General features: G+C 72.2%; 54 protein-coding genes, 1 tRNA gene and 1 riboswitch (2 of these 56 cut by a window edge). Of the genes, 31 read left to right on the plus strand and 24 right to left on the minus strand.

What is annotated here, in order from left to right; genetic code table 11:
• The 4 genes from rdgB to AB0K05_RS04005 all read left to right on the plus strand — a co-directional run.
• Positions 1-124 carry the end of an RdgB/HAM1 family non-canonical purine NTP pyrophosphatase gene (rdgB, locus tag AB0K05_RS03990; RefSeq protein WP_271279085.1) on the plus strand. It extends 467 nt beyond the left edge of the window, so only the last 124 of its 591 coding nucleotides appear in the window; the start codon falls outside the window, past its left edge; it ends in the stop codon at positions 122-124.
• A gap of 47 nt (positions 125-171) precedes the next feature.
• Positions 172-1749 (plus strand): molybdopterin-dependent oxidoreductase, encoded by a 1578-nt coding sequence (locus AB0K05_RS03995; RefSeq protein WP_271279084.1) that lies wholly within the window; start codon positions 172-174, stop codon positions 1747-1749.
• Positions 1750-3297: 1548 nt separating this feature from the next.
• Positions 3298-3951 (plus strand): toxin glutamine deamidase domain-containing protein, encoded by a 654-nt coding sequence (locus AB0K05_RS04000; protein WP_364226426.1) that lies wholly within the window; start codon positions 3298-3300, stop codon positions 3949-3951.
• Entirely contained in the window at positions 3948-4217 is a 270-nt protein-coding gene (locus AB0K05_RS04005) for a hypothetical protein (RefSeq protein WP_148033860.1), read from the plus strand. The genes AB0K05_RS04000 and AB0K05_RS04005 overlap by 4 nt, the downstream gene beginning before the upstream one ends.
• 197 nt (positions 4218-4414) lie before the next feature.
• Here AB0K05_RS04005 and AB0K05_RS04010 read toward each other — a convergent pair whose 3' ends face one another.
• From AB0K05_RS04010 to AB0K05_RS04025, 4 genes are all read right to left on the minus strand, one after another.
• A complete protein-coding gene (locus AB0K05_RS04010) occupies positions 4415-6898 on the minus strand; it encodes an FtsX-like permease family protein (RefSeq protein WP_364226429.1) in 2484 nt (827 codons plus the stop codon).
• 1 nt (position 6899) lies between these two features.
• Complete coding sequence (locus tag AB0K05_RS04015) at positions 6900-7643, minus strand: ABC transporter ATP-binding protein (RefSeq protein ID WP_364226432.1); 744 nt, start codon at positions 7641-7643, stop codon at positions 6900-6902.
• A gap of 108 nt (positions 7644-7751) precedes the next feature.
• Positions 7752-8402 carry a response regulator transcription factor gene (locus AB0K05_RS04020; protein WP_222709198.1) on the minus strand — a complete coding sequence of 217 codons (651 nt, stop codon included), beginning with the start codon at positions 8400-8402 and terminating at the stop codon, positions 7752-7754.
• Positions 8403-8421: 19 nt separating this feature from the next.
• Positions 8422-9588, minus strand: coding sequence for a sensor histidine kinase (locus AB0K05_RS04025; RefSeq protein ID WP_364226435.1), 1167 nt, complete (start codon positions 9586-9588; stop codon positions 8422-8424).
• A 146-nt stretch (positions 9589-9734) separates the two neighbouring features.
• Between AB0K05_RS04025 and AB0K05_RS04030 the strand changes: the two genes are divergently transcribed.
• Positions 9735-10133 carry a hypothetical protein gene (locus AB0K05_RS04030; protein WP_345482634.1) on the plus strand — a complete coding sequence of 133 codons (399 nt, stop codon included), beginning with the start codon at positions 9735-9737 and terminating at the stop codon, positions 10131-10133.
• Positions 10134-10196: 63 nt separating this feature from the next.
• Positions 10197-11150: a 2-hydroxyacid dehydrogenase gene (locus AB0K05_RS04035; protein ID WP_271279078.1), complete on the plus strand. Its 954-nt coding sequence runs from the start codon at positions 10197-10199 to the stop codon at positions 11148-11150.
• A gap of 59 nt (positions 11151-11209) precedes the next feature.
• Here AB0K05_RS04035 and AB0K05_RS04040 read toward each other — a convergent pair.
• The 3 genes from AB0K05_RS04040 to bcp form a co-directional block, all read right to left on the minus strand.
• Positions 11210-11282, minus strand: a tRNA-Leu gene (locus AB0K05_RS04040).
• Positions 11273-11755, minus strand: a complete 483-nt coding sequence (locus AB0K05_RS04045; protein ID WP_219546549.1) for an HNH endonuclease signature motif containing protein — start codon at positions 11753-11755, stop codon at positions 11273-11275. The genes AB0K05_RS04040 and AB0K05_RS04045 overlap by 10 nt, the downstream gene beginning before the upstream one ends.
• A gap of 63 nt (positions 11756-11818) precedes the next feature.
• Positions 11819-12292 carry a thioredoxin-dependent thiol peroxidase gene (bcp, locus tag AB0K05_RS04050; RefSeq protein ID WP_364226440.1) on the minus strand — a complete coding sequence of 158 codons (474 nt, stop codon included), beginning with the start codon at positions 12290-12292 and terminating at the stop codon, positions 11819-11821.
• 112 nt (positions 12293-12404) lie between these two features.
• On the opposite strand from bcp, the gene AB0K05_RS04055 reads away from it, so the two are divergent.
• Positions 12405-12734 (plus strand): DUF3618 domain-containing protein, encoded by a 330-nt coding sequence (locus AB0K05_RS04055; protein WP_148033852.1) that lies wholly within the window; start codon positions 12405-12407, stop codon positions 12732-12734.
• Positions 12735-12764: 30 nt separating this feature from the next.
• On the opposite strand, the gene AB0K05_RS04060 is transcribed toward AB0K05_RS04055, so the two are convergent.
• A complete protein-coding gene (locus AB0K05_RS04060; protein ID WP_364226443.1) occupies positions 12765-13955 on the minus strand; it encodes an amino acid deaminase/aldolase in 1191 nt (396 codons plus the stop codon).
• A 138-nt stretch (positions 13956-14093) separates the two neighbouring features.
• Here AB0K05_RS04060 and AB0K05_RS04065 point away from each other — a divergent pair, with 138 nt between their 5' ends.
• Positions 14094-14693 (plus strand): DUF6286 domain-containing protein, encoded by a 600-nt coding sequence (locus AB0K05_RS04065; protein ID WP_148033850.1) that lies wholly within the window; start codon positions 14094-14096, stop codon positions 14691-14693.
• On the plus strand, positions 14693-15202 hold the full coding sequence (locus AB0K05_RS04070; protein ID WP_219546552.1) for a hypothetical protein: 510 nt from the start codon (positions 14693-14695) through the stop codon (positions 15200-15202). Before AB0K05_RS04065 ends, AB0K05_RS04070 begins: the two co-directional genes overlap by 1 nt.
• Before the next feature lie 39 nt (positions 15203-15241).
• Here the strand turns inward: AB0K05_RS04070 and AB0K05_RS04075 are convergent, their stop codons facing one another.
• The 7 genes from AB0K05_RS04075 to AB0K05_RS04105 all read right to left on the minus strand — a co-directional run bounded on the left by AB0K05_RS04075 (position 15242) and on the right by AB0K05_RS04105 (position 22599).
• Positions 15242-16618 (minus strand): L-serine ammonia-lyase, encoded by a 1377-nt coding sequence (locus tag AB0K05_RS04075; RefSeq protein WP_364226447.1) that lies wholly within the window; start codon positions 16616-16618, stop codon positions 15242-15244.
• A gap of 56 nt (positions 16619-16674) precedes the next feature.
• Positions 16675-17064 carry a glycine cleavage system protein GcvH gene (gcvH, locus tag AB0K05_RS04080; RefSeq protein ID WP_364226450.1) on the minus strand — a complete coding sequence of 130 codons (390 nt, stop codon included), beginning with the start codon at positions 17062-17064 and terminating at the stop codon, positions 16675-16677.
• A complete protein-coding gene (gcvT, locus tag AB0K05_RS04085; RefSeq protein WP_364226453.1) occupies positions 17061-18152 on the minus strand; it encodes a glycine cleavage system aminomethyltransferase GcvT in 1092 nt (363 codons plus the stop codon). The genes gcvH and gcvT overlap by 4 nt, the downstream gene beginning before the upstream one ends.
• A gap of 130 nt (positions 18153-18282) precedes the next feature.
• Positions 18283-18380: riboswitch (glycine riboswitch) on the minus strand.
• A 17-nt stretch (positions 18381-18397) separates the two neighbouring features.
• Positions 18398-19126, minus strand: a complete 729-nt coding sequence (locus AB0K05_RS04090; RefSeq protein ID WP_364226456.1) for a gamma-glutamyl-gamma-aminobutyrate hydrolase family protein — start codon at positions 19124-19126, stop codon at positions 18398-18400.
• Positions 19123-19887, minus strand: a complete 765-nt coding sequence (locus tag AB0K05_RS04095) for a 3-oxoacyl-ACP reductase (protein ID WP_364226459.1) — start codon at positions 19885-19887, stop codon at positions 19123-19125. Before AB0K05_RS04095 ends, AB0K05_RS04090 begins: the two co-directional genes overlap by 4 nt.
• Positions 19888-19891: 4 nt before the next feature.
• A complete protein-coding gene (locus AB0K05_RS04100; protein ID WP_364226737.1) occupies positions 19892-21184 on the minus strand; it encodes an aldehyde dehydrogenase family protein in 1293 nt (430 codons plus the stop codon).
• Between the two features lie 44 nt (positions 21185-21228).
• Entirely contained in the window at positions 21229-22599 is a 1371-nt protein-coding gene (locus tag AB0K05_RS04105; RefSeq protein ID WP_271275891.1) for a glutamine synthetase family protein, read from the minus strand.
• Between the two features lie 122 nt (positions 22600-22721).
• Here AB0K05_RS04105 and AB0K05_RS04110 point away from each other — a divergent pair, with 122 nt between their 5' ends.
• The 4 genes from AB0K05_RS04110 to AB0K05_RS04125 are packed head-to-tail and all read left to right on the plus strand — an operon-like array spanning position 22722 to position 25239.
• Entirely contained in the window at positions 22722-23426 is a 705-nt protein-coding gene (locus AB0K05_RS04110; protein WP_219546595.1) for an FCD domain-containing protein, read from the plus strand.
• 41 nt (positions 23427-23467) lie between these two features.
• Positions 23468-24226: a hypothetical protein gene (locus AB0K05_RS04115; RefSeq protein WP_148033840.1), complete on the plus strand. Its 759-nt coding sequence runs from the start codon at positions 23468-23470 to the stop codon at positions 24224-24226.
• A gap of 3 nt (positions 24227-24229) precedes the next feature.
• Positions 24230-24547 (plus strand): hypothetical protein, encoded by a 318-nt coding sequence (locus AB0K05_RS04120; protein ID WP_364226463.1) that lies wholly within the window; start codon positions 24230-24232, stop codon positions 24545-24547.
• The gene (locus AB0K05_RS04125; RefSeq protein WP_364226466.1) at positions 24544-25239 is read left to right on the plus strand and encodes a nucleotidyl transferase AbiEii/AbiGii toxin family protein; all 696 of its coding nucleotides are present in this window, start codon (positions 24544-24546) and stop codon (positions 25237-25239) included. The genes AB0K05_RS04120 and AB0K05_RS04125 overlap by 4 nt, the downstream gene beginning before the upstream one ends.
• Positions 25240-25259: 20 nt before the next feature.
• Here AB0K05_RS04125 and AB0K05_RS04130 read toward each other — a convergent pair whose 3' ends face one another.
• The 3 genes from AB0K05_RS04130 to AB0K05_RS04140 all read right to left on the minus strand — a co-directional run bounded on the left by AB0K05_RS04130 (position 25260) and on the right by AB0K05_RS04140 (position 29663).
• The gene (locus AB0K05_RS04130) at positions 25260-26978 is read right to left on the minus strand and encodes a High-affinity nickel-transporter (RefSeq protein WP_364226469.1); all 1719 of its coding nucleotides are present in this window, start codon (positions 26976-26978) and stop codon (positions 25260-25262) included.
• The gene (locus AB0K05_RS04135) at positions 26975-28171 is read right to left on the minus strand and encodes a tetratricopeptide repeat protein (RefSeq protein ID WP_364226472.1); all 1197 of its coding nucleotides are present in this window, start codon (positions 28169-28171) and stop codon (positions 26975-26977) included. The genes AB0K05_RS04130 and AB0K05_RS04135 overlap by 4 nt, the downstream gene beginning before the upstream one ends.
• Before the next feature lie 115 nt (positions 28172-28286).
• The gene (locus tag AB0K05_RS04140) at positions 28287-29663 is read right to left on the minus strand and encodes a DUF4331 domain-containing protein (protein WP_364226475.1); all 1377 of its coding nucleotides are present in this window, start codon (positions 29661-29663) and stop codon (positions 28287-28289) included.
• 216 nt (positions 29664-29879) lie between these two features.
• Between AB0K05_RS04140 and AB0K05_RS04145 the strand changes: the two genes are divergently transcribed.
• Genes AB0K05_RS04145 through AB0K05_RS04155 form a run of 3 tightly spaced genes read left to right on the plus strand, consistent with a single transcriptional unit; the run spans position 29880 to position 34168 of the window.
• Entirely contained in the window at positions 29880-31586 is a 1707-nt protein-coding gene (locus AB0K05_RS04145; protein ID WP_364226478.1) for an ABC transporter ATP-binding protein, read from the plus strand.
• Between the two features lie 26 nt (positions 31587-31612).
• On the plus strand, positions 31613-33289 hold the full coding sequence (gene hutU, locus AB0K05_RS04150; RefSeq protein WP_364226481.1) for a urocanate hydratase: 1677 nt from the start codon (positions 31613-31615) through the stop codon (positions 33287-33289).
• Between the two features lie 48 nt (positions 33290-33337).
• Positions 33338-34168 (plus strand): MurR/RpiR family transcriptional regulator, encoded by an 831-nt coding sequence (locus AB0K05_RS04155; protein ID WP_364226484.1) that lies wholly within the window; start codon positions 33338-33340, stop codon positions 34166-34168.
• Between the two features lie 7 nt (positions 34169-34175).
• Here AB0K05_RS04155 and AB0K05_RS04160 read toward each other — a convergent pair whose 3' ends face one another.
• The 4 genes from AB0K05_RS04160 to AB0K05_RS04175 are packed head-to-tail and all read right to left on the minus strand — an operon-like array spanning position 34176 to position 36905.
• Positions 34176-34619, minus strand: a complete 444-nt coding sequence (locus AB0K05_RS04160; RefSeq protein ID WP_364226487.1) for a hypothetical protein — start codon at positions 34617-34619, stop codon at positions 34176-34178.
• 48 nt (positions 34620-34667) lie between these two features.
• Complete coding sequence (locus tag AB0K05_RS04165) at positions 34668-35417, minus strand: ABC transporter permease (RefSeq protein WP_148033832.1); 750 nt, start codon at positions 35415-35417, stop codon at positions 34668-34670.
• Complete coding sequence (locus AB0K05_RS04170) at positions 35414-36367, minus strand: ATP-binding cassette domain-containing protein (protein WP_364226490.1); 954 nt, start codon at positions 36365-36367, stop codon at positions 35414-35416. Before AB0K05_RS04170 ends, AB0K05_RS04165 begins: the two co-directional genes overlap by 4 nt.
• A 7-nt stretch (positions 36368-36374) precedes the next feature.
• Positions 36375-36905, minus strand: coding sequence for a PadR family transcriptional regulator (locus AB0K05_RS04175; protein WP_148033831.1), 531 nt, complete (start codon positions 36903-36905; stop codon positions 36375-36377).
• A 55-nt stretch (positions 36906-36960) separates the two neighbouring features.
• Here AB0K05_RS04175 and AB0K05_RS04180 point away from each other — a divergent pair, with 55 nt between their 5' ends.
• Positions 36961-37647, plus strand: a complete 687-nt coding sequence (locus AB0K05_RS04180; protein WP_364226493.1) for an SDR family oxidoreductase — start codon at positions 36961-36963, stop codon at positions 37645-37647.
• 23 nt (positions 37648-37670) lie between these two features.
• Here AB0K05_RS04180 and AB0K05_RS04185 read toward each other — a convergent pair whose 3' ends face one another.
• Positions 37671-39269, minus strand: a complete 1599-nt coding sequence (locus AB0K05_RS04185) for a hypothetical protein (protein WP_364226496.1) — start codon at positions 39267-39269, stop codon at positions 37671-37673.
• 250 nt (positions 39270-39519) lie between these two features.
• On the opposite strand from AB0K05_RS04185, the gene AB0K05_RS04190 reads away from it, so the two are divergent.
• The 13 genes from AB0K05_RS04190 to AB0K05_RS04250 all read left to right on the plus strand — a co-directional run bounded on the left by AB0K05_RS04190 (position 39520) and on the right by AB0K05_RS04250 (position 54751).
• Positions 39520-41037 carry an allantoate amidohydrolase gene (locus tag AB0K05_RS04190; RefSeq protein WP_364226499.1) on the plus strand — a complete coding sequence of 506 codons (1518 nt, stop codon included), beginning with the start codon at positions 39520-39522 and terminating at the stop codon, positions 41035-41037.
• A gap of 49 nt (positions 41038-41086) precedes the next feature.
• Positions 41087-42409: a formimidoylglutamate deiminase gene (locus tag AB0K05_RS04195; protein WP_271275881.1), complete on the plus strand. Its 1323-nt coding sequence runs from the start codon at positions 41087-41089 to the stop codon at positions 42407-42409.
• Positions 42406-43554 (plus strand): imidazolonepropionase, encoded by a 1149-nt coding sequence (hutI, locus tag AB0K05_RS04200; RefSeq protein ID WP_271275880.1) that lies wholly within the window; start codon positions 42406-42408, stop codon positions 43552-43554. The genes AB0K05_RS04195 and hutI overlap by 4 nt, the downstream gene beginning before the upstream one ends.
• A gap of 103 nt (positions 43555-43657) precedes the next feature.
• Positions 43658-44599 carry a sigma-70 family RNA polymerase sigma factor gene (locus AB0K05_RS04205; RefSeq protein ID WP_148033826.1) on the plus strand — a complete coding sequence of 314 codons (942 nt, stop codon included), beginning with the start codon at positions 43658-43660 and terminating at the stop codon, positions 44597-44599.
• A gap of 82 nt (positions 44600-44681) precedes the next feature.
• Positions 44682-45452: an MOSC domain-containing protein gene (locus AB0K05_RS04210; protein WP_364226504.1), complete on the plus strand. Its 771-nt coding sequence runs from the start codon at positions 44682-44684 to the stop codon at positions 45450-45452.
• 176 nt (positions 45453-45628) lie between these two features.
• Entirely contained in the window at positions 45629-46939 is a 1311-nt protein-coding gene (locus AB0K05_RS04215) for an ammonium transporter (RefSeq protein ID WP_148033824.1), read from the plus strand.
• Positions 46936-47274: a P-II family nitrogen regulator gene (locus AB0K05_RS04220; RefSeq protein ID WP_148033823.1), complete on the plus strand. Its 339-nt coding sequence runs from the start codon at positions 46936-46938 to the stop codon at positions 47272-47274. The genes AB0K05_RS04215 and AB0K05_RS04220 overlap by 4 nt, the downstream gene beginning before the upstream one ends.
• 30 nt (positions 47275-47304) lie before the next feature.
• Positions 47305-49530, plus strand: a complete 2226-nt coding sequence (locus tag AB0K05_RS04225; protein WP_271275878.1) for a [protein-PII] uridylyltransferase — start codon at positions 47305-47307, stop codon at positions 49528-49530.
• 133 nt (positions 49531-49663) lie between these two features.
• Complete coding sequence (locus AB0K05_RS04230; protein ID WP_271275877.1) at positions 49664-52513, plus strand: nitrate- and nitrite sensing domain-containing protein; 2850 nt, start codon at positions 49664-49666, stop codon at positions 52511-52513.
• Positions 52514-52535: 22 nt separating this feature from the next.
• A complete protein-coding gene (locus AB0K05_RS04235) occupies positions 52536-52958 on the plus strand; it encodes a roadblock/LC7 domain-containing protein (protein ID WP_148033820.1) in 423 nt (140 codons plus the stop codon).
• A gap of 27 nt (positions 52959-52985) precedes the next feature.
• Positions 52986-53348 (plus strand): DUF742 domain-containing protein, encoded by a 363-nt coding sequence (locus AB0K05_RS04240; RefSeq protein WP_148033819.1) that lies wholly within the window; start codon positions 52986-52988, stop codon positions 53346-53348.
• Positions 53329-53904: an ATP/GTP-binding protein gene (locus AB0K05_RS04245; protein WP_148033818.1), complete on the plus strand. Its 576-nt coding sequence runs from the start codon at positions 53329-53331 to the stop codon at positions 53902-53904. The genes AB0K05_RS04240 and AB0K05_RS04245 overlap by 20 nt, the downstream gene beginning before the upstream one ends.
• 76 nt (positions 53905-53980) lie before the next feature.
• Entirely contained in the window at positions 53981-54751 is a 771-nt protein-coding gene (locus tag AB0K05_RS04250) for a hypothetical protein (RefSeq protein ID WP_364226511.1), read from the plus strand.
• Between the two features lie 146 nt (positions 54752-54897).
• On the opposite strand, the gene AB0K05_RS04255 is transcribed toward AB0K05_RS04250, so the two are convergent.
• Positions 54898-55683: a TetR/AcrR family transcriptional regulator C-terminal domain-containing protein gene (locus AB0K05_RS04255; protein WP_364226514.1), complete on the minus strand. Its 786-nt coding sequence runs from the start codon at positions 55681-55683 to the stop codon at positions 54898-54900.
• A gap of 116 nt (positions 55684-55799) precedes the next feature.
• Between AB0K05_RS04255 and AB0K05_RS04260 the strand changes: the two genes are divergently transcribed.
• A protein-coding gene (locus AB0K05_RS04260) for a helix-turn-helix domain-containing protein (protein WP_364226517.1) crosses the window boundary here: on the plus strand, positions 55800-55925 show its beginning. It continues 534 nt past the right edge of the window; 126 of the gene's 660 nt are visible here — the first part of the coding sequence; its start codon is at positions 55800-55802; its stop codon lies beyond the right edge, outside the window.

Below are 55925 nucleotides of genomic sequence, written 5' to 3' on the forward strand. Positions count from 1 at the left end.
CGTGCCCGACGGCGACAGCCGCACCACGGCCGAGATGACGGCCGGCGAGAAGGACGCGATCTCCCACCGGGGCCGCGCCTTCCGCGCGCTCGCGCCGATCGTGCACGAACTGCTGGCGCCGTAACCATCCCTTAAGACCTGCCGGGCGCCGCGCGGCGTAGCGTCGGAGTCGTGCGGAGTAATCAGGTCACGCCCGTCTGGGCGGGCGCGCTGGCAGGCATCGTGGCGGGCGCCGTGGCGCTCGGCGTCGCGCAGCTCGGCGCGGGGCTGGTACGAGCCTCGTCGTTCCCGGTCCTGGCCGTGGGCGACTGGGTGGTCGACCTGTCGCCGGCGCCGCTGAAGGAGTTCGCGATCCGGACCTTCGGCGAGAACGACAAGAACGTCCTCATCGGCGGCGTGCTCGTGGTGCTCACCCTGATCGCGGCCGGCATCGGCGTCGTGGCCCGGCGCCGCCGCGCGTACGGGACGGCGGGGCTGGCGCTGTTCGGGGTGGTGGGGCTGGTGGCGGTGCTGACCAGGCCCGGCGCGACGGCCGCCGACGCGCTGCCGACGCTGGCGGGGGTGGCGGCGGGCGCCCTGGCCCTGTCCTGGATCCTCCGCCGCGCCACGCCTTCCGTCCGCGAGGTTTCCGCCGGGGACGTCGAGCGGCCCGGGGTCATGTGGGCTCCGGGCATGCCGTACGCGTTCGACCGGCGCAGGCTGCTGACCGGGGCCGCCGGGGGAGTGGTGGCCGCCGGGGCCGCCGCTGTCGTGGGCCGTTCGCTCAGTGGTGCTCGCGCCGTCGACGCGGCACGGGTCAACGTCGCGATCCCCGCGCCCGCCGTGCCGGCCCCACCCCTTCCGGCCGGAGTCGATCTCAGGATCAGGGGCCTGTCGCCGTTCGTCACCCCGAACGCCGACTTCTACCGGGTGGACACCGCGCTCATCGTCCCCCAGGTGGACCCGCGGGCGTGGACCCTGCGCGTGCACGGCCTCGTCGACCGTCCGATCGAGATCACGTACGAGGAACTGCTCAGGCGCCCGCTCATGGAGGCCGACATCACCCTCGCCTGCGTCTCCAACGAGGTCGGCGGCCCCCTCGTGGGCAACGCGCGCTGGCTCGGGGTGCGGATGGCCGACGTGCTGCGCGAGGCGGGGCTCCGCCCGGAGGCCGACATGCTGCTGTCGACCTCCTCCGACGGCTTCACCTGCGGCACGCCGGTGGACGTGGTCATGGACGGCAGGGACGCCCTGTTCGCCGTCGCGATGAACGGCGAGCCGCTTCCCGTGGCCCACGGTTTCCCGGTGCGGCAGGTGGTGCCGGGTCTGTACGGGTACGTCTCGGCGACCAAGTGGGTGGTGGACGTCAAGGCGACCAGGTTCGACACCGACGAGGCGTACTGGACGCCGCGCGGCTGGTCGGCCAGGGCGCCCATCAAGACGGAGTCCCGGATCGACGTCCCGGCGGAGGGGGCCACGGTGCCGGCGGGCCGCACGACGATCGCGGGCGTCGCCTGGGCGCAGCACAAGGGTGTCGACGCGGTGGAGGTACGGGTCGACCGGGGCGCGTGGCGGGAGGCCCGGCTCGCCCAGGTGCCCGGCCCGGACACCTGGCGGCAGTGGGCGCTCGACTGGGACGCCACGCCGGGGGATCACACGCTCGAAGTACGGGCGACGGACGCGGCCGGATACACCCAGACCGAGCAGCGCGCCCCGGTGATGCCCGACGGCGCCACCGGCTGGCACACGATCGACGTCCACGTCACCTGACTCGTCCGTTGATAGGGCGTTTGTGCTGGTAGGGCGCCCAGTCCTGGCCGAGAATCTTCCTGACTTTCGCCCCTGCGTCACGCTGTCCGCCCCTACGATCGGTCGTCGAGCAGTGACAGGAGGCAGGACGTGGCCCGCGACCGCAAGTCCGGCGTCCGGTGGGTCCTACCCGAGGGGCAGTACAACCCCGTGGTCGCAGACGGGGTGCGGTGGCTCGACTACGAGAACGCCACTGCCCCCGGACCGCCCGACTCCGAACCGACCGACCCATCCCCGACCGACCCCACGGGTGGCGGCGAACCCGTCCAGGGCAGCCGCGAAGGCCCCTGGAACTCCAGCCCGCCGCCCGCGGACGCGACGCCCCGGCCTGCCGCGAGCCCGCGTCCGGGGGAGCACGCCGAGAGCCCCGGCAACCGGCTCGCCGACGGCCCGTCCCGTTCCTGGCGCGATGACCGGAACCCTGACGTTTCGGTGCGGCGGCGGGACCGCGACGCCCCGGTGTGGCGGCAGGACAACGACGGCGCCGCTCCGCCCGCGACGTGGTGTGGTGGGGATTCTGATGGTTCGCCCACCAGCGGTCCTGGTCAGCGGGTCGGTGACGGTGCCGGCGGTCCGTCTGCGGGAGATCCGACGTGGGGTGGTGGTGCGGATTCTGGTGGTTCGCCCGCCGGAGGTGCCGGTCAGCGGGGTGGCGCGGATGCTGGTGCGTCGCCTGTTGAGGGCGCGGCGGGGCGGGGGAGTGACGGTCCGCCTGCCGGAAGGTCGTTTCGGTGGGGCGATGCGGGGCGGGACGGTTCGCCTGTCAGAGGTTCTGGTCAGCGGGGTCCGGCGACGGTGGCCCGGGGTTCCGGGTGGCCGGTGCCGCAGGAGAACCTCGCCGACCCGCCTGGTGCCGGGAGGGCCGGTACCCAAGGTGCCGGGGCGTGGGAGAACGGCGGGTTCGGGAGTGCGACACCCCGGCCTGCCGAGTCCGGCGGGAAAGCAGAGGCTCCGGAGGGTGGCGGCTCGCCGCCGTTCGAGCGGCGCGAACGCGACGAAGAGGATGGCGACTCGCGGCCGTTCGAACAGCGTGAACGCGATGCGGACGGTCAGGCCGTCGCGCCCGCTGTCCCTCCGGTGAGCTTCCTCCAGACGCGGATGACGACCGACGGCGGTGCACCGGCACCGTCCGCAGGAGAGAGCGGCGGTCCCGTACGGGCCGGTGGGCCGACGTCCTGGCCCACCCCCATGCGCCCGTACGACCACGAGCCTCCCACCGCTGATCCTCTCGATCAGGGGGCGGCCATCGCCGGTCCTCCCGATCACGGGTTGGCAGGCACCGGGCCGGTTGGTCGGGGGCCGGCGACTACCGGGCCGTTCGATCACGGGTCGGCGACTGCCGGGCCGTACGGTGAGGGGCCGGCGATTGCCGGGCCGTTCGATCAGAGGTTGGATACGGGCGGTCTCTTCGATCAGATGTCGGCGCCGGGCGGTCTCTTCGATCAGGGGTTGCCGGTCGGTGGGGTCTTCGATCAAGGGTTGGCGCCCGGCGGTCTCGGGGCCGATGGGGTGGATACGGGGGTCAGGCGGGGGGTCGCCGAGTATGACTGGTTCGACTGGCCGCATCGGCCGCCCAAGCTGGCCGGGAGCAGGTCGTACGGGGCGCCGGGCGGGCTGGCGCGGCCGGACCCGCAGGTGGAGCAGGACCTGGCGATGGCGGTGGAGCCGGGCGCCAGGTTCCCGGACCCGCGCGGCACCTGGGTGCGGCTCATCAACGGCGGCGGGCCGGCCGACGACCCGTTCCGGGCCTCGAACGCCGCCGACTGCGCACTGGCCGTGCTGTCCACCTGGCACGGGGAACCGGCCGCCGCGGCGCCGAGGACGCCCGAGTACGACGCCATCGGGCGCCCGCTGGTCACCGGAGAGGCGGGCAGCACGGCGCGGATGGAACGCTGGGCGGGGCAGCGCTTCCAGTACGCCGGGCAGGGGCGGCACGCGTACCCGATGCTGGCCCGCCGCCTGCGGGAGGCGGGTCACGGCGCGTCGGCGATCATCGTGGTCCGCTGGCCCGCCGGCGGGTCGCACGCCTGGAACGCGGTCAACTACCTGGACGAGGTCATCTGGATCGACGCCCAGCGTGGTCACATGGCCGTCGAACCCCTCTACACCACCGTGACCGGGGTGTTCTGCGTCATCCTCGACAGGCAGGGGCAGCCGCGATGAACCTCGACCAGGCCAGGGCGCTGGCGGAGGAGTACTTCAACGGGGTGCGCCCGCAGGAGGAGGCGCTGCCGGTGGGGATCTACGGGTTCGGTGACGGGTACGTGGCGTGGGCGCGCGAGCCGGAGCCCGACGACCCGGCCCGGTTGCCGGACACGATCGGCGGCGGGTGCGTCGTCATCGACAGGTCCTCGGGAGAGGTGGTGGCCCGCCCTCTGCTGGACCCGGAGTCGGTCGCCGACCTCTGGCCCGGCCGCCACCCTCGCTGAGCGCTGCCATACGAAGTACGGAAAAAGCGCCCCTCCGCCATAGAAACGCTGGAAACTAGGGCAAGGCCGGGCGTCGCCCCCATGGACGCCCGGCCTCCCTCGGGCACGCGAGAGCGAAGGTCCCGCGCGCAACCGAGCTACACATATCCGGATTTGACCGCCTATAACTGATTTATCCGGGTTTGTGGCCAGAAGGGTCAGCCTGCCAGCGATCCCACGATCGACGCCCTGGCCGCACGCCGGCCCGGCAGCACCGCGGCCACCATGCCCGCCACCCCCGACAGCAGCACGAACAGCCCGATCTGCCACGGCGACGCGGTGAAGACCGCCCCGTCCAGCATCGCCCGCATGGCCGCCCACCCGAACACCAGGCCGAGCGCCACCCCGACCACCGCGCCGATGAGCCCGAACACCAGCGCCTCCACCGACAGCATCCGCCGCAGCTGCGCCCTGGTCAGCCCGAGCGCCCGCAGCAGCGCCGACTCCCTGGCCCGTTCGTGCACCGACAGGGAGAGCGTGTTGGCGATGCCGAGCAGCGAGATGAGGATCGACAGCCCGAGCAGCCCGGTGATGATCATCAGCAGCATGTCCAGCGTCTGGTCGAACTCCTCGCGCACCTCGGTCGAGCTCTGCACCTGGACCGTCGGGTGGGCGGCCGCGGCCGCCTCCACCACGGCCCGCGCCCGCTCGGGCGCCACGTCGTCCGCGATATCGATCAGCACCCGGCTGTCCTGGACGTCGCCGAACAGCTCCGCGAACTGCCCCGGGGCCAGGGCGAGCGTCGGCAGCGGCGACTCGTCGTCCACGACCGCCACCACCTCCAGCGGCACCGCCCCGGAGCCCGGGCCGACCCGTACCGTGTCGCCGACCCCCACGCGCAGGTCACGCGCGGCGTGCGCGGCCACCGCCACCTGCCCGGCGGACAGCTCGGGCAGCGCGCCGGAGACCAGCTTCGGGCTGATCGGACCCTCGTACGTGCCGACCCGCACCCTGACACCGCCCACCGTCGCGGCGGTGTCGCGGACCCGCAGCACGGCGGCGAACTCCGGCCGGTCCTTCAGCTCCTCGCCGACCGACCGGGGGATGCCGCCCTCGCGGCCCTGGGTCATGAGCGCGTAGTCCACGGGGAACTGCTCGTCCAGCTTGTCCGTGACCGTCGCCCGGGTGGACGCGGTGACCACCGAGATCAGCGTCATCAGCGTCACCCCGATCGTCAGCGCCACGGTCGTGGTCGCGGCCCGCTTGGGGTTGCGGCCCGAGTTGTCCACGGCCAGCCGCCCCGGCACCCCGAACAGCTTGGCCGGGACCCAGCCGAGCACCGCGCTCAGCGGCCTGACCAGCACCGGCCCCAGGATCAGCACGCCGAGGAAGGTCAGCACGCCGCCCGCCATCACCACGAACAGCGACGTCTGCTCGCCCGGCGGCAGCACCAGCGCCCCCGCGCCGCCCGCGCCGAGCCCCGCCAGCAGGAACAGGGCGGCGAAGACCATCCGCGGCACGCCCGCGCGGAACGTCCGCTCCTCCACCTGCGTGCGCAGCGCGGCCACCGGCGCGACCCGGGTGGCGGTCCGCGCGGGCAGCACCGCGGCGCCGACGGTGACGGCCAGGCCCACGCCCAGGCCGACGGCGATCGTCTCCGGCGACAGCGCGAGCGCCGCCTCGGTCGGCAGCGGCGCGTCGAGGGCGCCCAGGACCGCGAGCGTGAGCGCGCCCAGCCCGTACCCGGCCGCGAGCCCGGTCACCGACGCCACCACGGCGACCACCGCCGACTCGATCAGGACCGAGCCGAACACCTGCCCGCGGGTGGCCCCGATGCAACGCAGCAGCGCCATCTCGCGGGTGCGCTGCGCCACCAGGATGCCGAACGTGTTGTAGATGACCAGCGCGGCCACCACCATCGCCACCAGGCCGAACATGAGCAGCCCGACCGTCAGCGTGCGCATCTCCAGCCCGGCCTGCCTGGCCAGGTCGGCGGCCAGTTCCTCGCCGGTCAGCACCTGGTGCCCGGCGCCCGCGGCCGCCGCCACGGCCGGCTTGAGCGCGGCCGGGTCGTCTCCGGCGACGTCGATCTCGGCGAAGCCCTCGGCGCCGGTCATCCGCTGCGCCGTCGCCGTGGTGAAGCCGACCGCGCCCGTGTAGGCGAGCTCCTGGTCGAGGCCCGGGTCCAGGAGGCCGACGAGCCGGAACACGTGCTCGCGCCCCCGGCTGTCGAGCACCTTGATCGTGTCGCCGACCCGGAAGCCCGCCGCCTCGGCCGTGTTCTCGTCGAGCACCGCCGCGTGGTCGTCGGAGCCGGGGCCGGTGCCGCTGACGATCGTCGTGCGGTCCAGCGCCCCAGGGACGATCGACACGGCCGTGGTCGGCATGCCGCCGACCGCCTTGCCGTCCTGGCCCAGCAGCGGCGCGCTGCCCCGTACCAGCCCCACGGCCTCGCGCACGCCCGGCACGGCGCGCACCCGCTCCAGCACCTCCGGCCCGATCCGCTCCCCGGGACCTTCCGGCAGTACGGCGACCGCGACCTTCTCGGCGTCGGCCGTGACCCGCTCGGCGAACCCGGCCTGGATGGTGTCGTTCAGCACGAACGTGCCGGCGATGAACGCCACCCCCAGCATGATCGCCAGGGAGGTGAGCAGCAGCCGGAGCCGGTGCGCGCGCAGCCCGGCGAGAGCCGTCCTCAGCACCTCACGCCTCCAGCTTCATCAGCGTGTCCAGCACCGTCTGCGGCGTGGGCGCGGACAGCTCGTCCACCAGCCGGCCGTCACGCAGGAACACCACCCGGTCGGCGTACGAGGCCGCCATCGGGTCGTGCGTCACCATGACGATCGTCTGCCCCAGCTCGCGCACCGACGTGCGCAGGAACGACAGCACCTCCGCGCCGCTGCGCGAGTCCAGGTTGCCCGTCGGCTCGTCCGCGAAGATCACCTGCGGCTTGCTGATCAGCGCCCTGGCCACCGCGACCCGCTGCTGCTGGCCGCCGGACAGCTCCGCCGGCCGGTGCCCCAGCCGGTCGCGCAGCCCCACGGTGTCGATCACCCGGTCGTACAGCACCTGGTCGGGCCGGCGGTCGGCGATCCGCAGCGGCAGCAGGATGTTCTCCTCGGCGCTCAGCGTGGGCAGCAGGTTGAACGCCTGGAAGACGAAGCCGATCCGCTCCCTGCGCAGCAGCGTGAGCCGCTTGTCGCCGAGCCCGGTCAGCTCCACCTCGCCGACGCGCACGGTGCCGGAGGTGGCCGTGTCGAGGCCCGCCAGGCAGTGCATCAGCGTGGACTTGCCCGAGCCCGACGGGCCCATGATGGCCGTGAAGGCGCCGGTGCCGAAGGACACGTCCACCTCGCGCAGCGCGTGCACCCGGGCGTCGCCCTCGCCGTACACCTTGGTCAGCGCCTCGGCCACCACGGCGGGGTGCCGGGTCTTCGTGAAAGTCACGTCCACTCCTCGTTGGCATCTGAAGAACGCGACTCACGCTATGGCCGGAAATTTCGTGATCCATGGGCCCTGAGGAGGGACTTCTCCTGCGACGCCAGACGACCCCACTCAGCCGTTCGGCCGATGCGACGGCACGATCAGGCCCGCCTCGTACGCGTACACCACGACCTGCGCCCGGTCCCGCAGCCCCAGCTTGGCCAGCACCCGCCCCAGATGCGTCTTCACCGTGGCCTCCGCCACCTCCAGCTCGGCGGCGATCTCCAGGTTGGAGCGCCCTCGCGCCACCATCAGCAGCACCTCACGCTCGCGCGGCGTCAGCTCCGCCGCCGCGGCCGGCGCCTCCGACGGCAGGTGGACGGCGAACCGGTCGAGCATCCGCTTCAGCGTGCGCGGCGACACCACCGCGTCACCCGCGTGCACCGAACGGATCGCGCTCACCAGCTCCGCCGGCGGCACGTCCTTCAGCAGGAAGCCCGAGGCCCCCGCCCTGATGGCCGCGAACGCGTACTCGTCCAGGTCGAACGTCGTCAGGATGAGCACCTTCGGCCCCCTGATGTGGCCGATCGCCTCCACCCCGTCCATCCGCGGCATGCGCACGTCCATGAGCACCACGTCCACCTCGACGGACCGCAGCAGCTCCACCGCCCGCAGCCCGTCGCCCGCCTCGGCGACCACCTCGATGTCGGGCTGCGCGCCCAGCACCATGCGGAACCCGGCCCGCAGCAGCTCCTGGTCGTCCACCAGCATCACCCGGATCACCTGGTCCACCCCGACCTCCCTAAGCCGCCCTGACCCGCGGCACCGGCAGCCTGGCCAGCACCTCGAAGCCGCCACCCGGCCGCGGCCCCGCCGAGACCTCCCCGCCGTACATGCCGACCCGCTCCCGCATCCCCACCAGCCCGTGGCCGCCGGAGGCGAGCGGCGCCGCCGCCCCCCTGCCGTCATCGGTCACCCGCACCACCAGCTCGGAGCCGCGGCAATCCAGCTCCACCAGGGCGCGCGCGTCCGGGCCGCCGTGCTTGAGCGCGTTCGTCAGCGCCTCCTGGACGATGCGGTAGACGGCGAGCTGCACCCCTTCCGGCAGCTCGCCCGGCGTGCCCGTGACCCGCAGCGTGGCCGGCACGCCCGCCCCGCGCACCAGGTCCTCCAGCTGCGCCAGCCCCGGCTGCGGCGTGTAGTCGGTGCCCCCGCCCGCGCCCTCGTCCTCCCTGAGCACGCCCACCAGCCTGCGCATCTCCGCCAGCGCCTCCCGCCCGGTACGGGAGATCGTCCGCACCGCCAGCCGGGCCTGCTCCGGGTCGGAGGCGATCGCGTAACCCGCGCCGTCGGCCTGCACCACCATGACGCTCACATGGTGGGCCACCACGTCGTGCAGCTCCCTGGCGATCCGCGCCCGCTCGGCCGCCGCGGCCATCTTGGCCCGCTGGTCGCGCTCCAGCTCCGCCCGCCTGGCCCGCTCCTCCAGGCTCTCCAGGTAGCGCCTGCGCGTGCTCGCGTACAGCCCGGCCAGCCAGACCGTCACCACGAGGATCGAACCGGTCGTGAACATGCCCAGCGTGGGCGTGTCCCACCGCACCAGCGCCAGGAACACCCCCAGCTCGGCCACCAGCAGGGCGGCCAGCGCCCACCGGAACGAGCTCCGCGCGGCCACCGCCCAGAGCGCCACCAGCACCACGAAGTTGGCCGGCAGCACGTCCACGCTCGCCGCCCACTGGCCGAAGCTCACCAGCGCGACACCCGCGAACGCCGCCACCGGCCGCCGCCACCACACGAACAGCGGCGCCAGCAGCACCAGCGTCAAGAAGACGTAGCCGGTCACCCCGCCGGGCTCGTAGAACACCTGCGGGACCGCCGGCAGCAGGCACAGCACCGCGACGGGCGCCACCCGGAGGGCGTCCATCAGCCTCCCGCGGCGCGCCGACCACGCCCTCACCTTGCCGAACACATCCTCACGATACGGATGCCGCCAACCACTCGGCTCAGCCTTGAGGGGGAAGTACGCGTACAACCCAGGTCTTACGCCACGCTTACGGGTGCTGCGGCAATCTAGTTCCCGGGAGCGCCCTCCGGGGCGAGTAAAGGGAGATCGTGATGGCGGATCATGATCGTGACGCCGGGTCGCGCGGTGAAGAGGAACCACCGCGCGACCCGAACCGCCGGGACACCCGCCCCACGCCTTACGGTGATCTCGGGCCTGGCCCGTACTCCGGCCCCGGCTGGGGCCCTCTGCCCGCACCGCCCGCCAAGCCCACCCTCCGCGACTTCCTGCGCCGCAAGCAGACCCAGGTCGTCGGCGCCGGGCTCGCCGGCCTCGTCGTGGGCGGCCTCATCGGCGGCGGCGCCGTCGCCCTGACCGGCGCCCTCTGGGCCCGCCCCGGCCCGACGGACTCCTGGCAGCGGCCCGGCGAGCGCCCGCCGGTCTGCCTCCGCATCGAGGGCCGCGTCATCTGCGACCTCGAACCGGCGCCCCTCCCGACGCGCGTCGGCTAGATCCCCAGGTTCTCCGATCCGATACGGGGAATGAACCCGTGGCAGCCGAACCCCGGGAACACCATGCCGACACAAGAGCCCATCACGCCCGCCCAGTCCGAAGCGTCCGACCAGCCCCTCATCGCCCTCGTGCCCGAGCCGCGCGGCCTCGACGCGCTCGCCGCCGTCGACGGCGTCACCGCGCTCCTGTACGACGTGCGCGACGAACCGCCGGAAGGCGCCGAGGCGGCTGAGGTCATGGTCATCCCCTCCCGCCCGGTGGACCGCGTGCTCGCCCTCGTCGACCGGCTGCCCGCGCTCCGGCTCGTGCAGACGCTCAGCGCCGGCACCGACAACTGGACCGGCCGCCTGCCCGCCCACGTCACCCTGTCGAACGCGCGCGGCGCCCACGGCCCCGCCGTCGCCGAATGGGCCGCCGCCACCCTGCTGGCCGTCGCCCGCGACCTGCCCGCCTTCGCCGCCGACCAGGCCGCCGCCCGCTGGAACCCGCACGTCGCCGAGACGCTCTGGGACAAGCGGGTGCTCATCCTCGGCGCCGGCGACCTCGGCGTCCAGCTCCGCGCCCGCCTGGAGCCGTTCGGCCCGCACATCACGATGATGGCCCGCCACCCCCGCCCCGGCGTCGTCACCATGGCCGACCTCCCGGCCCTCCTGCCCGCCCAGGACGTGGTCGCCCTCATGCTGCCCCTCACCCCCGGCACCCACCACCTCGCCGACAAGGACTTCCTCGCGGCCATGAAGGACGGCGCCATCCTCCTCAACGCGGCCCGCGGCCCCGTCGTCGACACCCAGGCCCTGCTCGCCGAGACCCGCACCGGCCGCCTGCGCGCCATCCTCGACGTCACCGACCCCGAACCCCTTCCCCCGGACCACCCCCTCTGGCACACCCCCGGGGTCCTCATCACCCCGCACGTGGCAGGCGACGTCCCCCAGGCGGACGCCCGCGCCTGGCAGGTGGCCGCCGCTCAGATAGCCCAGTACGCCCGCGGTGAACGACCGGCCAACACGGTCTCGTGATCTACAGCAGAAATCGCCACGCAGGGAGCACGATCTGCCGGCGAGAATGAAGGAAAATGTAGGGCCGATGGGATTCGAACCCACACTGCCAGCCACCTAAAGACTGTGCCTCTGCCATTGGGCTACGGCCCCTTCGCCTTTCCCCTGCCCGCGAAGTTGGCGGTCTGAGAATGGCAATTCGGACAGAGGAATCGCAAATTCTCCTGTCGATTGTCGAGCCAATCACCGTTGATGTGGTCGACATGGAGAGTGAGCGGCTTTCCCTGCCACGTGCCGTCAATCCTACAGCCTGCGCAGGCGTAGGGCAGCCCGGCTTCCCGCAACGCCCGGCGCAGCGCGGGCGCCTTCTCGCGGATGGACGCCGGCGGGCGGAGGACGAGGATCTCCTGATAGGGGCGCAGGGTGGGAGATCTCCTGCCCTTGCCGTGCGCCCTCCCCACGAAATGGGAGGTGTCGATGGCGAAGTGCTTCAGCCGGCGGCTGATGTGTGCATGACTGCCGCCGGTCCATCTGATGCCCAGGCGGCGGAGCACATCGGCAACGCTGAGAGAAGTCGCCGCCGCCTCGGCGAGCATCTCTCGCGTGTACTTCTGATAAGCGGCCATGTCGTAAAGCTAGAAAAGCCGGCCGACAGTTTCAGTGTTTGCGGACGAGCGAAGTCCTTTTGGTCAGGAAAGGCCGAGTTTCTTCTTGAGGCTTGCGACGTGGCCGGTGGCTCGCACGTTGTACAGCGCCTGTTCGATCTTTCCGGCGGGGTCGATGACGAAGGTGGAGCGGATGACGCCCTCGACCTCCTTGCCGTACAGCTTCTTGAGCCCGAACGCGCCGTACGCCTTGTGGATCTCCAGCTCGGGGTCCGACAGGAGCGGGAAGGTCAGGGCGTCGCGTTCGGCGAACTTGGCGAGTTTGGCGGGCTTGTCCTTGGAGACGCCGAGGACGACGTAGCCCTCGTCGGTGAGTTGGCCGAGGTTGTCGCGGAAGTCGCAGGCCTGTTTGGTGCAGCCGGGTGTCATGGCGGCGGGGTAGAAGTAGAGGATCACGCGCTTGCCGCGGTGGTCGGCGAGAGAGACGCTGCCGCCGTCGGAGGTGGGCAGCGTGAACTCGGGCGCGGCGTCGCCGGGCGCGAGCTTGGATTCGGTCATCAGGTCCTCCCGTGGTTCTCCTGGAGAACCTACCGGCCGGGCTGGCGTGCCGTCCGGGGTGATGACCTGACAGACTGATCGTCACGAGCAGGAGCGCGCCGGAAGGAGAGTCATGGCTGACACCGATCCTGATGAGCTGGAGCGGCGGATCGCGCGGACGCGCGCGGAGTTGGCGCAGACGGTGGATGCCATCGCCGACCGGGTGAGCCCGAAGCGGGTCGCCGAGCGCACGGTGGCGGATGTGAAGACCAGGGCGGGCAACCTGGTGGCGCAGGTGAGTGACGCGCTGGGCATGTCGCCGCGGCCGGTGGAGCTGGGGCAGGACCCTGAGCGGCTGTGGGACGAGGAGCCGCCGGATCTGGCCCCGGTGCTGATCGGGGTGGGCGCGGTGCTGGTGCTGGGGGCGGCCGTGGTGCTGTGGCGGCGGCGCAGGCGCCGGTAGCGGTCAGAGGAACACGGCGGCGGTAAGCGGTCAGAGGAACGTCCTGCCCTCGCCGCGGTAGGTCGGCACGGATTCCACGACGGTGTCGCCGTCGACGAGGTGGAGGGTGTCGAAGCGCTCGCACAGCTCGCCCGCCTTGGCGTGCCTGAACCAGACGCGGTCGCCGACGCGCAGGTCCTCGGCTGCCTGGCCGGTGAGGGGGGTCTGCACCTCGCCCGCGCCCTCGTCGCGGCTGTAGCGCAGGCCGGCGGGCAGGTACGGCTGGGGCGCGCGGCCGGTCCCCGGAGGGCCGGAGGCGATGTAGCCGCCGCCGAGCACGGTCACGGTGTCAGTTGAGGGACGGCGCACGACGGGGAGCGCGAACATCGCGGCGGGGTGGCCGGTGAAGCCGCGGTAGAAGTCGAACAACCTGGGGTGGAAGAGCCCGGATCCGGCGGCGACCTCGGTGACGGCCTTCTCGCGTACGGTGCGTTCGATGGAGCCGGTGCCGCCGCCGTTGACGAACTCGAGGTCGGCGACCTGGCGGACGGCGTTGACGATGCGGCCGCGGCGCATCACGAGCTCTCTGGCCGAGAGGGTCTGCATGAGCCGCACGACGCGGCCGTAGGCGGCGCTCTGGGGGGCGTCGCCGACGCCGGCGATCTGGGCCTCGTACGCGAGCAGTCCCGCCAGCCGGTAGCCGGGGCGTTTGGCGATGTCGGCGGCCAGGCGGGCGGCCTGGTCGGCGTCGCGGACGGGGGAGCGCAGCGCGCCGGCCCTGAACCGGCCGCCGAGGGCGACGAAGCCGGCGTCGATGTCGAGGCAGAGCCGGATCTCGTGCCGGGGGTGGACTCCGGAGAGCGCCTGGTCCAGGTAGGCGAGGTGGTCGGCCGAGTCGACGGTGATCGTGATGTGCCGGGCGGCGTCGGCGTCCGCGGCCAGGGCGGCGAGGGCCTGCCGGTCGGCGGTGGGGTAGGCGACGAGGATGTCGGTGCGGCCTCGCGACGCGAGCCAGAGCGCCTCGGGGAGGGTGAACGCCATCAGGCCGCGGAAGCCGTCGATGGCCAGCACCCGCTCCAGCAGCGGCCGGGATCGGAGTGATTTGGTGGCCACCCTGATCGGCTTGCCCGCGGCCCGGCGCACCATGCTCGCGGCGTTGGCGCGCATCGCGGCCAGGTCGAGGATGGCGAACGGCGGCTCGAGCGCGGCGGTGGCACGGTCGTAGCGCTGGCGGTCGTCCATACCGGCAGCGTAACGGCATAACCGGCAATTGAACATGAGGCTGATTCGCATTGATCGCGTGGCCCGTAATGATCCTGCAAACGGGCGGCGGGGACACGGTCGAGCGGGAGCCTCGCCCGTGTACCTCTGATGGTTGTGATGACCACGCTCCAGCAGCTTCTGCCCGGTACCTCCGCCACGGTGCGCGACTCCCCGGTCCGCAGATCCCGCCGGGTGCTCCGGCCGGCCAGAACGCCCGCCGGTGTGGCCGTGGCGGCGCTGCTGACCGCCGGGCTCGGGCTCCTCGCCGCGGAGATCGTCGCGGGCCTGTGGGCCCGGCCCCTGGGCCTGGTGCCGATCGACGAGGCCGCCGCGCTGGCGTCCGCGTCGTCGTGGAAGGATCTGTCGGCGCCCGCGCTGGGGGTCGCGGGCCTGGGCGTGGGCCTGCTCCTGCTGGCGGTGCTGCCGGGCCGGTGCAGGCTCGTACCCGTGGAGACCACGGATCCGCTGATCGTCATCGGCATCACCCGCTCCGGCCTGCGCCGCACGCTGCGCGAGGTCGCGCGGCAGGCCGACGGGGTGGACCGGGTCAGGGTACGGCTGCGCAGGCGGCGCATCGAGGTCACCGTGGTGACCGGCCCCGAGTCGTCGGGCGCGATGCTCAGGCAGGTGGGGACCGCGGTGGGCGACCGGCTCGCAGGGCTGGGCACGCTCGGCACGGGTGAGGTCGTGGTGCGGCTGCGCAGGAAGGGGCTGTGATGCGGCAGTACGGAGGCAACCGCCTGGGGCTGGCCGTGGTGGGCGCGGTGCTGCTGATCGCCGGCGGCTTCGCCTGGCTGCGCGGCCAGGGCCATCTGCGCGGGCTGTCGCCGCGGGCCAGGGTGCTGCCGGAGCGCACCGCCGACGCTCTGAGCGGGCAGCCGTGGGTGCCGTGGCTGGTGGCCCTGGTGCTGGTGGTGCTCGCGCTGGTGACGCTCCGGTGGCTGCTGCTGAGCCTCGGCTGGGGCCGGTTCGGGACGCGGTCCGGCACGGGTACGGCGATGCTCTGCGTGGGCCTGAAGGACGTGGAAGGGCTGTCGCGGGCGGCGGTGCGGGTGCTCGGCGAGCTGGAAGGCACGGCCCGGCTGCGGATCTCGCTCTCCTGCCCGCCGGGGGCGGACGTGGGTGCGGTGGTGGGCAAGCTGGACCGGGAGATCGTCGGCCGCATCCGGCGTGAGGTCCGCGACGACGAGCTGGGCGCGGTGGTCCGCATCCACGTCCGTCGCTAGACCTCACACTGCCTGGGATCCGGCCGGCTCCGAAGCGTCTCAGCACTCGATGACGTTCACGGCGAGGCCGCCGCGCGAGGTCTCCTTGTACTTGTCGAGCATGTCCCTGCCGGTGTCGCGCATGGTCTTGATGGCCTTGTCGAGCGACACGTGGTGGCGGCCGTCGCCGCGCAGCGCGATGCGGGCCGCGGTGATGGCCTTGATGGAGGCGACCGCGTTCCGCTCGATGCACGGGATCTGCACCAGGCCGCCGATCGGGTCGCAGGTCAGGCCCAGGTTGTGCTCGATGCCGATCTCGGCGGCGTTCTCCACCTGCTCGGGGGTGCCGCCGAGGACCTCGGTGAGCCCCGCCGAGGCCATCGAGCAGGCCGAGCCGACCTCGCCCTGACAGCCGACCTCGGCGCCGGAGATGGACGCGTTCTCCTTGAACAGCACGCCGATCGCCGCCGCCGTCAGCAGGAAGCGGATCACGCCGTCGTCGTCGGCGTTCGGGGTGAAGCGGGAGTAGTACGTGAGCACGGCGGGGATGATGCCGGCCGCGCCGTTGGTGGGGGCGGTGACGATGCGGCCCCCGGCGGCGTTCTCCTCGTTGACGGCCAGGGCGAACAGCGACACCCAGTCCATCGCCTGCAGCGGGTCCTTCTCGGCGGACTCGGCCTGCAGGCGGCGGTGCAGCTGGTGGGCGCGGCGCTTGACCTTGAGCCCGCCGGGCAGCACGCCTTCCTTGGCGATGCCCCGCCGCACGCACTCCGTCATGACCCGCCAGAGGTCGAGCACGCGGGCGCGGATCTCGTCCTCGCCGAGGCCGAACGCCTTCTCGTTCTCCAGCATCAGCCCGGAGATCGACAGGCCGGTGGCCGAGCAGTGCTTGAGCAACTCCTCGCCGGTGGTGAACGGGTAGGGCAGGACCGTGTCGTCCGGCTTGATGCGATCGGCGCCGGTGGCGGTCTCGTCGACCACGAAGCCGCCGCCGACGGAGAAGTACACCTTCTCGCGCAGGCTCCCGCCCGCCTCGTCGTAGGCGGTGAAGCGCATGCCGTTCGGGTGCTCCGGCAGCGAGATCTTGCGCTCGAACACCAGGTCCTCACCGATCACGAACGGGATCTCCCGCTCGCCGAACAGCCGGACCGTGCCGGACTCGCGCATCGCGGCCAGCCGCTCGTCCACGGTGTCGACGTCCACCAGCTCGGGCTTCTCGCCCGACAGGCCCAGCAGGACGGCCTTGTCGCTGCCGTGGCCCTTGCCGGTCAGGCCGAGGGAGCCGTACAGGATGGCCTCGACGCGCGCCGTACGGCCGAGCAGCCCGTCCTGGTGCAGGCCGCGCGCGAACCGGTGGGCGGCGGCCATCGGGCCGCCGGTGTGGGAGCTGGACGGGCCGATCCCGATCTTGAAGAGGTCGAAGACGCTGATCGCCATTGATGGCGCCTTTCACGCGCGGGGCCGGGGCCCGGTGCCGGGCCCCGGCGGGTGGGTCAGGACTCGCCCGAGGTGAGGGCGGCGTACTCCTCGGCGGAGAGCAGGTCGGCGGCGTCGCCGTCGGCGCGCACCTTGAACATCCAGCCCTCGCCGTACGGGTCGCTGTTGGCCAGCGACGGGTCGTCCACCAGGGTCTGGTTGACCTCGACCACCTCGCCGCCGACAGGCGTGTAGATCTCGCTCACGGACTTGGTGGACTCGACCTCGCCGATCGAGTCCCCGGCTTCCACGGTCGAGCCGACCTCCGGGAGCTGCACGAAGACCACGTCACCGAGGGCCTCGGCGGCGAAGGCCGTGATGCCGATCGTGGCGACCAGGCCGTCCTCCAGGCCGGAGATCCACTCGTGCTCCTTGGTGTAGCTCAGGTCGTCAGGGATGTTGCTCACTTGTTCCTCCTGTAAAAGGGCAGCTCGACCACGTCCACGGGTTCTTGCCTGCCCCTGATGTCGACGGCCAGACCTTCGCCGGCGTCGATGCCGGCGTCGACGTAGGCCAGCGCGATGGGCTTGCCCAGCGTCTGCGAGGGCGCGCCGCTGGTGACCTCGCCGACGACGGCACCGTCCTTGGTCACCGGGTATCCGTGGCGGGGCACCCGGCGGCCGCGCGCGACCAGCCCGGTCAGGCGGCGCCGCGGCGGGGTGTCCTTGACCGCCTCCAGCGCCGACCTGCCCACGAAGTCGCCCGGCTTGTCGAATTTCACCACCCTGCCCATCCCCGCGTCGAACGGGGTCAGCTCCGCGCTCAGCTCGTTGCCGTACAGCGGCATGCCCGCCTCCAGGCGGAGCGTGTCACGGCTGGACAGCCCGGCCGGCTTCAGCCCGTACGGTTCGCCGGCGGCGGTCAGCGCGTGCCACAGCGGCAGCGCGTCCTGGACGGCCACGAACAGCTCGAAGCCGTCCTCGCCGGTGTAGCCGGTGCGGGCGATGAGCGCCTCCCGCCCGTCGACCCTGCCGGGCAGGCCGGTGTAGTACTTGAGCCCGGCCAGGTCGGCGTCGGTGAGGGTGGCGAGGATCTCCTGGGAGCGCGGGCCCTGGACGGCGATGAGGGCGTACTCGTCGGAGCGGTCCTCGACCCGCGCGTCGTAAGCCTTGGCGCGGGTCATCAGCTCGTCCGCGACCTTGCCCGCGTTCGAGGCGTTGGCCACGACCATGAACTCCTCGTCGCCGAGCCGGTAGACGATGAGGTCGTCCAGCACCCCGCCGCGCTCGTCGACGATCATCGTGTAGCGCGCCCGCCCGGTCGCCAGCGCCGACAGGTGTCCCACCAGGGCGTAGTCCAGGGCGTCCGCCGCCTGCGGGCCGGTGAGGAAGATCTCGCCCATGTGCGACAGGTCGAAGAGCCCGGCCGCCTGGCGGACCGCGTTGTGCTCCGCGGACTCGCTGCCGTAGCGCAGCGGCATGAGCCAGCCGGCGAAGTCGGTCAGGGTGGCGCCGAGAGACTCGTGCACGTCTCTCAGCGGCGTCGGTCGTGACATGTCGCACCTCAGGACAGGATCGGATGCCGGGATCCTCCCCCTCTGTCGTCGGTGCCTGAGAGCTTCACCCGGCTTTTTTCCGGACTTTCACCTTCGGCGAGGTCGCGCGGACCTGCTTTCCAGAGGACACCTCGGCCGTACGGTCCTTTGCCTTGAGAGGTTCGCGGGGAGGGCTTGCTCCTTCAGGGGCCCCGACCGGCTGTCAGGGCGCTCTCCCGCACGGCTTCGACGGTGATGTGGCAAGCCTAATGGCCTTCGGGGTGAATTGTCGCGTCCGCGAACTCCGCGGCGTGCGCGACCAGAGCTTCGAAGAGCGCACAGTCGTCGGCGGCCTCCGGGTGCCACTGGACGGCGACGGCGAACGGGTGGGAGTCGAGCTCCACGGCCTCGATCGTGCCGTCCTCGGAGGTGGCCGTCACCGTCAGGCCCGTGCCGAGGCGGTCGACGGCCTGGTGGTGGTAGTGGGGCACGGTGACCGGGGCGCCGCCGAGGATCTTGGCGAGCTTGCTGCCGGCGGCGGGGCGCACGGGGAGGGGGCCGAACCGGCCGGGGGCGGGGGAGTGGCCGGTGTGGCCGACGACGTCGGGGAGGTGCTGGTGGAGGGTGCCGCCCAGGGCGATGTTGAGGACCTGGAGACCCCGGCAGACGCCCAGGAAGGGGGTCCGGGCTTCGAGGGCCGCGGTCATCAGGGCGAACTCGGCGGTGTCACGAAATTTCCGGATGTAGTCGGTGCGGGGGTGGGGCGACGCGCCGTACCGGTCCGGGTCGATGTCCCCGCCGCCCGCCAGGATCAGCCCGTCCAGCCGGGTCACCAGCGCAGCCGGATCGCCCGCCGGCGGGATGAGCACCGGCTGCCCGCCCGCCCGCGTCACCTGCTCCACGTACATGTACGGCAGCAGCGCCACGGGCAGGTCCCACACCGTGAACCGGGCGGGTTCGACGTAGGTGCTGACACCGATGACGGGCCGGCTCACAGCGGCGTCACGTACGCGCCGGAGATCCCCCCGTCGACCAGGAACTGCGACGCCGTGATGAACGACGCGTCGTCGCTGGCCAGGAAGGCGGCCGCGGCCGCGATCTCCGACGCCTCGGCGAAGCGGCCGAGCGGCACGTGCACCAGCCGCCGCTGCGCCCGCTCGGGGTCCTTGGCGAACAGCTCCTGGAGCAGCGGCGTGTTGACCGGCCCCGGGCACAGCGCGTTGACCCGGATGCCCTCGCGGGCGAACTGCACCCCCAGCTCGCGCGACATGGCCAGCACCCCGCCCTTGGAAGCGGTGTAGGAGATCTGCGAGGTCGCCGACCCCATGACGGCCACGAACGAGGCGGTGTTGATGATCGAGCCCTTGCCCTGGCGGCGCATGTAGCCGATGGCGTGCCTGCAGCACAGGTAGACGCTGGTCAGGTTGACCTCCTGGACCCGGCGCCAGGCGTCGATGCCGGTCTCCAGGATGGAGTCGTCGTCGGGCGGCGAGATGCCCGCGTTGTTGAACGCGACGTCCACGCTCCCGTAGGTCTCGAACGCGGTCTCGTACATCCGCGCCACGTCGTCCTCGCTGGTCACGTCGGCCTTGACGAACAGGCCGCCGACCTCGGTGGCGGCCTTGGCGCCAGCCTCCTCGTCGATGTCGACGCAGACGACCTTGGCGCCCTCCTCGGCGAACCGGTGCGTGGTGGCCAGGCCGATGCCGCTGCCCGCTCCGGTGATGACGGCCACGCGGTCCAGCAAACGCTGCATAGGGCTACTCCGTTGAGATGAAGACGTTCTTGGTCTCGGTGAAGGCGGCGAGCGCGTCGGGGCCCAGCTCGCGGCCGAGCCCCGACTCCTTGAAGCCGCCGAACGGGGTCCAGTAGCGGACCGAGGAGTTGGAGTTGACCGAGAGCGCGCCGGACTCGACCGCGCGGGCCACCCGCAGCGCCCGGCCGATGTCGCGGGTCCAGATGGAGCCGGACAGGCCGTAGCGGGTGTCGTTGGCGATGCGGACCGCGTCGGCCTCGCCGGCGAACGGCACCACGGACACGACCGGGCCGAAGATCTCCTCGGTGAACGCCCGGTCGGTGACGTTCGAGGTCAGCACCGTCGGCGGGAACCAGTAGCCGCGGCCCTGCGGGCACGAGCCCTGCAGGTACGGGTCGGCGACGAAGCCGCGGACCCGCTCCAGGTGCTCGGCGCTGATCAGCGGGCCCATCTCGGTGGCGGGGTCGAGCGGGTCGCCGACGCGCAGCCCGCGCACCGCCTCCGACAACCGCTCCAGGAACTCGTCGTACACGCTCTCCTGCACCAGCACGCGGGAGCGGGCGCAGCAGTCTTGACCGCTGTTGTCGAAGACCGCGTACGGGGCGGCGGCGGCGGCCTTGGCGACGTCGGCGTCGGCGAAGACGATGTTGGCCGACTTGCCGCCGAGCTCCAGCGTGAGCCGCTTGACGTGGGCGGCGGCCTTGGCCGCGATCTCCTTGCCCACCTCGGTCGAGCCGGTGAACACGATCTTGGCGACGCCGGGGTGCTCGACCAGCCGGGCGCCCGCGACCTCCCCTGCCCCGGGCAGGACCTGGAGCACCCCCTCGGGCAGGCCCGCCGCCAGGGCCAGCTCGGCCAGCCGCAGCGCGGTCAGCGGGGTCTGCTCGGCGGGCTTGACGATGACCGTGTTGCCCGCCGCGAGGGCAGGCGCGACGCCCCACGACATGATCAGCATCGGGAAGTTCCACGGCACGATCACGCCCACCACACCCAGCGGCTCCTGGAACGTGACGTCCACGCCGCCGGGCACCGGGATCTGCCTGCCGTGGTTGCGCTCGGGAGCGCCGGAGTAGTAGTGGAGCACGTCGCGGACGGCGGCCGCCTCCCAGCGGGCGTTGCCGACGGGGTGGCCGGCGTTGGCCACCTCCAGCATCGCCAGCTCCTCGGCGTGCGCGTCGACCAGGTCGGCGAAGCCGCGCAGCAGCCGCGCCCGGTCGCCCGGGGCCACCTCGCGCCACTCCCGGTAGGCCTTCGCGGCCCTGGCCACGGCCTCGTCGACCGCGGCGGCCCCGGCCATCTCGACCTCGGCCACGACCTGCTCCGTCGCCGGATTGATGATCTTCACAGGCGCTCGAATCCCCGGAACATCTCCCAGTCGGTCACCGCCGCGTCGAAGGCCGCCAGCTCGACCCGCGCGTTGTTGGCGTAGTGGGCCACCACGTCCTCCCCGAACTCCTCCCCGGCCAGTTTGGAACCCTCGAACAGGGCCAGCGCGTCGCGCAGGGTGTGCGGCACGGTCTCGGCGCCGGAGGTGTAGGCGTTGCCCTCGAACGCCTCCTCCAGCTCCAGCTCCCCGTCGATGCCGTGCAGGCCGGCCGCGACCAGCGCGGCCACCGCGAGGTACGGGTTGACGTCGCCGCCCGGCACCCGGTTCTCCACCCGCAGCGAGGGGCCGTGGCCGACCAGGCGCAGCGCGCAGGTGCGGTTGTCGACGCCCCACTTGACGGCCGTGGGCGCGAAGCTGCCGGGCACGAACCGCTTGTAGGAGTTGATGTTGGGCGCGTACATGAGGGTGAGCTCGCGCAGGCAGGCGAGCTGACCGGCGATGAACCGCTGACCCAGCGGCGAGAGCCCGTGCGGCCCGTCGCCCGCCATCACCAGCTCGCCGTCCGCCCCGCGCAGCGAGATGTGGATGTGGCAGGAGTTGCCCTCGCGGTCGTTCGGCTTGGCCATGAAGGTGATCGACTTGCCCTCCTGGGCGGCGATCTCCTTGGCGCCGTTCTTGTAGACGGCGTGGTTGTCGCAGGTGACCAGCGCCTCGGCGTAGCGGAAGGTGATCTCGTGCTGGCCCGGGTTGCACTCGCCCTTGGCGGACTCCACGTACAGGCCCGCGCCCTCCATGTCGCGCCGGATGCGGCGCAGCAGCGGCTCGACGCGGGCGGTGCCGAGCAGCGAGTAGTCGACGTTGTAGAGGTTGGCGGGGGTCAGGTCGCGGTAGGCGCGGTTCCAGGCTCCCTCGTACGAGTCCTCGTAGACGACGAACTCCAGCTCGGTGCCGACGCAGGCGCGCAAACCGCGCTCCTGGAGCCGGGCGAGCTGGCGGCGGAGGATCTGGCGCGGCGAGGCGGTCACCTCGCCGCCGTCCTCCCAGGTGAGGTCGGCCATGACCAGGGCGGTGCCCTCCTGCCAGGGCACCCGCCGCAGCGTCGACAGGTCGGGCCGCATCACGAAGTCCCCGTACCCGCGATCCCAGGACGACATCGCGTATCCGCCGACCGTGTTCATGTCGACGTCGACGGCGAGCAGGTAGTTGCACCCCTCGGAGCCGTGGTGCAGCACCTCGTCGAGGAAGTAGCGCGCGGACAGGCGCTTGCCCTGGAGGCGGCCCTGCATGTCGGCGATGGCCAGCAGCACCGTGTCGACCAGGCCCGCCGCGACCTCCTGCCGTAGCTCGTCGACGGTGAGGAAGCCATGACTGGACCGCTCGCTCACGTGCTGGCTCCGATCTCGCAGGAGGCGGTTTCCCGTTGATTGGGCTAGTCTCAGACCATTGATGTGTATGGCGGGATCGCTTGTCAAGACCTGAGGACACGTTGGACGAGTCGGCGCGTTTGATGACGGTGCTGCGCCCCGTGAGAGCCGGAAACGCCTTCGAGGAGACCGTCGAACGGCTCCTGCAGGCGATCAAACTGGGCGTGGTGGCGCCGGGAGACAAGCTTCCGCCCGAGCGCGAGCTGGCCGTCCAGCTCGGCATCAGCAGGGTGACGCTGCGCGAGGCCATCCGCGCCCTGCAGGACGCGGGCTACCTCGACGTGCGGCGCGGTCGCTACGGCGGCGCGTTCGTCACCTACGTGCCGCCCCGGCCGGGGCCGGCCGACCTGCGCAAGGCGGTCGCCGACATGGGCACCGACGACCTGGCGGACGCGCTCACCTTCCGCCTGGCCGTCGAGTGCGGCGCCGCCCAGGCGCTGGCCGGGATGGAGCTGACCGGCGGGCAGCGCGACACGCTCAGGCGCAGGCTGGCCGACCTGGACGGCGCCTCGCTGGAGGACTACCGCCGCCTCGACACCGCCTTCCACCTGTCGATCGCCGAGCTGACCGGGTCCGCCCTGCTCGCGTCCGCCTGCGCTGACGCCCGCCTGCGGGTGAGCGACCTGCTCAACGCCATCCCCATGCTCCAGGTCAACCTCGACCACGCGGCCGCGCAGCACCGGGCGATCGTGGCGGCCATCCTGGCGGGCGACCCCGAGGGGGCCGGCCGCGCCATGAGCGAACACCTGGAAGGCACGGCCGCCCTTCTGCGCGGATTCCTCTCCTGACCGCACCACTGCCCACAGGCTCGTAGAGTCGGTTCACGGTCATGGAGAAATGGTTTCACGGAAGCATCATCGCGACGGGACGGCTGCCGCTGTTCTGTTTCTTCGTCGCGCTCATCGTGGCGTTCATCGCCACCCGCATCAACGTACGGCTGATCAGGGCCAAGGTCGGCTGGTTCCGCAACGTCAACGTGGGCGAGATGCACATCCACCACGTGGTGTTCGGGGTCGTGCTCATGCTGGTCGGCGGGGTGGCCGGGATGGTCGTCTCCGGCGCGTCGCAGGTGGGGCACGCGGTCGCGGCGTCGGTGTTCGGGATCGGGTCGGCCCTGGTGCTCGACGAGTTCGCGCTGATCCTCCACCTGCACGACGTCTACTGGGAGGAGGAGGGGCGCACCTCGGTGGACGCGGTGTTCATCGCCGTGGCGGTCACCGGGCTGCTGCTCATCGGGCTGCGGCCGCTCAGCTGGGACTTCGGCCCGCCGCTGGTCGACCCGGCGGCGCTGATCCTGGGCAACCTGGTGCTGGCCGTGATCACGCTGCTCAAGGGGAAGATCTGGACCGGCATGGCGGGGCTGTTCCTGCCCTTCCTGCTGCTGGTGGGCGCGGTGCGGCTGGCCCGGCCGGGGTCGCCGTGGGCCCACTGGTTCTTCGTCGGGCGCTCGCCGCGCAAGATGGCCAAGGCCATCCACCGGGAGGAACGCTGGCGCCGGCCGGCGATCCGGGCCAAGATCGCCTTCCAGGAGTTCCTCTCGGGCCGCCACGACCTGCCTTCCACTCGCCGTCTGCGCCGCCATACTTGACCCATGGCGCTTCCCTCCAGGTCTGACGGGCTGCTGGCCCAGATCCCCGACTCGCTCGCGGACCTGCGCGGACCCGTGGACGGCAAGGTGGCGCTGCCGCCCCACCTGTCATGGTCGGGCCCTCGCGAGTACGACCTGGCCGATCTGCGCCTGAGGCTGTCGATGTACCGCATGGTGATCACGGGCGGCGGGCGCGTGGACGCGGAGAGATACCTGAACGCGCGCCACCTGACCGCCGACTGGCCGCTGCTCAGGAAAGGGCTCGGCCCGGGCCACCGCCGGGCCTGGGAGCACAAGCTGGCCCTGGGCATGCTCCCGTGATCCGCTTCCCGCCGTTCCAGGAACGGGTGCTGGGAATGGTGCTGCCGGCATGCGAGCGCTTCCATCTGCTGCTCGCGGGCGGGCACGCGATGCGGGCGCACGGATTCATGGACCGGCCGAGCACCGACCTGGACTTCGCGACCAGTGCGGACACGCCGCTGCCGGAGGTGGCGGAGGGGATCGCCCGGGCGCTCCGCGCCGCCGGTCTGGAGGTGTCCGTGCTGGAGGTGACACCCCGGTACGGGCGACTGCTCCTCAAGGACCCTTCGACGGAGGAGCACTGTGAGGTGGACCTCCTCCGGGAGGCGCTCCAGCAGCAGCCCAGCGTGTGCGGCGAACTGCGGGTCGTCGCGCTCGACGACGCCGTGGGCCTGAAGATGCGGGCGCTGTACGAACGCAGCCTGGCCCGGGATGTCATCGACATCGCCGCGGTGGCCCACCTCTACTCCTTCAGAGATCTGGAGCGTTTGGGCGGCCTGCACGCGGAGGACTTCTCACTTCCCGAGCTCGTCATGCGGCTGGAGTTCGTGGAGTTCATCGCCGACGAGGAGTTCGCGGCCTATGGGGTGACCCCGGATCGGGTGCGAGACATCCGGAGGCTGACCGCGGCGTGGGCGGACGACATCAAGATGCGGCGGGCCGACGACGGTGATGCCGAGTACGACGTCTCCGATCTGCCCGGGGTCGACTGAGGCATCGGGTGGTCACAGCGTCACAGCGTCACGGCTGAGCGGAGGGCCAGGCCGGCGCCGAGGAGCACCACCATCACGGCCGTGCCCAGCGGGGCCGCGCTCGACAGGCGGGCGGCGAGCCGGCGGCCCGCCGACGCCCGCGCCTCCAGCCGGTCGACCAGCTTGACCAGCAGCAGGCCGGTGAGGGTCAGGGTGGCGGCCATGCCGACCCCGTAGGCGGTCACCAGCGCCACCCCGAACCAGGTCCGGCCCAGCGCGACCGCGCCCAGCAGCACGACCAGCGCCGACGGGCTCGGCACCAGCCCACCGGCCACCCCCAGCCCCACCAGCCCACCACTCCGATGCCCGTGCCCGTGCCCGTGCCCGTGCCCGTGCCCGTGCCCGTGCCCGTGCCCGTGCCCGTGCCCGTGCCCGTGCCCGTGCCCGTGCCCGTGCCCGTGGCCGTGCCCGTGGCCGTGCCCGTGCCCGTGCCCGTGGCCGTGCCCGTGGCCGTGCCCGTGCCCGTGCCCGTGGCCGTGTCCATGGCCGTGTCCATGGCCGTACCCGTGGCCGACGGCATGGGCGTGCCGGGAGCGGCGGGCGGTGTGGATCAGGCGGAGGCCGATGGCGGCGATCAGCACGCCGCCGGCCACCCCCAGCCAGGCCAGCACCGACTCGCCGGCCAGAGCCGTGAAGACGCTCAGCGCGAGCCCCACCGCCAGCACCCCCACCGTGTGGGTGGCCGTCACCGTGGCGCCCACGACGAGCGCGTCCCTGGGGCGTCCGCGACGCCCCGCCAGGTAGGCGGCCATGACGGTCTTCCCGTGCCCGGGGATCAGCGCGTGCCCGGCCCCCAGCACCACCGCCAGGCCCAGCGCCAGCAGCCCGAGCGGCACGGTCAGCGAGTCGGCGCCGACGAGCCCGGTGAACGTCCGGTCCAGCGCGTCGAGCGCCTCACCGACGGGTCCGCCGACGGAGAGGCCGGGGGTCCCGGACGCGGGGGTCCCGGTCCCGGCGCCGAGCCGTGAGACGGTGAACGAGGCCGTCCGCTGGTCCAGCGGTGACGTCAGCAGGTCGTCCGGGTACCTGCGCAGTTCCCCGCTCACGCTGGACTCGGGCACGGTGGCGTCGGCGAGCCGGACCCCTGCGCCGGTCGCGGTGATCTCACGCCAGCCGATCCGGTCCTGCTCGAAGCCGTCGGTGAACGTCACCGCCCCGGACACCGCGGTCTCGGCCACCAGGTCGCAGGTCAGGCGGCTGGTCCTGAGCCCGCCCTGGCCCGGCGTGTACGCGTGCCCGGCCCGTACCACCCGCCAAGGCACGGCCGCGCCGCCCACCGTCAGCCGCTGGGCGGCGGCGAGCGCGGCGCAGCGGCGGGAGGCGTACGTGGCGTCCACCTCTGTTCTGGCCTGCAGCGTGGGCAGTTCGGCCAGGTCCACCACGGCCAGGTTCTCCACCTGCCCGCCGGAGACGGTCAGCCCGTTGTAGTGGTTGACCGTGAAGTTCCCCAGCGGATGCGCGGCGGCGGCCCGTGCCGGCACGCTCAGGAACACCGGCACCAGCCCGAGCAGCAAGACCCCCGACCGCCACCACCTCCTGCGCGAGGCGGCGTGACGGGCGTCTTCCGGGAGGTCGGCCCGTTCTGTGGGGTGGGTCCGGTTCGGTGTGCGGGCGGCGTTACGGACCTGTTCGGGGGTGGCGGCCGATTTCATGGGGTGGGAGGGGGCTTCGGTGAGGGGGGTGAGCTCGGGGTCGGTCATGAGAACCTCGCCAGGGTGGCCAGCTCCGGGTCGAAGCGGGGGTCGAGGGGGACGTCGCGGCCGAGGGATCGTTCGATCTCGGCGCGGTGGTAGCGGAGGACGGGATGCCGCCAGCCGGTCGAGGTGGCCTGTTTCGCGTACCGCAGCGCCTCGCGCGGCCGGTCGGCCTTGAAGAGCGCCCAGCCGAGCGCGTCGGCGGCGATCAGGCCGGGATTGCGGGCGTACTCGGCGCGGGCGTGCCGCACCGCCTCGTCGGGGTCGCCGTGGTCGGCCTCGAACTCGGCCCACGTCAGGTCGTCGCGGACGCCCGTCCTGGCGAGCAGGTCGCGCTGGGCGTCCAGCAGCGTCCAGTCGGCGGGCAGGCCCGACTTGAGCCGCACCTCGCCCTGCTCGATCAGGTACTGGGGCAGCGGCAGCCGCCGGACGACGCCCTCGTACCGGGTGAGCGCCTCGTCCAGCCGGCCGCCGAGCGCGGCGGCCCTGGCCCGGCCGGCGAGGGCGGGCGTGTAGCCGGGGTCGGCCTCCAGCGCCCTGGCGTACCACCGGTCGGCCGTCTCGAAGTCGTGGGCGTGCAGGGCCAGCTCGCCGAGCTGGTGGCGGGCGTAGGCGAGATCGGCGGGGACGCGCGCGTCCTCGTGGGCGTACTGGAGGTAGCGGCGCGCGCCGTCGAGGTCTCCGCGCAGCTCGGCCGCGTACGAGGCGCGCGCGAAGGACGCGACGCCGGGCCGCAGGTCCAGCATCCGCTCGACCGCCTCCCGCGCGCCGCGCAGGTCGCCGAGCTGGACGCGGGCGTCGGCGAGCACCCCGTACGCGGCCGCGCTGTAGGCGTTGGCGTCGAGCGCCCGCTCGGCCAGCCGCTTGGCCTCGGCGAACTCGTGGCGGCCGGCGGCGAGCGTGGCCTGGCCGGTCAGGACGGCGTCGTCGCGCGGGCTGAGCCGGGCGGCGGTGTCGAGCGCGCCTTCCGCCTTGGTGTAGTACGACGGGTCGCCGCTGATCCTGGCCTGGTCGACGTACTGGACGCCGAGCTGGGCCCAGCCGCGATGATCGTCCGGCAGCCGCTTGAGCCGGTCCTGCAGGGTTTCCCGCCCGGCCGCGGGCGCCGGCGCGCCGGCCGGTGCGGCGGCGACGCCGAAGACGGTGAACAGCAGCGCGCCGGTCAGGACGAGACCTGCCAGCAGGAGTAGTGAACGCATCGAAGGGCTCCGGAGTCGTGAGAAGCAACCGGCCGGCCGCCGGAGCGGCCGACCGGTCCTGGGGCGGCGGGGCGGGAGGGGGCCCGCCACCGGGAGAAGGTCGGCCGGGCGGGGGTCAGCGCTGGTTGACCGAGGCGTTGCTGGGGAGCGGGATGTACGGGAACGTGCCGCCGAACGGCTTGTCGTTCATGTCCACCTTGTCGGTCAGGGCGGGGATGAGCTTGCCGGACTGCGCGGCGCCCGCGACGGCCTGCAGCTCGATGTCCACCACGTCGTCGGCGAGCCGGCGGCCGTTGGGGAAGCCCTGCAGGTCACCGCCGAGCACGCCCAGCCTGTTCGGGTCCTTGCTGGGCGGGATCGACATGTTGAGCCTGAGCATCTCGGCAGGGCGCAGCTTGCCCGCGTCCTTGTTCAGCGACTGCGCGTTCAGGTCGGCCGCGATCGGCCCGTTGCCCTTGGCGATCCCGGTCAGGAAGATCTGGACGAGATCCTTGCGCGGGGTGGCGGGCGCCTTGATGCCGTAGATGGACGCGAGCAGCCTGGCCACCTCGGGGTCGGTGACCCGCTTGACCAGGGCGGCCACGTCGGCGTCCTTGGCGGGCGGCAGCGCGTTGAAGGCGTCCTTCAGCCCGGCGGGGGACACCACCTCGTTGACCAGCGGGTTGCCCAGGCGGGAGACCTGGACGAACTTGCCGCCGTTGTGCTTGTCGGTGGTGGACCAGACGCCGACGACCGGGTTGCGCTTCGGGTCGCCCTTGAGCGCGAGGTCCTCCTTCGGCACCTGCAGGCCGAGCGTGTTGACGTTGTAGCCCTTGAGCGTGTCCCGGCCCACCTCGGACAGGTCGCCCCCGTACAGCAGGTCGAAGACGCGCAGGTCGAGGAAGAACGCCTCGTCCGACTGGCCGGCGAGAGTCTTGCCGCCGCCCTTCAGGCTGGTGATCGCCTGGGAGCGCAGGGTGCCGTAGTTCGGCATGGACGCGGGGCCGACGTTGCTCGGCGCGACGATGCCGTTGGAGACGAGCGTGCTGCTGCCGTTCCCGGTGATGCGCCTGAGCGTGTAGCGCTGGCGGAAGAGCAGGTTCTGGTCGTCGAGCGAGGTGACCGGTCCGTTGTTGTGGAGGAAGGTGGCGTTGCCGCGCCGGTCCTCGTTGCGGAAGGTCCACTGGTAGGTGATGTCGGGCTTGGCGTCGCCGTCGTTGTCGATCTTGATGTTGTAGCGCGACCTGGTGTCGAACGGGTAGAAGTTCGGCCCGCCCTGCGGCTCCTGGAACGGGATCCAGTTCGACAGCAGGGTCACGGTGTCGGGCTTGTCCGGGCTGACGAACGCGTACACGTCGGTGTTGTCGTTGAGCGGGTCGCCGATGACGGCGGGCGCCTCGCGGTGCGAGGAGGCCGTGCCGGAGTCCGTACGGAACATCGCGAGCGAGGAGGCCGTCAGGGCCACCGCGACGCCGAGTCCGATGAGGGCGCGCCGGTCGATCCGGTGCTCCATGGTCGGTCCTTTCGGAAAGGTGCTGATCGATGACGAGGTTCCGGCCGGGTTCCTCGCGCCCTATTCGCGTGACGGGGGCGGGCGGATGTCGCCCTCATCCTCAAGGAGGAGTCGTCAACCGAAGTTGACATACCAAAGGAGTCAATTTAGGTTGACGGGTGCGGAACGCGCGCGCCCGTTCGTTGAGAGGTCGAACGGCCCCTGGAAGGAGATTCGGTGATCAAGGACTTACTGGCCTACTTGCGCCCGCACCGGTGGATCCTGGTGGCGGGCGGGGTGCTGGGCCTGATCGGCTCGGCGGCGGGCCTCGCCATGCCGCTGCTCGCCAAGTACGTGGTGGACGCGTTCGGCGAGAACGGGTCGATGGCCGGGCCGCTCATCGGCCTCACCGTCGCCGTCCTGGTCGGCGCCGTGGTGTCGGCCGCCGGCTCCTACCTGATGGAGCGCACCGGTGAGAGCGTCGTGCTGGGCGCCCGCCGCCGCCTGGTCGACCGCATCCTGCGGCTGCGGGTGGCCGACGTCGACCGGCTCAAGCCCGGCGACCTGCTCTCCCGCGTCACCGGCGACACGACGCTGCTGCGCGCGGTGCTCACCAACGGCGTCGTCGACTCCGTCAGCGCCGTGTTCATGCTGGTCGGCGCCATCGTCCTGATGGCCGCCATGGACGGCACGCTGCTGCTGGTCACGCTGCTGGTGGTGGTCGTGATCGGCGGGCTGACCGGCCTGGTGATGCCGCGCATCATGCGGGCGCAGAAGGACGCCCAGGAGGCCGTGGGCGAGATGGGCGCGGTGCTCGACCGGGCGCTGCAGGCCTACCGCACGGTCAAGGCCAGCGGCGCCGAGGAACGCGAGATCGCCGTCGTGGGCGGCGCCGCGGAGCGGGCCCGCGACCGGGGCCTCCAGGTGGCCGGGTGGACCTCGCTGGCCGGGGTGTCGACCTGGATGGCCGTGCAGATCGCCTTCCTCGGCGTGCTCGGCGTCGGCGGGGCCAGGGTCGCCTCCGGCGCGCTGGAGGTCTCCTCGCTGATCGCCTTCCTGCTCTACCTGTTCTACCTGGTGGCGCCGATCGGCCAGCTCGTCGAGGGCGCGGTCCAGCTCCAGCAGGGCCTGGCCGCGATGAAGCGCATCAAGGAGGTCGAGGACCTGCCCGGCGAGCCCGTCGGCGTGCCGGCCGGCACCGGCGACCGCCCGCTCGGCGTGCGCTTCGACGACGTGGTCTTCCGGTACGGCGACGACCGGCCGATCGTGCACGACGGGGTCAGCTTCGAGGTGCCGCCCGGCGGTCTCACCGCGCTCGTCGGCCCGTCGGGAGCGGGCAAGTCCACCGTCTTCGCCCTGCTCGAACGCTTCTACGAGCACCAGGGCGGGGTCATCTCGCTGGACGGCAGGGACATCCGCGACTGGTCGCTCGGCGAGCTGCGGGCCGCGCTCGGCTACGTCGAGCAGGACGCGCCCGTGCTGGCCGGCACGCTCAAGGAGAACCTGCTGTTCGCCGCCCCCGACGCCACCGAGGACGAGCTGCGCCGCGCGATCGTCCGCACCCGCCTGGACGACCTGGTGGCCAGGCTGCCCGACGGCCTCGACACCGCGGTCGGGCACCGGGGCGTGCTGCTGTCGGGCGGCGAGCGGCAACGCGTCGCCATCGCCAGGGCGCTGCTGCGCAAGCCCAGGCTGCTGCTGCTCGACGAGGCCACCTCGCAGCTCGACGCGGTCAACGAGCTGCGGCTGCGCGAGGTCATCGCCGAGGTCGCCGCCGAGACGACCGTGCTGGTCATCGCCCACCGGCTGTCGACGGTGACCAACGCCGACCGGATCGTCCTCATGGAGAGCGGCGGCGTGCGGGCCATCGGCACCCACGACGAGCTGGTGGGGGCCGACGAGCTCTACCGCGAGCTGGCGGCCACCCAGTTCCTCGTGAGCTAGCGCGTTGTACTCTTCGGGTGACGTTGATGAATGTGTTCATTCAGGAGGTCGCCATGAGCCGCACCGTGCGCGCGCCGCGAGGCACCACGCTCACCGCCAAGGGGTGGCCGCAGGAGGCCGCGCTCCGCATGCTCCGCAACAACCTGGACCCGGAGGTGGCCGAGCATCCCGAGCAGCTCGTCGTCTACGGCGGCTCGGGCCGCGCGGCCCGTGACTGGGCCTCCTACGACGCGCTGGTCAGGACGCTCACCACGCTGGAGGGCGACGAGACGCTGCTGGTGCAGTCGGGGCGGCCCGTCGGCGTCTTCCGCACCCACGAGTGGGCGCCCAGGGTGCTGATCGCGAACTCCAACCTGGTGCCCGGCTGGGCCACCTGGGAGGAGTTCCGGCGGCTCGAAGCCGCCGGGCTCACCATGTACGGGCAGATGACCGCGGGCTCCTGGATCTACATCGGCACCCAGGGCATCCTGCAGGGCACGTACGAGACGTTCGCGGCGGTGGCGGCCAAGCGGTTCGGCGGTTCGCTGGCCGGCACCGTCACGCTCACCGCCGGGCTCGGCGGCATGGGCGGCGCGCAGCCGCTCGCCGTCACCATGAACGGCGGCGTGGCCATCTGCCTCGACTGCGACCCCCGCTCCGTCACCCGCCGCATCGAGCACCGCTACCTCGACGTGCGGGCGGAGTCGCTGGACGAGGCGCTGCGGCTGGCGTACGAGGCGCGCGACGCGCGGCGGGCGCTGTCGATCGGCGTGGTGGCCAACGCCGCCGAGGCCGTGCCCGCGCTGCTCGCCCGCGGCGCCGAGATCGACATCGTCACCGACCAGACCTCCGCCCACGACCCGCTCATGTACCTGCCGCTCGGCGTCGCCTTCGACGACATGGCCGCCGAACGCGACAAGGACCCGGCGGGCTTCACCGAGCGCGCCCGCCAGTCCATGGCCGCGCACGTCGAGGCCATGGTCGGCTTCCAGGACGCGGGGGCCGAGGTGTTCGACTACGGCAACTCCATCAGGGGCGAGGCGCAGCTGGCCGGATACGCGCGGGCCTTCGACTTCCCCGGGTTCGTGCCCGCGTACATCAGGCCGTTGTTCTGCGAGGGCAAGGGGCCGTTCAGGTGGGCGGCGCTCAGCGGCGACCCCGCCGACATCGCCGCCACCGACCAGGCGATCCTGGAGCTGTTCCCCGACAACGAGCCGCTCGCCCGCTGGATCCGCCAGGCCGGCGAGAAGGTCCACTTCCAGGGCCTGCCCGCGCGGATCTGCTGGCTGGGCTACGGCGAGCGCAACGTGGCGGGGGAGCGGTTCAACGACATGGTCGCCTCCGGCGAGCTGCGGGCGCCCGTCGTGATCGGCCGCGACCACCTCGACAGCGGCTCCGTCGCCTCCCCCTACCGCGAGACCGAGGCGATGGCCGACGGCTCCGACGCGATCGCCGACTGGCCGCTGCTCAACGCCATGCTCAACACGGCCTCGGGGGCGGCCTGGGTGTCCATCCACCACGGCGGCGGCGTCGGCATCGGCCGCTCCATCCACGCCGGCCAGGTGACGGTCGCCGACGGCACCGCGCTGGCCGGGGAGAAGCTCGACCGGGTGCTCACCAACGACCCGGGCACCGGCGTCATGCGCCACGTCGACGCGGGCTACGAGGAGGCGGCCGCGGTGGCGGCCGCACGCGGGGTCCGCGTCCCGATGCGTGAGTCCTGAGTGATCCATGTGGGATGAGAATGCCGTGCGCACGGTGTTGGAGCAGGAGTGACTGGCGCATATCACAGCGGGCTGGACCGGCTTCTCGACGGCCACAGGCTCTCGCCGGTGCAGAGGAGGATCGCTCACTACCTGTCGGAGCACCTGGAGGAGGCCATCTTCCTGTCGAGCGTGGAGCTGGCCGACCGGGCGGGGGTGAGCCAGCCGTCCGTGACCAGGTTCGCCATGGTGCTCGGCTTCGCCGGATACCCGGAGCTGCGGCAGGCGCTGCGTCCCCTGGTGCTGGGCGGGCCGCCGGAGGGCCAGCAGGAGAGCCTGATCAAAGGAGCCATCGACCGCGAGATCAGGAACCTGACCGCGGTCCGCGACCGGCTGCCGTCGCTGCCGCTGAAGGAGCTGGGCGCGTCCCTGGCCGCCGCCGAGCCGCTCCCCGTGCTGGGGCTGCGGGTGTCGGCCGGGCTCGCGACCACGTTCGCGTACTACACCCGCCGCATCCACCCCGACGTGCGGCTGCTCACGCACGGCGGGTCGGAGCTCATCGACGGCCTGCACTCCGCCCGCCGCGCCGGCGCGGAGTGGCTGGTCGCCGTGGTGCTCCCGCGCTATCCGGTCGAGGTGATGAACGCGCTGGAGTACGCGGGCAAGCTCGGCTACAGGGTGGCCGCGATCTGCGACCGGCCCGGCTTCCCCGCCGAGGTGGTGCTCGACGCGCCGGTGGGCGACCGGCTGGTGTTCGACTCCCACGCGGCGCCCCTGGCCCTGGCCATGGCCCTGGTGGAGGCCATGGCCGACGCGGCGCCGCTGCGCACCCAGGCGCGGCTGGAGGAGTACGAGCGGATGACGGACGAGACCGGCACGTTCCTCGGCGAACTTCCTTAGCGGGCGGTCAGGAAGTCGTGGTGGGGCTCGTGCGGCACGCCCGCGGGTGTCGACCGCCGGAGCCAGGAAGACGGCGGAGACGACGAAGACGAGCACGACGAGCATGGCGGTGCGCAACCCCCAATGATCGCCGAGGAAGCCGAGGCCGGGCGGGCCGACCAGGAAGGCGATGTAGCCGAGGGTGGCCACCAGGCTGACGCGGCGCTGGCGCGCATGACCACGGTGCGGCCGAAGCGGCGCCGCCGCCCATGCCCACGCCGAACGCGAACAGGCCCGCCATGACCACCGGTACGGACGACAGAAACAGACCGACGCCGATGACGGCCAGGCTTGTGACGATCACCGTCCCGACGCCCATGACGGGCCTGGTGCCGAAGCGCGAGACGAGCCGCCCGGAACACAGGATCCCGATCATGGAGCCGAGCGACAGGCCGAACAGGATCACGCCCATCTGGGCGGTGGACGCCCCGGGTCGTTGATCGGCTGTAGGCGGCGGTTCCTACCCGGTGATCTTCCTTAGGGACCGCACGGACCAGGTCACGGTGAGCGCCGCCAGGCCCAGCATGATGGCGAACGCGAGCGGAATCGACACGTCGGTCAGGTTGCCCGCGAACAGCGCCCGCCCGGCCTCGACCGGGTGGTAGAAGGGCGTGAACCAGGCGACCCGCTCCAGCCAGTCGGGCCCGAGCGCCATCGGCAGCAGCGCACCCGACAGCAGCATCAGCGGCAGCGCGAAGAACTGCATGATCTGCCCCATCGCGTTCTCGTCGCCGAGGCTGAGCGCCAGCCCGTACGCCACGCCCGAGGAGAACAGCCCCGTGACGGCCAGCAGGAGCAGCGTGAGCACCAGCCCGGCCGGGCCGATCCGCAGCCCCATGAGCAGCGCGATGAGGATGACCATGAACGACTGCACCACCAGCACGGCCACATCCCGCAGCATGCGGCCGAGCACGATCGAGGGCCGCCAGGTCGGGGTGACCGCGATGCGTTCCAGCACGCCGCTGCGCATCTCGTAGATGGTCCCGTACGCGACGCCCATGGTGCCGAACAGGGCGGTGATGACGAGCATGCCGGGCGCGAACATGGTCAGCGCCTGACCGAGGTCGCCGCCGTACGCCATGCCGGCGAAGAGCGGCGCGAACAGCAGCAGGTACATGACCGGCTGCATGATGCCGAACAGCGGCCAGATCGGGTTGCGGAAGGTGTTGCGCAGCTCGTGGCCCAGGAAGAGGCCGGTGTCCCTGATCATGCTTCGGCTCCCGTGTCACGAAGGGATCGGCCCGTCTTGGCCAGGAAGACGTCGTCGAGCGTGGCCCTGTCGAGCGAGATGGACGTGAGGGCGAGCCGCTGCTCCTGCAGCTCGCTCAGCAGCTTGGGCAGCGTGTGCTCGCCGTCGTCGACGTAGACGCGCAGCACCTGGTCGTCCACCCTGGCCTCCCTGGCGAGCGGGCCGAGCACGGCGGCGGCCCGCTCCGGCTCGTCGAGGCGGAGCGTCACCACGTCGCCGGAGACCTCGCGCTTGAGCTCGGCGGGGGTGCCCTCGGCGACGACCACGCCGTGGTCGACGATCGCCAGGCGGTCGCAGAGCGCGTCGGCCTCCTCCAGGTAGTGGGTGCTGAGCAGCACGCTGGTGCCCTGCTCGCGCAGCTCCCTGATGCGGTCCCACAGGTTGGCCCGGTTCTGCGGGTCGAGGCCGGTGGTCGGCTCGTCGAGGAACAGCAGCGGGGGCGTGTGGACCAGCCCTAGCGCGATGGACACCCGGCGCTTCTGCCCGCCGGACAGGGTGCGGCCCGGCCGGTCGGCGATGTCGGCCAGGTCGAACCTCTTCAGCACCCGGTCGGTCGCCGCCGCGGCGTCCGCGACCCCGTACAGCCTGGCCGCGAACATCACCTGCCTGCGCGGCGAGTTCTGCTCCTCGACCCCGCCGGTCTGGCTGACGTAGCCGAGGGCGCGGCGGATCGCGGCGGGCTCCTTCAGCAGGTCGTGGCCGGCGATCGCGGCGGTGCCCGCGTCGGGCCTGATGAGGGTTGCGAGCATCCGGATCGTGGTCGTCTTGCCCGCGCCGTTGGGGCCGAGCACGCCGTAGATCTGGCCGGTCTCGACCTCCAGGTCGACGCCGCGTACGGCCTCGACGGTCCGCGCGCCCTTGCGGCCGCGCGAGGTGAAGGTCTTCTTCAACCCTTTCGCGTCAATGATCATGCTTCTCCTAAGGAAGCTCGTCGCTCTCGACCTTGTCCAGCGCCTGCCGGCACCAGTCGAGCTGCGCCCGCAGCATGGCCGTGTTGAGCCTGAGCGTCTCGTCGATGTGGCGGGGGGCGCCGAAGCGCTGTTTGGTGCCGTACGACCGGTCGGCGCCGGCGATCGTCAGCTCCAGGAGCTCGCTCCGGCTGCGGAGCGCGCTCATCAGGGTCTCCTTGTCGAGATGGTTCATGAACGTGAGCGCCACCTGGAACGGGTCGACGATCGGCATCAGCTCGTGCCAGACCGTCAGGAGCAGGCGGTGGAACTCGAACCGGCCGTCGTCGGTCATGGCGTAGACGGTGGCGCCGCCCTTGCCGGACTCGACGACCTCCAGCAGCCCTTCGTCGGCCATCTTGCCGAGCCCGTGGTAGATGGAGCCGAACTTCACGCTGGCCCAGCTGTCGGCGCCCCAGGTCTCCAGGTGGCGGCGGACCTGGTAGCCGTTGCGCGGGCCGTCGAGGAGGGTGCCGAGGATCAGAATGCGAGTTGTGGACACGGCTCAAGTTTGTACTCAAATTTGAATGACTGTCAACCGTGAAAAGCTGCTGTCCATGAGTGAACGACCCAGGGCCCTGATCACGGGCGCCTCCCGCGGCGTGGGCGCGGCCGTCGCGCGCGCTCTCGCCCCGACCCACGACGTCCTGCTCGGCGGGCGCGACACCGAGGCGCTGGACGAGGTCGCGGCCGGGTTGCCCGGCGCACGGGCGTGGCCGGTGGAGCTGACCCAGGTCACCGAGGCGGACGTGGCGGACGTCGACCGGCTCGACGTGCTCGTGCACAGCGCGGGCGTCACCCGGCTGGGCCGGATCGGCGAGCTGCCCGCCTCGGTGTGGCGCGACACCATGGAGCTCAACCTGTTCGCGGTGGCCGAGCTGACCCGGCTGCTGCTGCCCGCGCTGCGACGGGCCGGCGGCCACGTGGTGTGCGTCAACTCCGGGGCCGGCCAGCGGGCCAACCCGGGCTGGGGGGCGTACGCGGCCAGCAAGTTCGCGCTGCGGGCGTTCGCCGACGCGCTCCGGCAGGAGGAGCCGGAGCTGCGGGTGACCACGGTCTACCCGGGCCGGATCGACACCGACATGCAGCGGAGCGTGCGCGAGCAGGAGGGCGGCGACTACCAGCCCGACCGTTACCTCGCCGCGGACACCGTGGCCCGTGCGGTGCTGGCGGCGGTCACCGCCGGGCCGGACGCGCACCTCACCGAGCTGACCATCCGGCCGAGCGGGGGCCCGGTCACCTGACCCCCCTCCAGGCCCTTCCCGCGCTATCCACGGAGAACGGTGACCTGGCGACCGGACGGCGTGGTCGCCTGCGTGAAACTCCCCCGCTCCTTCCACGCCGGGGCTTCCGGGCGCCTGTCGAAGATCACGAGCACGCCGGTGGTGAGGCTGAGCCGGTCGAGGTACCCGTCGAGCTGTACGAGACCGTCGGGCAGCGGGTCGTCCTTGCCGGCCCGCCAGACCTTCAGCTCCATGGCCTCGCGCTGCACCAGGCGTTCGCCGTCCGGGCCGGTGTAGGGCCAGCGGACGAGCACGTCCAGGCGCTTGGTGCCCGCGGCGTACTCCCGGTCGAGCTGGCCGCCGCCGTTGACCAGCCGGTGCAGGAAGGCCATGAGGATGATCTGGCAGGCGGCCTCGTGGTAGCCCTCCTGCCGGATGAGCACCTCGCCGTGCTCGCGCCAGAACACGACGAACTCCCGCAGCAGCCGCTGCAGGTCGAACCGGCCGTCCGGCAGCACGAAGCTACGCGGATCGGCCTTCACGAACCGCTCCGTACGGTCGCCCAGGACCCGTAGCAGAACCTCCCGATAGATCGGGTTGGCGATCTCCAGATCTTGGGTCCCCCGGATGAGGCCCAGATCGTGAACGTAGGAGACGTCGTCGTCGAAAGAGGTGTCCGTGCCGGGCCACGTTCCCGCCACGATCGGTTCGATCACCCGTTCCACCCGCGGTTCGTACAGCCGCGCGACGAGGGCGTCCAGATGGGTGGCACGCGCCCTTATCAACCGTTCCTTGGCGTCTTCCACGTGCCCGGCGGTGACGGTGCCGGTCACCCCCATCTCGAAGGTGATCTCGTGGGCCACGGCGTTGACCAGCCACGGCTGTCCTTGCGTCAGCTCGAATACCCGGTCCACCGCGTCCTTGGTGAACTCCTGTCCGGTCGCCTCGGTGTGCTGGTCGTACAGCTCGCCGATCTGGCCGGCGGTGAAGTCGCCCAGGCGCAGCGACTTGGTGACGATGTTGAACGGGCTGGTGGGATTGCACCGGCCCGGGTCTGCGCCCACGGCGGTCTTGTAGTCACGCACGTCGCGCAGCCCGCACAGGATCACAGAAGAGGGGAACGGGTGCCCGTCCGGGCGGGCGTTGTGACCGTCCCTGAGCTGGCAGAGGAAGCTGACCAGGCTGTTGCCCTGCAGCGCGTCGATCTCGTCGAAGAACAGCACCACCCGGCGCGGACTGCGGCGGCACCACTCGCTCAGGCCCGTACCGAATAGGGTGCCCGGCGTGGCCTCCGGCCAAGGGTCCGGCGGGAGCAGTTTCTTCGGCCAGCCCGACCGCTCGGCGGCCTCACGGATGGATTGCAGCAGGATCGACTCTCCCCAGCCGACGTCGTCACCGGCCACCTTGGCGCGCTCGCAGGAGAACGCCAGGGCCGCGATGTCGCCTTCGGCCGTCAACTCGGACGCCAGGGTGCGCAGACCCGTCGTCTTGCCGGTCTGCCGGGGCGCGTGGACCACGAAGTAGCGGTCCATGTCGATCAGCGCCCGCGCCTGGGGGAGCCGCGGAGTCGGCGGCACCATGTAGTGGAGCCGGGGATCACACGGACCTGCGGTGTTGAAGGTTTTCGCTCTGAGTGGGCGCATGGCCACATACTGTCATCACTCCTGCGCTGCGTCCGGAGAAGGTTCAAGTGCGACGGTCCGCCCGTTCAGCGCGATCGCCGAGGAAACGCGCCGTAGGCGAGCGAGGATGACGGATCGTGGTCGGCTTGCCGTGGTTCGTCGCCGCTGGCCGGGAGCCGACGACGGCTTCGCCGTTCTGATTCGTCTGATCCGGCTGGACGAACAGCCCGGGGTGGCGAGGCTGAATGGATCCATTCACTAGAGTGTGTTCATGCTCGACGCACTCGCGCACGTGGGGCGCGACCCCGCCACCGGCGGCTATGTCCGGGACGCCTGGTCCGACGCGGATCTCGAACTGCGCGGCTGGTTCGCCGGCGAGTCGGCGCGCAGGGGGCTGGATCTGAACGAGGACCGCAACGGCAACCTGTGGGCCTGGTGGGGCGACCCGTCCGGGGAGCCGGGCGTGGTCGCCGGGAGCCACCTCGACTCCGTCCGCCAGGGCGGGGCGTACGACGGGCCGCTGGGTGTGGTGTCCGCCTTCGCCGCCCTCGACCTGCTGCGCGAACGGGGGTTCCGGCCGGGGCGGCCCGTCGGGGTCGCGTGTTTCACCGACGAGGAGGGCGCCAGGTTCGGTGTGCCGTGCGTGGGGTCGCGGCTGCTCACCGGGGTGCTGGCGCCGGAGCAGGCGCTCGGGCTGACCGACGACCGTGGCGACACCCTGGCCGACGTGCTCACCAGGGCGGGACGCGACCCGCGCGGGCTCGGGCCCGACCCGGAGACGCTGGCCACCGTGGGGGCGTTCGTCGAGCTCCACGTCGAGCAGGGCAGGGCGCTGGCGGCGCTGGACCGGCCCGTCGGGGCGGGGCTCTCGATCTGGCCGCACGGGCGGTGGCGGTTCGACCTCCGCGGGCGGGCCGACCACGCGGGCACCACGCGGCTGACGGACCGCGACGACCCGATGCTCCTGCTGGCCCGCCTGGTGCTGTCCGCCCGCTCGGCCGCCGCCCGTCACGAGGCGCTGGCCACCGTCGGCAAGGTCCTGGTCACCCCCAACAACGCCAACGCCATCCCGGGCCACGTCGCCGCCTGGCTCGACGCCCGCGGGCCCACCGAGGCAAGCGTCCGCGCCCTCGTCCGAGACCTGTACGACCAGCTCACCGACGACACCCCACCCGGCACCACCTCCGGGGAAAGAAGCGAGGGCCCCTCGGGAGGGATTCCCGGAGAGGGAGAGATCCGTCCCGGACGGGGCGTGAACCCCTCCGGAGGCGGGGGTTTTCCCGGGGAGAGCGCGAGTTCTCGCGCGAACATGACTTTCCCCGAAGGGGGAGGGGTCCCTTCGGGAGGTGGCGCTGACCCCTCGGGAAGCGGGGGTTTTCGCGGGGGTAGCGCGAGTTCTCGCGCGAGCGCGAGTTTCCCTGGAGGGGGCGAAGTCTCGGCCGGAGGGGGCGCGAACCTCTCTGGAGGGGGTGAGGGGTCTCCCGGGCGGGGTGGGAGTTTTTCCGGTGGGCGTGTGGTGGAGGTGCGGGAGGAGTCGTGGACGCCGCTTGTGGAGTTCGAGCGGGGGTTGCGGGAGCGGGTCGCGAGGGCGGCGGGGGAGGTGCCGGTGCTGGCGACCGGGGCCGGGCATGATGCCGGGATCCTCGCCGCCGCGGGGGTGCCCGCCGCGATGCTGTTCGTACGGAACCCCACCGGCGTGTCCCACTCGCCGGAAGAGCATGCCGAGGAGGCAGACTGCCGGGCGGGTGTGATCGCGCTCGCCGACGTGCTGGAGGAGTTGTGCCGCTGAATCACCGGTGGTTCCCGGATGGTCCGGCTGATGACGTGGCGGAGGAGCTGTGTCGCTGATCTACTGGTGTGAGCAGGCGTGGCTGCCCGAAGGCGTGGTCGACGGCGTGCTGGTGGAGGTCGAGGGGGCGAGGATCGCCGGTGTCACCAGGGGCGAGCCCGGCGGGGCACGGCGCCTGGCGGGGCTGACGATTCCCGGGCTGGCCAACGCGCACTCCCACGCCTTCCACCGGGCGTTGCGCGCCGCCACGCAGAAGGGCCGGGGCGACTTCTGGACCTGGCGTGACCGTATGTACGAGGTCGCCGACCGGCTCGATCCCGATGCCTACCTGAGGCTGGCGCGGGCGGTGTACGCCGAGATGGCGCTGGCCGGGGTCACCTGCGTGGGCGAGTTCCACTACCTGCACCATGGCCCCGGCGGGACCCCGTACGAGGACCGCAACGCGATGGGGCACGCGCTGATCACGGCGGCCCGCGAGGCGGGGCTGCGCATCGCGCTGATCGACGCCTGCTACGTGTCCGGCGGTCCCGGCGTCGCGCTGGCGGGCACGCAGCTGCGGTTCGGCGACGGCGACGCCGGCGGGTGGGCGGCGCGGGCGGAGGAGCTGGCCGCCGCGTACGGGGGAGCGCCGGGCGTGCGGATCGGCGCGGCGATCCACTCGGTGCGCGCCGTGCCGCCCGAGCAGATGCCGGTGGTGGTGGAGTTCTCCCACCGGCACGCCGCGCCGCTGCACGCGCACGTCTCCGAGCAGCGGGCCGAGAACGCCGCGTGCGAGGCGGCGTACGCGGCCTCGCCCGCGCGGGTGCTGCACGAGCACGGGGCGCTGGGCCCGCGCTCGACGGCCGTGCACGCCACCCATCTGTCGGAGGCGGACATCGAGCTGCTCGGCAGCTCGCGCACCCATCTGTGCATGTGCCCGACGACCGAGCGGGAGCTGGCCGACGGGATCGGGCCGGCGCGCGAGGTGTTCGACCGCGGGTCGCCGATGACGCTCGGCTCCGACAGCCACGCGGTGATCGACCTGTTCGAGGAGGCGCGCGCCGTCGAGCTGAACGCGCGGCTCGCCACCGAGCGGCGCGGCCACTGGTCCGCCGCCGAGCTGCTGGGCGCCGCCACCGCCGCGGGCCACACCTCGCTCGGCTTCCCGGACGCGGGGCTGCTGGTGCCGGGCGCCTGGGCCGACCTGGTGACGGTACGGATGGACACGGTACGGACGGCGGGCGCGTCCGGGCTGGAGGCGGTGGCGTTCGCGGCGACGGCGGCCGACGTGCGCACGGTGATCTCGGGCGGCCGCCGGATCGTGGACGAGGGCAGGCACGTGCTCGGCGACGCGGGCGCGCTGCTGGCCGAGGCGATGGAGGAGTTGCGGTGACCACGACGCTGATCGACGGGATCGGGCTGCTCTACACGGGCGACCCGGAGCGTGAGGAGATCGAGGGCGCCGCCCTGGTGATCGAGGACGGCCTGGTCGCCTGGACGGGCGAGGCCGGGCAGGCCCCCGACGCCGACGCGCGGGTGGACGTCGCGGGCCGGGGCGTCGTGCCCGGGTTCGTCGACAGCCACGCGCACCTGGTGTTCGCGGGCGACCGGACGGCCGAGTTCCAGGCCCGGATGTCCGGCGAGAGGTACACCGGCGGCGGCATCCGCACCACGGTCGCCGCCACCCGCGCCGCGAGCGACGCCGAGCTGGCCGTCCGCGCCGCCGCGCTGGTGGCCGAGATGAACGCGCAGGGCACCACCACCGTGGAGATCAAGAGCGGCTACGGGCTGACCGTCGAGGACGAGCGCCGCTCGCTGGAGATCGCCACGACGCTCACCGACGAGACCACGTTCCTGGGCGCGCACGTGGTGCCCGCCGGCGCCGATCCCGACGCGTACGTGCGGCTCGTCACCGGCGACATGCTCCGGGCGTGCGCACCGTACGCGAGATGGGTGGACGTGTTCTGCGAGCGCGGCGCGTTCGACGGAGACCAGACCAGGGAGATCCTCACCGCCGGCATGAAGGCGGGGCTGCGCGCCAGGGTGCACGCCGGCCAGCTCGGCGAGGGCCCTGGGGTGCGGATCGCGTGCGAGCTGGGCGCCGCGTCGGCCGACCACTGCACCCACCTGACCAGCGCCGACGTGGACGCGCTCGCCTCGTCGGGCACGGTCGCGACGCTGCTGCCCGGGGCCGAGTTCTCCACCCGCTCCCCGTACCCCGACGCCAGGAGGCTGATCGACGCGGGGGTGAGCGTCGCGCTGGCCACCGACTGCAACCCGGGCTCCTCGTACACCTCGTCGATGCCGTTCTGTGTGGCGCTCGCCGTGCGGGAGATGCGGATGACGCCGCTGGAGGCGATCAGGGCGGCCACCGCGGGCGGGGCGCGCGCACTCGCCAGGACGGACGTAGGCTTGCTGCGGCCGGACAGCCGCGCCGACCTCGTCGTCCTCGACGCTCCCTCCTACGTCCACCTCGCCTACCGGCCCGGCGTTCCCCTCGTTCACCAGGTGTTCCGCGGCGGTCTCCTTCTTGAGTAGGACATCCAGAACCCTCCCGTGGTCGTAGTTCTTTTGGGAATCTTTGCTTCCGTTCGGACGTTGGCCGGGTATAGAACGCAGCTGCGGAACGAGGTGCCTGGGGATGGCAAGGCCTACGGGGAGTCGCGCGCAGGAGCAGCACGTCGCGGACCGAGATCTACTGGGGACCTACCTGGCTGAGATCGGCAGGGTCCCGCTGCTCACCGCGGAGGAAGAGGTGGAGCTCGCCAAACGGATCGAGGCGGGTCTTTTCGCCGAACAGCTGCTCGACAGTGGGGGGTCGGAGCCGCGGATCGGTGACACGGCGGACGAGGAGCTGGAGCGCCTGGCGGTCTCGGGCCAGCGGGCGAAGGACGAGTTCATCCAGGCCAACCTGCGCCTGGTGGTGGCCGTGGCCCGCAAGTACTCGGGGCGCGGGATGCCCCTCATCGACCTGGTCCAGGAGGGCAACCTCGGGCTGGTGCGGGCGGTCGAGAAGTTCGACTACAAGCGTGGATACAAGTTCTCCACCTACGCCACGTGGTGGATCAGGCAGTCGGTGGGGCGGGCCATCCACGAGCAGGCCAGGCCCGTGCGGCTGCCCACGCACGCGGGGGAGCAGATGACCCGGCTGATGCGGGTGCGCCGCGACATGCTGGCGGAGTTCGACGCCGAGCCGACCGACGAGGACCTCGCGCAGATTCTGGAGCTGCCCGTCGAGCGCGTACGGGAGCTGCGCCGTTGGGCGTCCGACCCGGTGTCGCTGCAGCTGGGCGTGGGCGACGAGGACGAGACCGAGCTGGGCGACATGATCGCCGACGAGACCTGGGCCGACCCCGAGCAGCAGGCGATCGACATCCTGGAGCGTGAGCGGCTCGACGAGTGGCTGACCGGGCTGGAGGGCGACACGCGCGACATGTTGCGCTGGCGTTACGGGCTGGTCGACGGGCGCGAGCACACGCTCACCGAGGTGGGCGAGCGTTACGGCATCGGGCGTGACCGCGCCCGACGGATCGAGCGCGACGCGCTGGCGCGGCTGCGCCGCATGGCCGACGCCGCCGCCTGACAAGGCTTCCACGAGGCCGGTTCCCCGACGGGGGCCGGCCTCGCCGCTTGTCCGGCCGCAGGAGGACCGTAGGCTCAGGGTCATGATCGTGAAGACAATCCGTCGTTATCCGGTGAAGTCGCTGCTGGGTGAGGACGTTTCCGGCGTACGGGTGACCGAGCGAGGGCTGGACGGCGACCGGGTCAGGGCCGTGCTCGACGTCGCGACGGGAAAGATCGCCAGCGCCAAGAACCCGCGGCTCTGGCGCGGCCTGCTGGCCCTGCACGGCAGCGCGGTCCCCGGGGACGAGGAGCTGTCGGAGCTGCTGGGCCGGGAGGTCCGCGTGGTGGACGTGCCGCCGGCCGGCGCGGAGCTGGAACGGTCGGTGCCTGAGGAGGTGCTGGGCAAGGGCGTCGAGGCCGACGTGGCGTTCACGGTCAGCCAGGTGGGCGGGATCGCCCCGCCGGGCACGTTCTTCGACTTCGCGCCCGTCCACCTGATGACCACGTCGACGCTGGCCGCGATCGGCGAGCTCAGCCCGCGAGGGACGGTGGAGGCCGTGCGCTACCGGCCCAACCTGGTGATCGGGACGGACGAGCCCGGGTTCGTGGAGAACGGCTGGGTGGGCCGCGAGCTGGAGATCGGCGACGAGCTGGTCCTCCAGATCGTCATCCCCACCCCGCGCTGCGCGGTGCCGACGCTGGCGCACGGCGAGTCGCCGCGCGATCCCGACGCGCTGCGCACGGTGGCCCGGCACAACCGCGTCGACATCCCCGGCCTGGGATCCGAGCCGTGCGCGGGCGTGTACGCGCGGGTGCTGCGCCCCGGCGCCATCGTGACCGGCGACCCGGTACGGCTGCGCCCGGCGGGCTGAGCGCGACACGCCGGGAAGCGACCGGAAAGTTCCCGAATACCGGTCGTGAGGTGACCGAAACTCTCCCGAAACACCCGTGTGGCGAGATTCACGAACGTGAAACACACCAGGTCGAGCCCCGAAACGGGGGCCGAACACGCTGGGGCGATCACGTCACACCAAAGGAGGGTCGCGTCGTGCAGATCGATACCGGCACCACGGCCTGGATGCTCACCGCCACCGCGCTCGTGCTCTTGATGACCCCCGGTCTCGCGCTGTTCTACGGCGGGATGACCAGGGCCAAGAGCGTCCTGAACATGATGATGATGTCGTTCGCCGCGATCATCGTCGTCACCGTACTCTGGCTGTTCTACGGTCACTCCCTCGCCTTCACCGAGAACCCCGTCTCGGCGATCAACAACTTCGTCGGCGGGTTCGACGCGCTCGGTCTGCAGAGCCTCGTCGACACGGCCACGGCTGACGACGGCTCCGGCATGCCGAGCCTCGTCTTCTCGGCCTTCCAGCTGACGTTCGCCATCATCACCGTCGCGCTGATCAGCGGCGCGATCGCGGACCGGGCGAAGTTCGGCGCCTGGGTGCTGTTCGCGGCGGTCTGGGCGACGATCGTCTACTTCCCGGTCGCCCACTGGGTCTGGGGCGGCGGCTGGCTCAACTCGATGGGCATCGAGGACTTCGCCGGCGGCACCGTCGTGCACATCAACGCCGGCGCCGCGGCTCTCGCCCTGGCACTGGTCATCGGCAAGCGGCAGGGCTGGCGCAAGGAGCCGATGCGGCCGCACAACCTCACGCTCGTGCTGCTCGGCGCGGCCATGCTGTGGTTCGGCTGGTTCGGCTTCAACGCCGGCTCCGAGCTCATCGTGGACGGCATCGCCGGTCTGGCCTTCATGAACACCCAGCTCGCCACCGCCATCGCGGCCGGCGCCTGGATCGTGGTGGAGAAGCTCCGCGACGGCCACGCGACCAGCCTCGGCGTCGCCTCCGGCGCGGTCAGCGGCCTGGTCGCCATCACCCCGGCCTGTGGATTCGTCGACCCCTGGGCTGCCGCGCTCATCGGCCTCGTCGCCGGCGCCGTCTGTGCCTTCGCGGTCGGCCTGAAGTACAAGCTCAACTACGACGACTCGCTCGACGTGGTCGGCGTGCACCTGGTCGGCGGCGTGATCGGCGCGGTCGCGCTGGGCTTCGTGGCCGCCTACCCGGCCACCGACGCGCAGGGCCTGGGCCTGTTCTACGGCGGCGGGCTCGGTCAGCTGGGCCTGCAGGTGCTCGGCCCGGTCGCGGTCGGTCTCTACTCGTTCGTGGTCACCTGGGTCATCGGCACGGTCATCCACAAGACGATGGGCTTCCGGATCCCGGTCGAGGACGAGGTCACCGGCATCGACGTCACCACCCACGCCGAGACCGGTTACGACCTCGGCACCGTGCACGCCTCGGGCGTGACCTCCCCCAACGGCCCCGTCACCCCGGCTCCCAAGAAGGTGGAAGCATGAGGCTCATCACAGCCGTCATCAAGCCGTTCAAGCTCGATGACGTGAAGGCCGCCCTGGAGCAGTTCGGCATCAAGGGCATGACCGTCAGCGAGGCGAGCGGCTACGGCCGCCAGCGCGGCCACACCGAGGTCTACCGCGGCGCCGAGTACCAGGTGGACCTGGTGCCCAAGGTCCGCGTGGAGGTCCTGACCGAGGAGGACGACGCCGAGGACGTCATCGACGTCATCGTCAAGGCGGCGCAGACCGGCAAGATCGGCGACGGCAAGGTGTGGTCGGTCCCCGTCGACACCGTGATCCGGGTGCGGACGGGCGAGCGCGGGCCGGAGGCCCTCTGACGACGGCGCCTGGGTGGAGCAGGGGGAACAGTGAGGGATGAGGCGCGCTCGTACGCCGCGGCCCGCAAGGAGCGGACCGCCGACACCGATCGCTGGCTCAAGGATCTCTTCCGCACGGCGAGCGACGGAGAGCACGTCTCCCTGGTCGCGGTCGGCAGCCTCGGGCGGGGCGAACTCGCCCCGGGCAGCGACCTGGACCTCGTCCTGCTCCACAACGGCCGATCGGACGTCGGCCGGATAGCCGACCGCATCTGGTACCCCGTCTGGGACTCCGCCATCGGCCTCGACCACTCCGTCCGGACCGTGGACGAGGCCGTGGCGGTGGCCCGCGAGGATCTCAAGGCCGTGCTGGGCCTCATCCAGGCCCGGCACGTGGCGGGTGACCCGGACCTGACGAGGAGGGCCAGGGAGGCGGTGCTCGCCGAGTGGCGGGCCGACTCCCGGCGCAGGCTGGGCGAGCTGCGCGACGCGGCCGACCAGCGGGCCCAGACCAGCGGAGAGCTGGCCTTCCTCCTCGAACCGGACCTCAAGGACGGCCGCGGCGGGCTCCGCGACGTCCAGGCGATGCAGGCCGTGGCAGCGGCCTGGGTGGCCTCCGCGCCCGGACCCCGGGCGCGTGAGGCCCACGAGTTCGTCCTCGACGTCAGGCACGCCCTCCACGTCGTCACCGCGCGCGGCACCGACAGGCTCGTGCTGCAGGAGCAGGACGCGGTCGCCGGACTCCTCGGCCTGCTCGACGCCGAGGCGGTCATGCGCAGGCTCGCCGAGGCGGGCCGGACGATCTCCCACGCGTTCGACGCGACCTGGCGCACGGTTGACAGGCTGCTGTCAGGGCCGGCCCCCCGTGGCCGCCGCCCGCTCGCCGACGGGGTGGTCGAGCACGGCGGCGAGGTGGTGCTCGCCAGGGGCGTCTCGCCCCGCAAGGACCCGGTGCTGGTGCTGCGCGCCGCCGCCGCGGCGGCCGAGTCCGGCCTGCCGCTGGCTCCCGCCTCCGTGTCCGTTCTCGCAGCTCAATCGGCGCCGATGCCGGTGCCGTGGCCGGAGGAGGCACGGGACGCGCTGGTGTCGATCCTCGGCGCGGGACGCGCGGCCGTGCCCGTGTGGGAGGAGCTGGACCAGGCGGGGATCATTGTCAAACTCCTCCCTGACTGGGAGCGGGTGCGGCACCGTCCGCAGCGCAACCCGATCCACCGCTTCACCGTCGACCGCCACCTGATCGAGGCGGCCGCGAACGCCGCCGGTCACACCCGTGAGGTCTCGCGCCCCGACCTGCTGCTGATCTCGGCGCTGCTGCACGACATCGGCAAGGGCTGGCCCGGCGACCACTCCTCGACCGGCGAGGTCGTGGTGCGCGACATCGGCGTCCGCATCGGCCTGCCGCCCCGGGACGTCGACGTCCTGGCCACGGTGGTCCGCCACCATCTGCTGCTGCCCGAGACCGCCACCCGGCGCGACCTGGACGATCCCGTCACGATCGAGAAGGTCGCCGCCACCGTGGGCTCCCGCGAGGTGCTGGAACTGCTGGCGGCGCTGGCCGTCGCCGACGGCAACGCCACCGGCCCGGCCGCGTGGAACGCCTGGAAGGCCGGCCTCGTCGCCGACCTCGTACGCAGGGTGCGCTCGGTGCTGTCCGGCTCGCCGCCGCCCAAGGCGCCCTCGCTCTCGCCCGAGCAGGCCGCGCTGGCCCGCCACGGCGGCGGTGCGGTGCGGGTCAACGGCGGCGCGGTGACGGTGGTCGCGCCCGACCGGGCCGGCCTGCTGTGGAGCGCCGCCGGGGTGCTGGCCGCGCACCGGCTCGTGGTGCGCTCCGCCTCGGCCGCCTCCGCCGGCGCCACCGCCGTGATCGAGTTCTCCGTCATCCCCGAGTACGGCTCGCCGCCGGATCCTGCGACCCTGGAAGCCGATCTCCGCCTGGTGCTTGCCGGGCGTCTTGACATCGAGCAAAGACTGGCCCGCCGTACGCGGTCGATGAGGCCGGCCCGGGTGCCGGTCGCGCCGCCCAAGGTGACGCTGGTGGACGACGCCTCCGCCACCGCCACCGTGGTCGAGGTCAGGGCACATGACAAGCCCGGACTTCTGTGGCGTATCGGCCGCGCCTTCGGCGACTGTGGTCTTGACGTGAGAGCCGCTCGCGTAGAGACTCTCGGCGCGGAGGCGGTGGACGTGTTCTACGTGGTCGACCGTGCTGGACGCCCCCTCAGCGACAGCACTCAACGCAACCAGGTCCGCGACGCCGTGCTTGCCGCACTGCGATAACCGACAGCACACGACACGCGGTCACATTTGTAACGATTGTGTCCGGTTTGTGCGTTACGTCAGATGCTGCGGATACCTTGTGGACGGCCTGATGACCGCATGGGATCGGGATGATTGAGGGGTAGCAGGAGCAGTGACTACGGGGAACTCCGACGGCGGCTTCGCCGCCAGGCGTGAACGCGCCAAGCGGGCACTGCCTCGGCTCGCGCTGCGCAACTGGCGAGTGAGATGGCGGTTGACCGCACTCGTCCTGGTTCCCACCATCGCCGGCGTCGTGCTCGGGGGAGCGCGCGTGGTGGAGTCCGTCCAGAGTGTCGCCGCCTTCGACCGCACGGCCGTCGCGGCCGAGCAGGCCGGGCGGATCCGCGATCTGGTGCAGGCCCTCGGGCTGGAGCGTGACACCGGCGGCTGGCACAACGCCGCCCGGACCCAGCGCAAGCGGCTGGAGAAGCCGTACGAGGAGCGCAAGGCGGAGGTCGACCGGCTCGTCAGGGCGGTGAAGGCGGACCTCGGCGCGATGGACGAGTCCTACGGCGACCGCGTCACCGACGTCGTCGCCCGCGCCCACATCGACCTGGACAACCTGCCCAGGACCAGGGCCGAGGGCCAGCGCGACACCACCCGGTACGACACGGTGCTCGACACCCTGCTCCGCCTGCACGACGAGCTGAGCCTGCTCAGCGAGGACCCCGAGATCGTCGGCCGGTTCCGCGCCCTGAGCGCCCTGACCAGGGCCAAGGAACAGGTCTCCCGCCAGCGCGTCCAGCTCCTGCGCGGCTACTACAACGCCGAGAGCGTGGACGCCAAGGAAGTCGAGCGGTTCATCGCGGCGAACGCCGCCCAGCGCAACCAGATCCAGGTCGTGACGCAGGAGGCCGGCGCCGTGACCGGCATGGAGCTGCAGCGCGCGCTGACCATCCCCGAGTACTACAACAGTGAGCTGACCAAGTCCCGGGCCGTCACGCTGGCCAGCGGCCGCGCGCCTGGCGTCCGGATCAGGGACAACCTGCTCGCCTCGACGAACCCCGACACGGCGCCGCCGGACCAGTGGTTCGAGGACAACGCCAAGGTCATCGCCGCGCTCGTCTCGGTCGAGAGCTCGCTGGGCGAGCAGGTGGCGCTGCGGTCGCAGGAGCTGCGCGACTCCGAGGTCCGCGACGCGATCATCGTCGGCACGCTGATCGTCGGGCTGCTCCTGATCGTGCTGCTGCTCACCGTCGCCATCGCCCGCTCGATGGTCACGCCGCTGCGCCGCCTGCGCACGGAAGCGCTGGAGATCGCCGGGTTCCGCTTGCCGGACGTGGTCCGCCAGCTGCGGGTCTCCGGCGAGACCACCGCCCCCGATGTACGCCCGATCGACGTCGCGGGCAACGACGAGATCGGCGAGGTGGCCCGCGCCTTCGACCAGGTGCACCGCCAGGCGGTGCGGCTGGCGGGCGAGGAGGCCGAGCTGCGCGGCAACATCAGCGCGATGTTCGTCAACCTCTCGCGCCGCACCCAGACGCTGGTCGAACGGCAGATCTCGCTGATCGACGGCCTGGAGAAGGGCGAGCAGGACGGCGGCCGGCTGGCCGACCTGTTCAAGCTCGACCACCTGGCCACCCGCATGCGCCGCAACTCCGAGAACCTGCTGGTCCTCGCCGGCCACGAGCCCACCCGCCGGCGGAGCCAGCCGGCCAAGCTGGTCGACGTGGTGCGCGCCGCGCTGTCGGAGGTCGAGGGGTACGAGCGCGTGCAGGTCAAGGTGCACCGCGCCACCTCGGTGCTCGGCAGCGTCGCCAACGACCTGGTCCACCTGGTGGCCGAGCTGGTGGAGAACGCGCTGCAGTTCTCGCCCAGCAACTCGCAGGTCACCGTCTCCAGCAGCCTCATCGAGGGCGGCGGGGCCCTGCTGTCGGTCACCGACAGCGGCATCAGCATGACCGAGGAGGAGCTGGCCGAGGCCAACCGCCGCCTGGCCGAGCCCCCGGTCGTGGACGTGTCGGTGTCCCGGCGCATGGGCCTGTTCGTGGTCGGCCGCCTGGCGCTGCGCCACGGCATCCGGGTGCAGCTGCGCAGGGGCGAGGGCATCGGGCTGATCGCCATGGTGCTCATCCCGCCGGCGCTCATCCAGGACGCCACCAGGCAGCCGCTGCCGCAGCGGCCCGCGTTCGGCGGGGGCAGCACGTCCGTGCCGCACCGGCCGCAGGTGCCCGCGCAGAACGGCTACCGCTCGCACGGGAGCCTCGACTCCTACGACTCCGGAGCGGGCCGGCCCGCGCTGGGGCCGTTCGGCGCCGACACCGACGCGCCGCGTCACTCCTACGACTCGGGGACGTTCCCGTCGTACCCGAGCGCGCCCCCCGGCCAGCAGGGGTTCGCGCCCGGCTCGTACCCGCCCGTCCAGCCGCCCGCCCAGGAGCGGCCCGGATCCTTCCCCTCGTTCCCGAGCCAGGAGCTGCCGCGCAGGCAGCCCGGACGCTCCGACTTCCCGAACCCGGACGTCCCGAGTCCGGAGGGTCCGCCGACGGCCCGCCACGCCGCGAACGACGTGCGCAGGCCCGAGCCGCCGCCCTCGACGGACGTCTCGCCGATCGAGGCCGAGCGGGAGGAGTACCTGCCGATCTTCGCCGCGGTGGAGTCGGCCTGGTTCCGCCGGCCGCCGGAGGAGCAGGCGCAGGAGGCAGGCGGGAGTGAGGACAGTTCCGCACAGCCCGTACCCTCTGGGGAGGAAGCGTGGCGGAACGCCGCCGACGCCGGTTGGCAGGCGGCGGCCGCCGCGAGCGACCCGAGCCTGGGCGGCGTCACCTCCGCGGGGCTCCCCAAGCGCAAGCCGAAGGCGAACCTCGTGCCGGGATCGGCCGGTCGCCCGGCGCCTCAGCAGGAGGCTCAGCCGCCCAGGCCGCCCCTGTCGGCCGAGCGGATGCGCAACAGGATGGCCAGCTTCCAGCAGGGAGTGCGGCGGGGTCGTGCGGAAGTACGCGAACAGGAGGAGCAAGAGTGAGCGAGCGTCCTGAGGAGGGCGAGTGACGACCCTCAGTCACGAGGCGCACCGGTTCGACTGGCTGATCACCGACTTCGTGCGGAACACGCCAGGGGTCGCGCACGCGGTCGTCGTATCCGCTGACGGGCTGTGCCTGGCCGCCTCCGAAGGCTTCCCGCCGGACCGGGCCGACCAGCTCGCCGCGGTGTCGGCCGGACTGCTGAGCCTCACCGTGGGAGCCTCGCGGGTGTTCGAAGGCGGGGCCGTCACGCAGACCGTGGTGGAGATGCAGCGCGGGCTGCTCATCGTCATGGCCATCAGCGACGGCTCGGTCCTGACCGTGCTGGCCGGACCGGACTGCGACATGGGGCTGGTGGCGTACCAGATGACGCTGCTCGTCGACCGCGCGGGCCAGGCGCTCACGCCGGCGCTCCGCGCCGAGCTGCAAGCGGCTAGGACGCGGTGATGTGAATGGACATGGAGGGACAGGGCCGTGTACGGGAGTGACGGGCACGGGGACGAAGAGCCCCTGTTCCGTCCTTACGCGGTGACCGGTGGCCGTTCAGAGCCGCGCTACCACCTGGCGATGGAGACGTTGATCTCGTCGATGTCCATACCGGACGACGAGATGGCCATGCTCACTCCTGAGCAGGATGCGATCATGCAACTCTGTCGCTCGTTCCGGTCGGTCGCCGAGATCTCGGCCCTGCTCCGGGTCCCGCTGGGCGTGGCCCGCGTGCTGGTGGCGGACATGTCCGATGAAGGGCTCGTCCGCCTCCACGCGCCACGCCTCGAACAGGGACAGCCAGACCTCAACATGCTCGAAAGGGTGCTCAGTGGACTTCGCAGGCTCTAGCCCCGGCCTCACCTCGACGAAGATCGTGGTCGCGGGCGGGTTCGGCGTCGGCAAGACGACGTTCGTGGGGGCGGTGTCCGAGATCCTCCCGCTGACCACCGAGGCGGTGATGACCGACGCCTCCGCCGGGATCGACGACCTCGCCATGACGCCGAACAAGCAGACCACGACCGTGGCCATGGACTTCGGCCGTGTGTCCCTGGACCGGGACCTCATCCTCTACCTGTTCGGCACGCCCGGACAGCACCGGTTCTGGTTCATGTGGGACGACCTGGTGCGCGGCGCGATCGGGGCCGTGGTGCTGCTCGACACGCGGCGGCTCGCCGACAGCTTCCCGGCCATCGACTACTTCGAAGAGGCCCAGCTGCCCTTCATCGTGGGCATCAACGGCTGGGACGGGCAGTTCCCGCACACCGACACCGAGGTGCGCGAGGCGCTGGCCCTCTCCCCGCACGTGCCCATCGTCCGTACGGACGCGCGCAACCGCGAGTCGGTCAAGTCGACGCTGATCTCGCTGGTGGAGCACGTGGTCAGGCTCCGAGCGGCGCCGGTTTAGGTCACGCGAATTACCGGAAATATGAGGCTTGCCCACACTACGCTGCATATCTCCGGAATTGATGGTGAGGGCGTGCATGGTGTGGATCGCCTTGGCGGGCGGCCTGGCCGTCATCGGTGTGATCGTCTGGTCCTTCGGACGCGACGCCTCCCGCGCTGAGGAGGCGCCTCCCGAGCGGCCCCCGCGGGGCTGGGCGGCCGGGCTGGGTGAGGACGCCCGGGTGGCCTTCTTGGAAGGGCTCCGGGCGTACCAGGACAAGGTGGGGCCGCTTCACCTCCGCGAGGACCACGGCCTGCTGGCCGTCCACGACCCGCCGAGGCTCGTCTCCCTGCACCTGCTCGCGGACCGGTTCGCCGCGCGCGGCCCGGAGGGGTTGCACGACCCCGAGGAGACGGTGCGCGCGCTGGTGACCGCGTGCGTGACCACCGAGCAGCAGGGCGTCCTGCACCTGCGCCCCGGCTGGCTGGGCAGCGGCGAGGTCGACGGCATGGACCGGCGCGCCTTCGTCGAGGCCGTACGGGAGATCGTCTGTCCGGACGGCGCCGAGGGCGTCGCCGGTCGGTTCGCGGACGAGAGCGCCGGCAGCCTGGCGGTCACCCTCGCGGCCGAGGGCGGCGACGCGGGCAACACGCTGCTGCTCGACCTGGCCCGTGTCCTCGACCGCTACGAGAAGCTCCGTGCCGAGCGTCCCGGCATGCCCGCCCGCGCGCTGCTGCGTGACGTGCTGTTCCGCCTGCTGGCCGAGGACGGCCCAGGCCTGACCTGGACCGAACCACCGGCCGAGCGTCACCGCGCAGCCCTGCTCGCCGCCGGGCAACCACCCACGGAACGACGCCCGGCAAGCTGAGTCACGGACGCACGCCACCACCGTGGCGGATGTCGCAGGCAAGGCGGACGCTGAGCGCCCCGACTTCGGTGGAGCTGCCGGTCTCGGGGGTGCTGCCAGTGAGCCGGGCGCGTCGCGGGCTTGGCGGACGTGGGTGGGTCTGCAGGTCAGGAGTGGGTTTCGGGTGGTTGAGGGGTGCGGTTGTCGATGAGGGCTTGGATGCCGTCGAGGACGCGCTGGAGGCCGAACTCGAAGGCGTGGTCGGCGCTGTAGGCGGCGCCGAGGGTCTCGCCGGCGGCCTGGCCGACCCGTGCGGCGGTGGGGAAGCGTGACGGGTCGGCGATGCGGCTGAAGAACGGCGCGTGCGCGGCCCACCACTGCTCGTCGGACATGCCGGTCTGGCTCTCCGCCTGGGCGGCCTCCACCGCGCCCCGGGCCGTGCCGTGCACGAAGCCGGTGATCAGCGTGATCACCGAGTCCATCTCCACGTCGGTCAGCCCGATGCCGTCGACCGCGCGCAGCTCGTAGTCGTACTTGGCGGTCACGTTGGGGCCGAGCACCGGGCGGCTCGCGGCCACCTGCAGCAGCCAGGGATGGCGCAGGTAGAGCGCCCAGTTCTCGCGGGCGATCAGCTCCAGCCGGGCCCGCCAGCCGCCGGGCGCCTCCTGCGGCCTGGCCGTCTCGCCGTAGACCGTGTCGAGCATGACGTCGAGCAGCTCGGGCTTGCCCGGCACGTACGTGTAGAGGGACATCGTGCCCACGCCCAGCTTCTCCGCCACCCGGCGCATGGAAAGCCCCTGCAGCCCTTCGCTGTCGGCCACGCCGATGGCGGCGCGCACGATCCGGTCGACGTTCAGGTCGGGCTTGCCCTTGCGGCTGACGCGCTCGCTGGTGCGCCAGAGCAGCGCGAGGCTGCGCGCCGGGTCGCCCTTTCCGCTGTACTCCACGGTCACCCTACGTACGGTACACCGTACGGTCGATGTTCGGTGGGTCTTAGGTTGCTCAAGGGCTATACGACTGGATAGTCTACTGTTCAAATGAACAGTTTTTTACATGATTGGACAATTGCGTGACGACGTCGAGACCCGACCCCGAAGACCTGACCGCTCGCGCGCGGATCAGGGACGCGGCCCTGCGGCTCTTCGGGGAGCACGGCTTCGAGGCGGCGACGACCAGGAGGATCGCCGACGCCGCA

Origin of the sequence: Nonomuraea sp. NPDC049486, assembly GCF_040676925.1 — a bacterium.
Taxonomy (GTDB): Bacteria; Actinomycetota; Actinomycetes; order Streptosporangiales; family Streptosporangiaceae; genus Nonomuraea; species Nonomuraea ferruginea.

What these genes read in the sequence shown, in the direction of transcription:
- AB0K05_RS04130 (WP_364226469.1), bottom strand. Translation starts at nt 26,978, where the DNA reads ATGACCGACCCCGAGCTCACCCCCCTCACCGAAGCCCCCTCCCACCCC.
- AB0K05_RS04165 (WP_148033832.1), bottom strand. Translation starts at nt 35,417, where the DNA reads ATGATCAGGGACACCGGCCTCTTCCTGGGCCACGAGCTGCGCAACACC.
- AB0K05_RS04120 (WP_364226463.1), top strand. Translation starts at nt 24,230, where the DNA reads ATGGCGCTTCCCTCCAGGTCTGACGGGCTGCTGGCCCAGATCCCCGAC.
- AB0K05_RS04075 (WP_364226447.1), bottom strand. Translation starts at nt 16,618, where the DNA reads ATGGCGATCAGCGTCTTCGACCTCTTCAAGATCGGGATCGGCCCGTCC.
- AB0K05_RS04065 (WP_148033850.1), top strand. Translation starts at nt 14,094, where the DNA reads ATGACCACGCTCCAGCAGCTTCTGCCCGGTACCTCCGCCACGGTGCGC.
- AB0K05_RS04095 (WP_364226459.1), bottom strand. Translation starts at nt 19,887, where the DNA reads ATGCAGCGTTTGCTGGACCGCGTGGCCGTCATCACCGGAGCGGGCAGC.
- AB0K05_RS04180 (WP_364226493.1), top strand. Translation starts at nt 36,961, where the DNA reads ATGAGTGAACGACCCAGGGCCCTGATCACGGGCGCCTCCCGCGGCGTG.
- AB0K05_RS04100 (WP_364226737.1), bottom strand. Translation starts at nt 21,184, where the DNA reads ATGGCCGGGGCCGCCGCGGTCGACGAGGCCGTGGCCAGGGCCGCGAAG.
- AB0K05_RS04205 (WP_148033826.1), top strand. Translation starts at nt 43,658, where the DNA reads ATGGCAAGGCCTACGGGGAGTCGCGCGCAGGAGCAGCACGTCGCGGAC.
- bcp (WP_364226440.1), bottom strand. Translation starts at nt 12,292, where the DNA reads ATGACCGAATCCAAGCTCGCGCCCGGCGACGCCGCGCCCGAGTTCACG.
- hutU (WP_364226481.1), top strand. Translation starts at nt 31,613, where the DNA reads ATGAATGTGTTCATTCAGGAGGTCGCCATGAGCCGCACCGTGCGCGCG.
- AB0K05_RS04045 (WP_219546549.1), bottom strand. Translation starts at nt 11,755, where the DNA reads ATGGCCGCTTATCAGAAGTACACGCGAGAGATGCTCGCCGAGGCGGCG.
- AB0K05_RS04035 (WP_271279078.1), top strand. Translation starts at nt 10,197, where the DNA reads ATGCCGACACAAGAGCCCATCACGCCCGCCCAGTCCGAAGCGTCCGAC.
- AB0K05_RS04055 (WP_148033852.1), top strand. Translation starts at nt 12,405, where the DNA reads ATGGCTGACACCGATCCTGATGAGCTGGAGCGGCGGATCGCGCGGACG.
- AB0K05_RS04110 (WP_219546595.1), top strand. Translation starts at nt 22,722, where the DNA reads ATGACGGTGCTGCGCCCCGTGAGAGCCGGAAACGCCTTCGAGGAGACC.
- AB0K05_RS04210 (WP_364226504.1), top strand. Translation starts at nt 44,682, where the DNA reads ATGATCGTGAAGACAATCCGTCGTTATCCGGTGAAGTCGCTGCTGGGT.
- AB0K05_RS04135 (WP_364226472.1), bottom strand. Translation starts at nt 28,171, where the DNA reads ATGCGTTCACTACTCCTGCTGGCAGGTCTCGTCCTGACCGGCGCGCTG.
- AB0K05_RS04160 (WP_364226487.1), bottom strand. Translation starts at nt 34,619, where the DNA reads ATGGGCGTGATCCTGTTCGGCCTGTCGCTCGGCTCCATGATCGGGATC.
- AB0K05_RS04250 (WP_364226511.1), top strand. Translation starts at nt 53,981, where the DNA reads ATGGTGTGGATCGCCTTGGCGGGCGGCCTGGCCGTCATCGGTGTGATC.
- AB0K05_RS04190 (WP_364226499.1), top strand. Translation starts at nt 39,520, where the DNA reads ATGCTCGACGCACTCGCGCACGTGGGGCGCGACCCCGCCACCGGCGGC.
- AB0K05_RS04185 (WP_364226496.1), bottom strand. Translation starts at nt 39,269, where the DNA reads ATGCGCCCACTCAGAGCGAAAACCTTCAACACCGCAGGTCCGTGTGAT.
- AB0K05_RS04170 (WP_364226490.1), bottom strand. Translation starts at nt 36,367, where the DNA reads ATGATCATTGACGCGAAAGGGTTGAAGAAGACCTTCACCTCGCGCGGC.
- AB0K05_RS04070 (WP_219546552.1), top strand. Translation starts at nt 14,693, where the DNA reads ATGCGGCAGTACGGAGGCAACCGCCTGGGGCTGGCCGTGGTGGGCGCG.
- gcvT (WP_364226453.1), bottom strand. Translation starts at nt 18,152, where the DNA reads ATGTCACGACCGACGCCGCTGAGAGACGTGCACGAGTCTCTCGGCGCC.
- AB0K05_RS04115 (WP_148033840.1), top strand. Translation starts at nt 23,468, where the DNA reads ATGGAGAAATGGTTTCACGGAAGCATCATCGCGACGGGACGGCTGCCG.
- AB0K05_RS04140 (WP_364226475.1), bottom strand. Translation starts at nt 29,663, where the DNA reads ATGGAGCACCGGATCGACCGGCGCGCCCTCATCGGACTCGGCGTCGCG.
- AB0K05_RS04005 (WP_148033860.1), top strand. Translation starts at nt 3,948, where the DNA reads ATGAACCTCGACCAGGCCAGGGCGCTGGCGGAGGAGTACTTCAACGGG.
- AB0K05_RS04030 (WP_345482634.1), top strand. Translation starts at nt 9,735, where the DNA reads ATGGCGGATCATGATCGTGACGCCGGGTCGCGCGGTGAAGAGGAACCA.
- AB0K05_RS04220 (WP_148033823.1), top strand. Translation starts at nt 46,936, where the DNA reads ATGAGGCTCATCACAGCCGTCATCAAGCCGTTCAAGCTCGATGACGTG.
- AB0K05_RS04060 (WP_364226443.1), bottom strand. Translation starts at nt 13,955, where the DNA reads ATGGACGACCGCCAGCGCTACGACCGTGCCACCGCCGCGCTCGAGCCG.